This window comes from Amycolatopsis sp. NPDC057786 (assembly GCF_042797905.1).
Classification (GTDB): Bacteria; Actinomycetota; Actinomycetes; order Mycobacteriales; family Pseudonocardiaceae; genus Amycolatopsis.
The window spans coordinates 57672-112235 of sequence record NZ_JBHVKW010000013.1 but is presented as its reverse complement, the minus strand read 5'-3'; the positions used below and the strand labels follow the sequence as shown (position 1 = coordinate 112235).

Sequence of the window (54564 nt, the reverse complement as noted above, 5' to 3'; positions counted from 1 at the left end):
GCGCGAAAGTCGCCGTCGCGGGTGGCGCGATCTACAACGCCGCCGACCCCGGCGCCGCGGCCAAGGAACTCAAACAACGCGCCACCCGATAACCCGGTGCGTTAAAGGAAGGGAGTCGGCGTGGAAAGCCAGAAGGCAGCTGCCCGGTCCCGCCGGGCACCGGCCGCACACGACACTTATTGCTCCCTGATGCTGCAGGCGGCCGGAGTGCTTCGGTTGCGCTACGCGGAATGCAGCCAGGACACCGCTTTGTCCCCCGCCGAGGCGAACCAGCTCGCGGACGTCTTCGAAGGTATCGCGCACGGGGATCCTGCTCACGACCAGATCGATCCGAAGGAGGCGATCGCGCTGGCGCATCGTCTGCTCGACGACGACCACCCTGAGCTGTCGAGGATGTGGCCCAGGACCAGGTAAAGGGGTCGCCGGTCCACCGGCAACGCGCAGGCCGGTGGACCGCGGCGAACTCAAGGATCATTCGCAGCTCAACGAGGAGTACACGATGACCACTGCCGTTGCCACCGAAGCCCCCGCCCGGTCCGCACCCGCGGGCGACCCCGCCCTGATCGGCGTCCCCACCTTCATCGTCGGTGCGACCGCGCTCGGCCTGGTGCTGACCGGCTACGTCCCCGCCGCCGCTGTCGGCGCCTCGATCGCGATCATCCTGCCCGCGACCGGCGTGGGCCAGCTGGTCGCCGCCGTGTGGGCCGCCGCACTGGGCGAAAGCGCCGTCGCCGCCGTATTCGGTGTCTTCGCCGGGTTCTGGCTCAGTTACGCGGCATTGGTACTCGGCCTGATCCACGGCTGGTTCGGCATCACCCCCGATGCCGCGGTCGCGACGCAGGGCCTGTTCCTGATCGCCTGGCTGGTCACGATCGTCCTGCTGACCGTGACCACACTGCGCCTGCCCGTCGCGTTCACGGTGCTGTTCGTGTTGGTCGATGTCGCGCTCGCGCTGGTGCTGTACGGCACGGTGAGCGGCTCCACGGCGGCCACCACCGCGGGCGGGTACGCCGTGTTCGCGTTCACCGCGGTCGGGGTGTACCTCTTCGCCGGCGCGGTATCCGCCGCGACGGGCGGCAAGCCGCTGCCGCTGGGCCGTCCGGTACTGACCTGACCCGGACGCGAAATCCGCATTGTTCTCCCCGGCGCCAACCGTATGGCGCCGGGGAGAACAATGCGGAGAAGTTGACCGGCAACTCGCGGCGGAAGGCCCCGCTCGACAGCGGTCAGTCCCAGTCGAGCATCCCGGGGCGCCGCCTCCCGTTCGTGCAGGACGACGGCGGTTGGAGGCCTAACTCGATGCGTTCGAAGATATCGGTGTCGGCTTCCTTCGGCCAGGCGGACAGGTCGTCCCAGGCAGCGACGTAGGAGTGTCGGTTCGGGGAAGTGATTAACAGACATCACGATCCAGCACAGGGCAACAAAACGGCCTTCCGACCACTCCGAGGCGCCTGTCAAGTTGGCAATCTGGCTGGGGATCAGCCTGGCCGCGAGCAGGACATGGTGCTGTTTGCTCGCTTCGGGCTGGACCGCCAAGGCCTATGTCTACCGAGGACACGAAATATGCAAGAACGCGTCACCCCGGAGCCTTGACTGGTAACGGGCCACTGTTCGTAAGTGCAGTATTCCGTGGGGTTCGGGGGGTGCTGTTGCTGATCGGCTCAAAGCGTTGCTGGCTTGCGCTGGGGGATTGTGTCCGCCGACGGGAGTCGGATGTCGTTAGTTGCCGGGGCGTCGTCGGCGGTCGGCGAGTGCTGACGCGCTGGCTCCTGCGGTGAGGACGGCGGCGAGTGCGAGTAGGGCATGCACGCCGACGGTGATGGCTGCGCCTGCCAGGGCGGTGCCTGCCGATCCTGCTGTGATCTTGAGTGCGCCGACCCAGACGAAGACTTGTCCACGGGCCCGCGGTGGGGCGTACTCGCTGCGGGCGGCGAGTGTGGAGGCGAAGAAGTAGGCGTTGGCGATGCCGGTGATGGCGTAGGCAGCGAGGGCGACCCCGAAGACGGGGCTTGCGAGCACTGCGGTGAGGCCGATGGCGACCGCGGCAGCGAGGCGGAGGGTGAGCTGGTCGGCGTCGCCGGTGGGTGGCCGGAACATGACAGCGACCGCGCCGGCGAGATTCCCGAGCCCGTAGGCGGCCACGAGTAGCCCGGTGCTGCTGGGGTGGATGTCATATCGACCGGTGCTGGCGACCGCGGTGATGGGGAGGACGGCGACGCTGAGGGCGACGGTGATGGTGAGGAGAAGGGTTCTGCGGAGCGGGCCCGACCGGACCATGAGAGCGAGCGTCCGGACAGGCCGGGGGGCCTCACCGCCGGCTCCGGCGGGTGGTTGGTGTGGCAGGAGCCAGACGACACCGCTGGCGATGAGCGCTCCGGCGGCCAGGATGAGCCCGGCGACGCGGGGCGAGGCCGAGGCGGACAGGGCTGCGACGAGGCTGGGCCCGATGGTTCCGGCGATGCCGTAGGTGGCGACGTCCCATCCCTGGGCGCGGCGTTGCTGCCTGACCTCGGGCCCGGCGATGGACGGCAGGCGGCTGCTGATGCCGCCGGTGAGGAACGGGCCGACGAGCCCGGAGGAGATCAGCAGGGCCGCGGTGATTACGTGGGGCAGGTGGCCGTAGGCGAGGAGCGCGCCGGCGAGGGTGAGCGCGTGGATGAGGCTGGCGGCTGCGATGACGGCGCGGCCGTCCCTGGCTGTGTCGAGCACCCGGGCGAGGAAGGGTCCGACGAGGTGGGGTGCGGTGATGCAGGCGCCGAGCAGGCCGGCGAGGGCGGGTGCGTCGCCGCTGGTGCTGACGAGGAGCACGACGGCCACCACGGCGCCGCCGTCGGAGACGCGGGCCAGGGTGGCGGCGATGACGTAACTGGTGAGGCCGCCGCGGGGCGGGACGGCAGCGTCCTTGGGGGTCCGGGCGTCTGCGGGGCGGGTCACGAGCGCCGTGGTCCCGGGTCGTCGGCCGCGGAGTCGAGGACGCCGGCCGCGCGCAGCGTCGTCATCGCGTGCCGGAGCCGTCGGCGGCCGGTCTCGTCGAGTCCGCGGACGGGGCGCGGCAGGTTCGGATGCCTTACCAGGTGAAGCTCTTCCGCCAGGGCGGACACGACGCGGTAGCTGCCGTAGGTGGCGAAGAGTTCCCACAGTGGCGTCAGCCGGGTCGAGAGGTCGGCGGCGAGGGTGGCATCGCCGTCGGCTGCGGCGGCGACGATGGCTCGGCAGGGGTCTGGGAGGGTGCCGGCCAGCACGCTGTACCAGGCGTCGCAGCCGGAGTTGAGCGCGTCGGCCGCGACGGGGTCGCCGCTGATGCCGATGGTCACGTCGGTGGGCACCTCGGCCCGCAACCCGGCGACCCGCTGCGCGAGCACCGCGGGCCCGCCGTCGACGGGCGGGATCTTGATCGAGGCCACGTGGGGGAGCTGAGCGATACGGGCGTGCAGGGCGTCGGTGAAGGTGAAGTGGGTCGTGCCGGGGTTGTCGTAGACCACCAGCGGGACCGACGATGCGGCGTCGACGTCGGCGAAGAGGCCGTACACCTCGTCCTCGGTCAGTGGCTGGTAGGACATCGGGGCCAGCAGCAGCGCGGTGGCGCCCGCGGCCTGCGCGTCCTGGGCGTGCTGGAGGACGTCACGGGTCCGGATCGAGCCGATGCCTGCGATGACGGGGACCTCGCCGGCCGCGGCGACAGTCAGTTCGACGACGCGGCGCCGCTCGTCGCGGTTGAGGTAGGCGTAGCTCCCGGTCGAGCCGAGCGCGGTGATGGAGTCGACGCCGACGTCGGCGAGCCGGACGACGAGGTTGCTGTACGCGCGCTCGTCGACACCTCCGGCGGTGTCGTCGGTGACCGGGGTGAGCGGGAAGGCACTCAGCCCTGTGAGCAGGCCGCCTCCGGTGCGCGCACTGCTGGCGGCCGCGTCAGGCGGCATGGGGGTGTCGCTGGTCATCTCATCTCCTCCGATACGTGAGCGTGTCCGCGGGCGGTCTCTACCCGCTGGGGGCGGTGGGGTCTGGGGTCAGTGGGCGGGGCCGTAGGTGGTGGTGAGCGCGGCGTCGAGGTCGGCGATCAGGTCGTCGCCTGACTCGAGGCCGACGGCGAGCCGGATGAGTCCGTGTCGCTGGTAGATGGGGCTGAACGCGACCGCTCGTTCCTCGGGGTGCCGGTCGTAGGCGATCAGGGTCTCGTCGTGGCCGAGGGAGACCGCGGAGGTGATGACCTTGAGGTCGTTGACGAACCGGACGCGGTCCTCGTGGTCGCCGGCGATGGCGAAGGACACGACGCCGCCGTACCCGCCGTCGAGCTGGCTGGTAGCCCGGGTGTGGTGGGGGTCGTCGGGCAGGCCCGGGTACGACACGTGCGCGACGCGCGGGTCGTGGGCGAGGAAGGTCGCGATCGCGAGGGCGTTGTCACAGTGCTGCCGCAGCCGCAGCGGCAGGGTGACCGAGCCGCGCATGATCAGCCAGGCGTTGAACGGTGAGATCGCGCCACCGGCGTGGACCATCGGGCCGGCCTTGATCTCATCGACGGTGGCGCGGTCGCCGATAACGGCGCCGCCCATCGCGTCGCCGTGCCCGTTGATGTACTTCGTCAGCGAGTGGATGACCAGGTCCGCGCCATGGTCCAGGGGCCGCAACAGCGGCGGCGGGGTGAACGTGGAGTCCACCGTCAGCAGCGCGCCGGCGTCGTGGGCGATGCGGGCGAGCGCGGGAATGTCGGCGACGCGCAGGTCCGGGTTGGCGATGACCTCGGTGTGGACGAGGCGCGTGTTCGGCCGTACGGCCGCGCGCACGGCGTCGAGGTCGGTGATGTCGACGAAGTCGACCTCGATGCCGAACTTCCGCGGCAGCAGCGAGTCGAACAGCCCGAAGACCCGCATGTAGACGACATTCGACACGATGACGTGGTCACCGGGGTTGAGAAGGCTGAAGAAGCAGCCGTGAAGGGCGGCCATCCCGGTGGCGAACACGGCGGCGGCTTCGCCGTGCTCGGCGGCGGCGAGCTTGGCCTGCAGCGTGAGCTGGTTGGCGCCGGACTCCCGCGTGTAGACGAGCGTGTCGTGGTCGGTCTCATCCAGGGTCGTCGGGTCGTACGGCAGCCGGTAGGAATTCGCCATCACGATCGGGGTGCGGATCGCGCCGGTACCCCCGTCACCGCGGTTCCCGCCGTGCACCGCCCAGGACTCCTCGCTCAGGGTCCCGGGGTCGTGCTTGTCCGGCCGGCGGTCACCCGCGCGTTCCCGGTGGATGTGGGTCGGTGTGCTCATCGCTGGTCCTTCCGCTTTGCCTGGGTGATGGGCCCGTGGGCCCCGTTGGCGGTGTCGTGGTGGTGACTCGCTCGGCGTCGGAGACTGTGGTCAGGGTCTGGCGCAGGCGTCGACGAGGGCGTCGGTAAACGCTTCCGCCTGGTCCGGGGTGAGAGCCGAGCTGGTGACCCGCAGCGCCGGCAGCGGGCTGTCGGTGAGCGCGTAGGTGGCGCCGTCACTGACCGCCCAGCCGTGCCCGGCGAGTCGGGCGATGACCGGGCCGGCCGGCTGGTCGAGCCGCACCCACACGTTGAGACCGTCGGTCTCCGTCGCCGGAACCGCGAATCCCCGCCGTCCCAGCGCGTCGATCAGCAGACCGCGGCGGTCCCGGTAGGCCACGGCGGCCTGCGCCAGCTGATGTAGGACGACCGGGTCGGACAGGAGCTGGCAGGCGGTGTGCTGAAGCAGACGGCTGACCCACGTGGCGCCGGCGGCGAGGCGTGTCTCGAGACGTGTGATGGTGCCGGGGTCGGCGGCGACCACGGCGAGGCGAAGGTCCGGGCCGAGGAACTTCGAGAACGACCGGACCAGGGCCCACCGAGGGTGCTGCGGCGGAAACACCTGGTGGTAGGCGGTGGTGGCGACACCGGAGAAATGGTCGTCCTCGATGACCAGCACATGGGGATACTCGGCCAGCACCGCACGCAGCTCGGCCGCACGCCCGGCGGACACGCTGGCGCCGGTCGGGTTGAGCGCACGAGACGTGATCACCGCGGCCCGGGCACCGTGGCGCAACGCCGCCGCCAGCGACTCCGCGATCATGCCATCGCCGTCTGTGTCCACCGGCGCGATCCGGTACCCGTTGACCCGCAGCACGCCGATACTGGCCAGGAAACACGGGTCCTCGACCGCGACAGCATCCGAACGAGTCAGATGCGCGCCCAGGACACGGTCGATCGCATCGACCGCACCATGAGCGACCGCGTAACCATGAGCCTGCGGGACGACCGGCGCCAGCTGCTCACGCGCCCACACCCGCAGGCCCGGGTCAACCGCCGCATCTCCGTAGAGCACAGTCTCGTACGCCCCGGACGAGAACGCCGTGCGCAGGTCAGGCAGCAGCGCCGGGTCCGGGTTGCCGCTCGCCAGGTCCACCAGACCTGAGCTGCGCTCGGACGACCGCTGGGCCACCTCGCCGACGGCTGCCCAGTCGATCTCACGCGGGACCACGGGAATGCTGGCAACACGCGTACCACGCCGCCGATTCGTTTCGGCAACCCCGGCCTTGACCAGCAGCGCGTACGCCGCGGCCACGGTGTTCCGGTTCACCCCCAGCTGCTCGGCCAACGACCGGACCGTCGGCAGCTCGGTCTCCGCGGCCAGCACCCCCGAAGCCACCAGGTCACGCACGCTGGTGGCGATCTCCATCGCGGTCCGGCCCCGAAACTCAGTCACCCCCACAGTTTGTCATAGGACAAAGAATCAAGCCAAACGCCACCCTCCGCTGGCCGCTATGAGACGGATCGCAACCCCTCGCTCACGACACGACCGTCCGCCCACGATCCGCCGCATCTGCAACTGCACCGACCGCGACCCAGCCCCTGATCAGGAGCGGCGGATCTCCCCTCGGGCGCGAAGGTACTCCAGGCCTGGACCGCCACGACGCTCCACGCTGGCGCAGTCCACCGATGCCGAGAAAGCCAAGGCGTCCGCCAATCTCGACATCGTCGCGGGCCCGGACCTGATGGTCCTCACCGACCGCAACTTCACCGCCGCCATGTACTACGCGGCCGACGATCTGGACAAGCAGAAACCGCTCGAGCCGGAACATCGGAAGGTCAAGGACGCTCGCCGTCGCCGCGGTCGGCGAGAGCGACGACGCCTGCACCACCGTTCATCAAGACCAGGATGGCCGCACCCTCCTAGCCTTCCCCGTCAGGCGGCCGGCGGTAGCTTCCTGTTCTTTCCGCGCGGGATGATCGAGGCGGCCGCTTCGGCGGTTTCGCGGGCGAGTTCCGGCAGGACGTGGGTGTAGGTGTCGGCGGTGATAGCGATGCTGGAGTGGCCGAGGAGTTCCTGGACCTGTTTTAGATCGGCTCCGGCGGCGATCATGAGGGTGGCAGCGCCGTGGCGGAGGTCGTGCAGGCGTATTGGCGGGAGGCCCGCGGCGTCGGCGATGGCGTGGAAGGCATCGCTGAGGTGTGAGGGTTGCAACGGTTTGCCGTCGGGTTCGGTGCAGACGAGGCCGTTCTCGATCCACGCGTCGCCCGCTGCCGCCTGCAGGTTTGCCTGGCGTTGCTTGTGTGTGGCGAGGACGTCGGTGGTAGCGGTGTCGATGGCGATGACCCGGCCGCTGGCTTCGCTCTTGGGTTCGCCGAACTCCGCCCGCCAGCCGATTTGGACCAGCGCCGCGGTGATGGTGATGCTCTGGCGGGCGAGGTCGACGTCCCACCAGGGCAGGCCGCAGGCTTCACCACGCCGCAGTCCTCGGTAGGCGATGAGGTGCAGCAGCACGTAGTAGGGGTGGTCGACGGCGTGGTCGAGGAACCGCCCGGTCTGCTCGGGTGTCCACACCATGACCCGGGAGGGTTTCTGCCCGGTGCGCCGCCACCGTTCGACGCGTTCGGGGGTCCAGAGCAACGCTTTCGGCCGCCGCCCAGACGGCAGTTCGACGTAGGAGGCGGGGTTGAACGTGATGGGCAGCCGTGGGTCGCGGATCGCTGCGTTGAGCGCGGTGCGCAGAGTGGCGCGGTAGCGCTGCATGGTGGCGTCGCTCAGCGTCCGCATGCCGTGCACGCTCTTGCGGATGTCGGGATCGTCGCTGGCTTTCGCGGCGAGGATGGCGTCGTTGCGTTCGGCCATCGCGTCGAACATGCGTGAGATGTGCACGACGGTGAGTTCGTCGAGCCGGTAGTGGCCCAGGTGCGGGATGAGCCAGAGCCGAATGTGGCTGCTGTAGGAGAGCTGGGTGGTACCGCGGAGTTTCTTCCTCCGCCCGGCGAACCACGTGGTCAGCCACTCGCCGACGGTGGGGACCTGGCGGGCATCGACGATCCCGGCGTCGAGCTGCGCGCCGATGGTCCCCGATGACGGGAGTGGCTCCCCGGTTTTGAGGTGCTTGTCGATGACGTCGCCGATCGCGATGATGGCGGCGGCGCCATAGGGTTCGGCGACGTCAACCAAGGCCGCCATCTTGTCCAGTTCAGCCTGGGCGTCAGTCTGTGACTCGTACCCGCCGCGCCTGCGGGTACGGCGGGTACCGTCGGCGCGGGCGGGTAGTTCGGCTTGGAAGTACCAGGAGCCGTGTTCGGAGCTCCAGGCTCCGTTGCGGCGTTTGAGTTTCCGGCACGCCGACCCGAGTGGTTTACCGTTGTCTGTGTGTTTGCAGGTGCAGCGTTTGTAGGTGCTGCCCGAGAAGTTCTGTGCCATCGGATTCGTTCCTGCCGCAATCAGTTGATGCACGTTTCGGACAGCGCCTATCGACGCTCCTGTGAGGACAGAGAGGAAGCGTCAGCCACGAGGCTCTTCGTCCAGTCCGAGGAATTCCGCCAGCCGGGCGACCACGACCCGGTAGTTGCGGCCGACTCGTTTCAGCGGAACGGGAAACGTTCCCTCGCGGGCGAGCCGGTAGGCCGTTGTGCGGCCGACACCGAGTACCCGGGCCGCTGTCATCAAGTCGGTGGTGACGCCGAGACTCCGTAACTGGCAGGAGACGGCGGCGGTCGCGGTGTGGGTTCCCGGTGTGTCAGCAGCGTGGCGACCAAAGTCGCGCACGGCGAACTCTTCAGGTTCTGCATGGCCGTTGGGAGTGACATGGCCAAAGACGATTTGTCCTGACGTGGCCGATGGGCCAGGCGGCTTATGCGCTGCCGACGTCGTGTGAGCCGCCGAGGTGGTGGCCTTCGGGCGCGATGTCGTCATGGCGTGCCCCGCTCTCCGCGGGATGCGGAGTCGGCATTTGCTGGCGCTAGGCGGTACGGGAGGCGCCAAACGCTGGTGGCCGGATCTTGAGCGGCCCAGAACAGCGCGGGGGTGATCAGGGCGCGGTGCGCGGGCTGATCGGAGAGCACCCAGTGCTCGATGGGACGGAAGGCGCCGTGTTCGTCGCGGGTGCCGGTGGCTTGGTAGCCGGTGTACTTGATGTCGGTCAGGATCGCGGCGACCACGTCGGGCGGCCAGAACGTGTGAGTTCCGGGCGGCGGGTAGCGGTCGTGGTCGACGTCGAGCCGCGCGGTGATGTCCTCCACGGACAAGCCGGTGATCGCGCGCCAGTAGAAGATGTCCTGCACAACCAGAGCGCGGCGCGGGTCCGGAGTCAGCCGGTTACGGGCCGTACCGTGTCGACTCTGCGCCTTCAAGACAGACATCGTGGTGTAGCCGTACGGCGGGTGGTGAACGTTCCAGCCATTGCGGATCAGGACTGCGATCGTCTCGGCCGACCGTCGCGGTGTGTGGCTGGCGACTGCCCGGTTCGGTGGCCGCCGGTATCGCAGCCGAAGGCTCTGGCAGTAGGTACGGACCCAGTGGCGCAGGTGGGTCGCGGGGTGGTGTGTCCTGCTGTGTGTGGGCATGGCGAAGAGCCCTTTCAGGAAGTCGACTTTGTGGAAGCGGGTGGAGCGTGGCGCTCCGGGGCGGGCTCGGCGGTGTCCTCACCCCGGAGCGCCACAGGTTCAGGGGCGCGAGCGGGTATCGCTGCGGCGACTGCGCGCGGCCGAGGCCCGGGTGGTGCCAGGCGGGTGCGTCACGCCACCGCCCGCTCGGGCCGGTCGGCTCACGCCGAAGTGCCTGTCCCGCGTCGCCGGGCTGGCCGGCGGGTGGCAGGGCGGACGGTGCAGGTGCGTGAGGTCGTCCAGCAGGTGGCGTAGTGCGCGCGCGGCCTGCTGGGGCATCACCCCGTTGCCCAGAGCGCGAAGTTGCGCGGTGCGGGGCAGCTCGAGGTGCCCGGCGGTGACCCAGCCTGGGGGCAGGCCCATGAGCCACTCGACGAACGGCGGTGCGAGCACGGGGCGTCCGTGCCGGCCTGGCTGGGTCGGGTACGGGGCGGGACGGCCGGTGATGAGTTCCCATCGGTGCACGGCGGCGGCGTACTCGCCCCAGTTCACCGGCCCGGGTTCACCGCGTGCTGTGCGGCGGGCGCGCAGTGCGCGGGCGGTCGTCACGGTCCTTCACCTCCTTCCGCGCTCGGGACTTCGGCGCGGGCGTGGTGACGGCGATGACGACCGAGGGCAGCATCAGATCGCCCTTCGAGCCGCGCTGCGCGGGACAACCTTTGGTGCCGTCGGTCGCGCGCGGGGTCGGCAGAAGTCGTGGAGTGTCCATGAGGCTGGGCCTCCTTGTCATGGGCGTCGCGGAGATTTAGGTGGGCGAACCGCCGTGCGCGGCCGGGTGTCGGCGGCAGTGCCCCACGCACCGGTGGAAAGGCAGCTATCGATCACTTCGCTGTGGGCCGCCGCGCACCACGGTCCGTCCAGCGGTGGCGTCGGGGTGCTCAGGGCGCGGGCGCGGTCGGGAAGAGACAGTCCGCCGTCGTGCGTGTCGTGGGTGCAGTTCTTCACGTCCGAGGCGGTCGGGGTCGGCAGCAGCCGCACCGAGTCGGTCAGCGTCACACAGCCGACCGGGATCGGGCGGCCCGGCTTCTGCACGGTCTGGATCGCCGCCGACCGCGAGTCCGCCGCCGTCGGAGTCGGCAGAAGCTGCGACGGCTTGACGACCGAGTCGACCGCGTCGTTGAGGTTGACCTGATGCCCGCCCGCGCGCCGCCGTGCTGGATCGACGGGGCCGCGGGGTTCGCCGTCGCGGGCCTGTGGGGTCGGCATCATCCGCATCCCGTCCCGGGGCGGGGACGGCACACAGGAACACGCGTTCGCGGCGGTGGGCGGCGCCGATGTCGGCGGCTCGTACGCAACGCCAGACCGCGTCATACCCCGCTTCGGCCAGCCCTGCGAGTACACGGTCGAGGCCGCCGTTTTTCCAGCGGAGGGCGGCGACGTTCTCCACGACGACGAGGCGGGGTCGTAGTACGCGAATGGCGTCCAGGATGTTGCTCCACAGTCCACTGCGAGCGCCTTTCTCGATGCCCGCGCGCCGACCGGCGGCGGAAATGTCCTGACAGGGGAAGCCCGCCGTGAGCACCTCGACCGGTGCGACGGAGGTGAAGTCGACAGCGCGCAGATCGCCCAGGTTCGGCACGCCGGGCAGGCGCGCGGCGAGGATCGCGGCCGCGTGCGGATCGACCTCCGAGTACCAGGCGATGCGCCCGCCGAGAACGGCGGCGACGCCGAGGTCGAGACCAGCCACGCCGGTGCACAGCGACCCGATGACCGGGCCGTCGGTCGCGACGAACCACAGCGGATCCACAGTGTCGGTGTGGCGCTCAGGCATGCTGTGCCTCCCGCGCCACGGGTCGCCGATCCGAGTCGTTGCCCGGCGGCGGGCAGCGGTGTCGGGTGGCGGCCCGCCGGGCTGTGGCGGGATGCCGGAAGTGCACGTCCCAGCCGCAGTCCCGGCAGTGCACCCGCGTGCTCACGACGCCCACCGCTCACGACTCGTGTCCCAGTCGGCCGACGAGGCCGACGTGCCGCTGGCCGTGAGGGGCTTGGCCAGGACGATGACGTCCTCGTGCGCGATCAGGTGCAAGGGCAGGCCCTGCTCACGCTGTTTGCGGATGAAGTCGCGCTGGAAGAACGAGCCGCGGGCGACCAGCTCGCGGTCGGCGACGCGGGCCAGCAGGGCGACGCAGCGTTCAACCGGCACCAGCCCTGCGGCCTGGCCACAGGCGATGATCTGCGAGGGCAGATCAATGAGCTCCGAATGCTCGCGCCACGGGCGCGCGGTGATCGCGATGCGCCCGCCTGGCCGCAGCACGGCCGCGCAGCCGGTGAGGATGCGGGTGAAGCCGGCCAGCAGCCGGTGATGGCCGACGTTGGCGAGGTTCCCGCGATCCAGTGCGCTGCCGTAGCGGTGGTGATACTTGTGGACCTTCCCGTCGTCGGAGTCGGTGCTGGCGGTGACGACCTGCCCGTGCGTGGACGGCCCATACGGCGGGGAGGTGATCACGAGCGCGACCTGTCCCCGGTACTTCTCGGGCAGCAGGGACGGCAGCTGCCGGGCGTCGCCGTGCACGATCTCGGCGTCGTGGTCGTGGCCGCGTTCCCGGGCCAGGTCGAGGTTCGCTTGGGCGACGCTGACCCAGTGCGGTTCGTACTCGACACCGACCGCACGGCGCCCGGCGTCGATCGCCTCCACGAGCGTGGTGCCGGATCCGGCCATCGGGTCGAAGACAAGGTCCCCGGGGCGGGTATAGGCGTGGATGGCGTGCGTGGCCACGGCCGGGAGCATCTTCGCCGGGTGTGCGGTGGAGGCACTCACGTAGCGGCCTTTGCGCTGAGAGGCCGGGGACGTTTGCGCGGTCGCCCACACCGACAACGGCAGGTCGCCGGCATCGAACGCACCGGTCGGGCCGGCCGGGTCGTGTCCGGTCACGATGCCCGTCTGCGCCGGGCTGGTGTCACTGGCGTTGTCGAGGGTGTCGATGAGCGCGCGGGAGATCGGCACGGTCGGGTCGGCGCTGCTATGGGTGGTCGAGTTGGTCGCGCCGGTCGTGGTCGATGTTGCGGAGTGCTGGTGGGACATGAGGGCGCTGCCTTTCGCTGGTGCGGGAGTGGCAGGGGACGGCTCGGCCGTGCGCGGCAGGTGCGGGGTCACTGGCCACCTCCAGCGCTGGGCGCGGCGGTCGCCGGACCGGTCCCGGAGGGCGGTGCGCCGGGATCCGCCGGTTGCGCGAACGCGAGGACATCGCCATGCGCGCGCAGATGAGGTGCGGGCAGTCCGCGCACCGCCGCGCGATGCCGGGCGCGGTCGTACTCGGCGGCCACCGCCGCGCTCGGCGCGGCCCGCAGGCGCCCCTTCTCCACCGGGGTGTGCAACGTGACGATGTGCTGCAGGTAGAGCAGATCGGCGTGCTGCGCGGCGGCGACGATCGCGCCGGTCGGGTCGACCAGCCGACCCCGCGTCCAGTCGCTGTGCGTGTACACCGCGAGGATGCCGCCCTGGCGCAGACGGTTCGCCGCCTGTAGCGCGAGCCTGTCCAGCGACACCGACTCGGCGGCGTGGGCGGGCAGTGACACGATCACGAGATCCGCCCGCGCGCCGCGCTCGGACTCCGGTCCTTCCGCGCTGCCGGGGACACCGGTGCGCGCCGGGGCTGACGGTGTTCCGGCCAGCGCCGCGGACGGGTCGGTCGCCTCGGTGACGAGGTCAGCCCAGAACGGGCGCGACGACACGGCGGAGCCGCCGCCGCTGGGGAAGGTGAGTGTGTCGGCGGTGTGGCCGAGTGCGCACACCGCCTCCCGCGCCGCCACCAACGACGCCTCGCCGGGCGTCGCCGAGCCGTCCGCACCGGAGCTCAATGCTGCGGCCGGAGCGGGGTCGAGGTCTACCAGGACGACGTGCGCACCGGGGTCGGTGAACGCCGCCGTGATGGACTCCACGATCGGAACCGGCCACACCGCGTGCGCGTCGATCGGGTCCGGCCCGCACGTCCACACCGTCGCCGGAGTCGGCGCCGAGCGCCGACGCGACGAGGTCCGCGTGTCCTCGGGACGCGAGGTGCTGTCGGTCCGACCGGCACCTGCCGTGGTGCTGTGAACGCGGGCTCCGGGGTAGGGAGCGCGGTCGCCACCGCGCCGGGTGCGCGGCGGGCGAGTTGAGTCTGTGCGGCGACCGGGGCGGCCATCCGGCGACTGCGGACGAGGGGACATCAGGACCTCCGAGCACGAGTTGCCACCACGTATTCGGGTGTGTGGCGCTGTCACCCCCTAACTCCGCAAAAAACGTCGATTTTGGACATGTGGTATCGGAAATTTTCAGATTAATTTGCCAAACCGGCTCGCAGCGCGTCGAATGCGTCAACGCTTTCAGAATCTGATTGCGCACTGAGGGTTCATTACGCTGCCCGACCGCGCACCTGTCGAGCTGGGAAGCTTGAGGCGCCGCCGTGCGAAACCTGAACCGAACAGCTCACTTGTGCAGCTCAAAGCCCTTCTTCTCCTTCGAAGACGGCGGCTCGCGATGGGATTCTCGCGCCAGGCAGCACGCTGATCATCGCTCGCGGCTCCGAGCATTGAGGCGCTTTTGAGGCGCCGACGAAGCGGTCTTGAGGCGGCTTGGAGGCGGTTTCGAGGCGCCGATTATGGCTTTCTTCGAGGCGTCCTTATTTCGCCTTTAGGGAGTGTGGCCGACATGGACTCATCGTTATCGAACGTCGAGCCCGAACCGGGCTCTTGCTCTGTCCGTCGGGGCACAGGCATAGAGGGCGGGGTGTTCGATGTCGCGGCTGTCTGCTTTGAGTGGCTGGTGACCGGCCCGCGTCCGGTGTGTGTGAACGGCGCCGAGATCGCGGGTCTGCCCGCTCGGCCGGTGCCGCTGGATGAGCTGGGTGCGGTGCTGGTGGCCGAGGAGTGCACGCAGGCCGTGCGGGACGCGGCGTGGGCCTATCTGATCACCCGCGCGCGAACCGAGCGCGGCACGTGGACGGTCGCGTGCGTCGGGCTGGCGCTGCCCGTATTGCTGTCCGTCGCGACAGCCTTGACCAAAGGGTTCCGCGGCGACAAGCACGACATCCACGCCGACGTCTTGACCGGGTTCCTGCAGTGGCTGAACGAGGTCGATCTGGACCGGCCGGCGATCCTCGCGCGTCTGCGGTGGGCGGCTTTCCGCCATGGCTATCTCGCCTTGCGCGAGGCTCTCGACGCCCCGCTGCTGACCGAGGAATTGGACGAGCTCTCGGCGAGATCCGCTCGTTTCCGCTCGGCACCGCCTCAGCGGCTGGGCGGACATCCCGAGGCCTTGCTGATGGCCGCCGTCGCGACGGTGTCATCACCCTCGAGGAGGCCACCCTGATCTGGGACACCCGCTTCGGCGACGTGCCGATCGAGGACGCCGGAGGGCCTCTCGGCCGCGCCGGGTGGGCGATCCGAAAGGTACGCAGCCGCGCTGAACAGCGCCTGATTTCCGACCTGACTGGAAACGAAGACAACCCTGCCGGATCGTTTTCTCGCATCCGCCAGGCACAGCGATCAACCCCTGCCTGGCTCCGCGGTCTTCCACGACTTGCCGACCTTCCCGTGCCGCGAACCGGCCCGCGATCGGACCTCGCTTCGCGCGGAACCCAGCTGCCCGCGGACCCCCGTTTCCGCACCAGCCGTATCGGCTCCACTGCGCTCGCGCAGACCAGCCGGGAGGTGAACTCATGCGACTGACACCACGCCGTCTGTCCCGCTCCGTCCGCCAGCCGGTTCGCCGCATCGCATCCCGCCGCCGCGGAACCCAGGCCACCGCCGTGTGCACAGGCGAGGCGCGTCCTCGGACGATGCCCGCCCCCGACCGGCCATGCCACCGTGCCCGTTCTGCCACGACGCGGCCCCGGCTTCGTCACTGTGTGCCCCGTCGTCGACTAGTGCTGCTGCTCGGGTGGCTGGTCGCCGCCGGGGTCCTGCTGACATCCTCGGCCGCGCGGGCGGACACCGTCCACTATGTCGCGCTCGCGGCGACCGTCGATCAGGTCCTCAACAACATCCGTAACTGGATCATGGGGATCTTGGCCGGGGTCGCGGTCGTGTTCATCACCATCGGCGGCCTGCGCTACCTGATGGCCTCGGGTGACCCCGGCGAAATCGAGAAAGCCAAGGGCGCGTTCAAAGCCGCCGGCATCGGCTTCGGGCTCGCCGCGCTCGCCCCGCTCGTGGTCGAGATCCTCAAGGGCATCGTGGGCGGGGTGTGAGCGATGACCACCCCACGCCACACACCGTCCTTCCATCCACGCGACCCCGCCCTGCGCCGACCGGCGGCACCGACCGTGCGCCCCGCCCGAAGTGCCGATTCCAGTCCTCACCATGACGGCACGGACACGAGATCGGGGCGCGGCGACCGGCTCATGCTCGGACCACCGGCAGCACCCGCCCGGCGCCGTCGCGGACGCTGGCTGCCCCAGCGGCAGTGGGCCCGCGCGCTCGCGGTGCTGGTGCCGCTGTTGGCGGCCGTCACCGGAATCGCGCTGACCGCCTCGGCCGCACCCGGGCCCACGCCCGCACCCGTGGCAGCGGCGGCACCACTGGCGCCCGCGCAGCCACCGGTACTGCCGCTGCCACCCAATCCCAGCTGCGTGCCAGGCTCTGCCGAACCGGCGTGCCTTCTGCCGGGGACGTCGTCCCCCCGACCCGCGCCGCCGACGGGCCCGCCGAGTACGCCGCTGGTGCCCGGCCCGTCGGCGCCGCCGGTTTCGTGTTTCCCCGGCTCGGTGCTGCCCGAGTGCGGCAATCTCCCCACCCAGCCGCCCACGAGCCAGCCATGCGACGGACCGAACTGCATCCCCCAGCCAGTACCCCGCGACCACGGCGACGACGACAGCGAGTGCGGGTTCACCGACCCGGTCGCGTGTGTCACCGAGGCCATCGACACCTTCTTCCGCGGCCTGGTGATCGGCGCACTGAACCCGCTACTCGACCTGCTGGGCAAAACGGTGCTGTCCACACCGGACCCGAGCCTCCTGCCCGGCATCGGCCAGGCCTGGACCGAGTCCTGGCACCTGATGCTCGCCTTCTACGGCAGCATCGTCGTGATCGCGGGCCTGATCCTGATGGCCTACGAAACCCTGCAGACCCGCTACACGATCAAGGAGATCGCGCCCCGGCTCGCGGCCGGGTTCCTCGCCGGGACGCTGTCACTGTTCCTGGCGACCCAGGGCATCGAGATCTCCAACGCCGTCAGCTCGGCGCTGATGACCGACGCGGTCAACCCGAACACCGCCGCCAAGGCGATGACCGACATGATCCTCGGCTCGCTCAACGGCGGCCAGGGCTGGCTGCTGTTCATCGGGCTCGCACTAGCCGCGCTGCTCGTCGTTCTTCTGCTGACGTTCATCGTGCGGGTCCTCGCGACGATGCTGCTGATCGCCGCCGCGCCGTTCGTACTGATGTGGCACGCATTGCCGCACACCGAAGGCGTCGCCGTGTTCTGGTGGAAGGCCTACGGTCTGCTGCTGATCATCCCGATCGGACAGGCCGGTGCGCTGAGTGCGGCGCTGCGGGTGTTCTTCACCCCCGGCGGTTTCACCATCTTCGGGCCGACGCTGAACGGGCTGACCAATCTTCTGTTCTGCGTCGCGCTGATGTGGATTTTGGTCAAGATCCCCTTCTGGTGCCTGCAACCTCTGCGTGGGAATGGTCGGCGCTCGCTGCTCGGGTCGCTGGTGCGCGGCGCGATCGCCTACAAGACCCTGGGGCTGCTCGGCGGCGCCGGCTCTCTCTTTGGCGGCAAGGGCCGCAAGCCCGGCCCGGCACATCGTGCGCGCGGACGCGACACCGCACCCGCGGATCCGCCGTCGACCCGTTCGGGCCAGTTCATGCTGCCGATACGGGTCCGCCGCACCCGCCCCGCTCCCGGGCGATCCCCGCGTCTGGGTGAGATGACGGACACCACCGCCGGAGCGGGGAGGAAACCCGAACAGGGACAGCTGTCCCTGTTCACCACGAGTGGCTCCGGGGACGAGCAGAAAGTCGCGGCGAACCCGCGGGCGCTCCCACCGGACTCCCTGCCCGGCGCGCTGCCCCGTGACCAGCTCGGGCTGCCGATCACCACACGCAGGAACCCCGACCGGGTCGGACGCCGGTCCCTGGCCGACGACCTCGCCGCACGAGGCGCCGGGATGCCGCCGGTGCCCCAGCCCGGGTTACTCACCTCGGACGGGCGGGTCAACCGCAACGCCCGCCCGCCCGCGCATCTTCCCCGCGCGCTGATCGCGCCGAGCGCCGGGATGCTGCCGATCCACCTGCGTCCAGCACCCCCGGCTACGCCTCGGCGGTCGCTCGCCGACGACCTCGCCAACCCGGCGCCGACCAGCCCACCGCGGCAAACCGGGCCTGGGCTGATCACCCCGTCCGGCCAGATCAACCGCGCGGCCCGCGCCTCGCGTCGTCCGGCACGGGATGCCTACACCGGCAACCGGCCACTCGCCTCCGGCCAGTACCCGCTTCCCCTCGGCGTCCGCCGCCAGCCCACACCCCCGCCACCTGCCAGCGGCGCGAGCGCTTCACCTCCGCCGAAGCGGCGAGCCGGAACGCAATTACGCCTGCCCCTGGACCTGCCCGCCCGGCGGGGCCCGAAGACGAAGTGAGGACCGATTCGCCATGACTTCTCCTGTGCGTGTGCCCGCCGACGTCGACCGCCCGGACCGCGTGCTCGGTCCGCTGACCGCCCGGCAACTCGCGATCCTCGGCGTCACCGGCCTCCTGCTCTACGGCCTGTACTCGCTGACCCGTGGGTTCGTGCCGCTGCCTGTGTTCCTCATCGTCGCCATCCCGGTCGGGATCACGGCCACCGTGCTGGCTCTCGGGCAGCGAGACGGGCTGCCTCTGGACCGCCTCGCGCTCGCCGCGATCCGCCAGCACCTGTCTCCGCGGCACCGGGTCGCCGCGCCCGAAGGCGTCCGCGCAGCCCCGGCCTGGCTCACCGCCCAGCACTCCGACCCCCGCGCCCGTAGCCGTGGCGGACGGCGGCTGTCACCGGCCGGGACCGAGCCGGTGTCCCCGGCACCGTTGGAGCTGCCCGCTCACGGTGTCGCCGACACCGGCGCGCACGCCGGGATCGTCGACCTCGGCACGGATGGGCTCGCGGTCATCGCCGTGTGCAGCACCGTCAACTTCTCGCTGCGCACACCCGGGGAACAAGAAGCACTCGTCGCCAGTTTCGCGCGCTACCTACACTCCCTGACCGCACCCGTGCAGATCCTCATCCGCGCCGAACGGCTCGACCTCGCCCCACAGATCGCCGAACTCCGGGCCCACGCCGGCGGTCTCCCGCACCCCGCCTTGGAAGCGGCCGCGCGGGACCACGCGGACTACCTCACAGAGCTCACCGCTCAGGCGGATCTACTCCGCCGCCAAGTGCTCCTGGTGTTGCGCGAACCGCTGCGCACCGGCCCAGCCCCCGCCGCCACATCGAGCGTGCTGCCCTGGCGACACCACCGCCGCGACAACGGACCGGTGGAGAACGGAGTACGGCAGGCAGCCGAGCAACGCCTGGTGCGCCGACTGGACGAGGCCGTAGAGCTGCTGACCCCGGCCGGGATCGTGGCCACCCCGCTCGACGCCGCCGCCGCGACCGGCGTACTCGCGGCGGCGTGTAACCCCGATACCTTCCTGCCGCCCTCGGCCGCACTGGCAGGGGCCGACGAGGTCGTCACCTCCACCACCACCTTCACCGACCTCTACGGCCCCGCCGGCGATGCCGACCTCGCGGCGGCGTCTCACCCGGCTCCGCCGCGTCCATCCACTGTCGCGCCGCGCTCCGGTCGCTCGCAGACACCGGGCCCGTGGCTGTCCGAGGACGACGACTGGGACTACGACGACGAGATCGAAAGCAGGTAGACCCTGATGGCACGCAACAAAAACGACGGCACCGTGGCACGGTCCGGGTCGGCGGGAGCGTTTACCCCGGACGCGCTGTCGGTGTCCGCCCGGCACCTCGAGGTCGGCAACGAATTCGTCGCGAGCTTCGGCGTCACCGGCTATCCGCAGGAGGTCTACCCCGGCTGGCTCGCCCCGCTGCTGACCTACCCCGCCCGCTTGGACGTCTCGGTCCACGTCCAGCCCGTCGACCCGGCGACCGCGGCCAGCGGACTGCGCAAGCAACGCGCCAAACTCGAATCGTCCCGCCGCCACAACGCAAAGCATGACCGGCTCGACGACCCAGACCTCGACGCCGCCGCCGAGGACGCCGCCGACCTCTCGCGCAGCATCGCCCGCGGCGACGGACGCCTGTTCCGCTTCGGGCTGTATCTCACCGTGCACGCCCCGGACGAAACCTCCCTCGCCGAGGAAGTCTCCGCGCTGCGGTCGCTGTGCGCGTCCCTGCTACTGGACGCCAAACCCGCGACCTACCGGGCTTTGCAGGGCTGGGTATGCACCCTGCCACTCGGACTCGACCCGCTCGGTCTGAAAAGGACGTTCGACACCGCCGCGGTCAGCGCCGCCTACCCGTTCACCTCGCCGGACCTCCCGCCGACCGACCCGACCACCTCCGCCCCGTCCGGGGTCCTCTACGGCTACAACGTCGGCTCCTCCGGTCTGGTCCATTGGGACCGGTTCGCCTGCGACAACTACAACTCCGTCGTCCTCGGCCGCTCGGGCGCGGGAAAGTCGTACTTCGTCAAGCTCGAGACCCTGCGCAGCCTCTACCGCCGACTCGGCGACACCGAGAACGGGTGGGCCACCCACGGAGTCCAGGCATTCGTCATCGACCCCGAAGACGAATACGCCCGCCTGGCCTCCCAGGTCGGCGGCACCTACGTCCACCTCGGCGCGGGCGGAGTCCGGCTGAACCCGTTCGACCTGCCCGTGCACCTCGGCGCGAACGGACGCCGGACCGCGCCACAGGACGCCCTCAAGCGGCGCAGCTTATTCCTGCACACCGTCCTGGCTGTGCTGTTCGGCGCGGAGGTCACCGCCGCCGAACGAGCCGTGCTCGACACCGCGATCACCGCCACCTACCAGCGCGCCGGGATCACCAGCGACGCCCGCACCTGGACACGCCCGGCGCCGCTGCTGCGCGACCTGCGCGACGTGCTCGCCACCACCGGCAACGGTGGCCACGCGATGGCCGCCGACCTCGCCGCCCGGCTGCACCCCTACGTCGACGGCTCGTTCGCCGACCTCTTCGACGGGCCCACCACGACCACCCCGGACGGGCACCTCGTGGTGTTCTCCCTACGCGACCTGCCCGACGAGCTACGCACGATCGGCACCCTGCTCGTGCTCGACACCGTCTGGCGGCGCGTCTCGAACCCGGCCGACCGCCGACCCCGACTGGTCGTGGTCGACGAAGCCGGAGTCCTCATGCGCCAGCAGGAGGCCGCACTGTTTCTATTGCGCCTGGCCAAAGCCGCCCGCAAACACTGGTGCGGGCTGACCACTGCCACCCAGGACGCCGCTGATCTGCTCGGCAGCGACCTGGGCAAAGCCATCGTGAGCAACGCCGCGACCCAGGTGCTACTTCGCGCGGCGCCGCAGGCGATCGACGAGATCGCCGAGGCCTTCGACCTCTCCGTCGGAGAGCGGCGGTTCCTGCTGTCGGCCGACCGCGGCCAAGGCCTGCTCAGCTCCGGCACGCTGCGAGTGGCGGTCCAGTCACTGGCCTCGCCCACGGAGAACTTCTTGATCACCACCGATCCCGCCGAACTGGCCCGGTTCGCCGAACAGGATCCGGATGCCACCGACAGCGGCCTCGCTGAGGCCTACATCGACCTCGGTCCCGCCGAGACCACCGGCTCCGTCTACGAGGCCGGCAGTGCCGACATCGACGACGGGTTCGACGACGCAAGACAGGTCGACCTCGACACCGCGTGATCCCGGCCTCGTGCCGCCACCCGGCTTTCCCTTGTCTCACAGTAGTTTTCCCGGAAGGGAGTTCAGTCATGGCCGTCCACGCCACAGCATCCCCGGTGACGCAGAACGGGGTGAGTGACTACCTGCGCGACCCCGGCGGTGTCACCGGTCGCCTGCTCGCAACTGTAGGCGACTGGGCACTGACCTGGGGGCCAGTCGCCGTCCCGGCCCTGGCCGTGGCCCTGACGGGCGCGGTCGTAGTGCGGCGCTGGTGGCGTAGTCGCCGCCACGCCGCGCTGCTGGCCGATGCTCGCCGGATCACCGTTCTCGCCCCGCCGACCGTCGATCCCGCTGGCGGGGCCGCGGTCTGGTCCAACCTCGTCGGACTGCTCCGCCCCGCCTGGCGGCGGTTCTGGGCCGGGCAACCTCATCTGGCGATGGAGTACGTGTTCGGCGAGCACGGCGTCACCGTGCAGTTCTGGGTCCCCGGCGTCATCCCGCCGTCGCTGGTGGAACGGGCGGTCGAGGCCGCTTGGCCCGGAGCCCACACCCGCACCAACCCAGCCACCTCACCGTTCCCCGCGCTGGAGTCCGGGCGCCGGCGGATCACCGTCGGCGGCCAGCTACGCCTCGCCCGTACCGAGGCCCTTCCCATCCGCACGGCGTTCGACGCCGACCCGATCCGCGGGCTGCTCGGCGCACCGGTCGGACTCGGCCGCGACGAGCGCGCCTGCGTGCAAATCCTCGCCCGCCCGGTCACCGGCCGCCGCGTCGCCCAGGCCCGCCGCGCCGCCCGCCGGGTCCACCACGGCTCCTCGGGAAGGCTCGGGGGCCGGATCCTCGACGCGATCACCCCAGGGGTCAGTGCCACCCGCGCTCGCCGGACCTCGGACTCGCGGCGGATCAGCCAGGATCCACAGCTGTCGCTCGAATATTCGACACAGAACAAGGCGATCGTGGGTAAACAGCGCGGTTCGCAGTACGAGACCGTAATCCGGTACGCCGTGGCCACCGACCTCCCCGCCGACGCGGCCGACGACCTGGTGCGCCAGGCCCGTGACACCGCACGCGGGCGGGCGCACGCGCTGGCCGCCGCGTTCGCCGCCTACACCGACCACAACCACTACACCCGCACCCGCCTCCGCCGGCCCGCCCGTGCGCTCGCCGACCGGCGCCTCGGCCGTGGGGATTTGCTCTCCGTGCCTGAACTCGCGGCGCTCGCGCATCTGCCCACCGACGCCGAGATTCCCGGCGTCGAACGCGCCGGAGCCAAAGCCGTCGCCTCGCCACCCGGCATCCCGACCCCCGGACCGGGTGTGATGCCCCTGGGACAGTCCGACACCGGCCACGCCCGGCCGGTCGGGCTGCGGCTCGCTGACGGCCGCTACCACCTGCACCTGATCGGACCGACCGGTTCCGGGAAGTCCACCCTGCTCGGCCAGATCATCCTCGACGACATCGACAACGGCCGCGGCGTCGTCCTGATCGACCCCAAAGGCGACCTGGTCACCGACATCCTCAACCGGCTCCCCCGCAGCGCGGCCGAAAGAGTGGTGCTGTTCGACGCCGACTCCCGGCACCGACCACCCGTCCTGAACCCGCTGGAGGGCGGGGAAACCGACCGTGAGGTCGACAACCTCGTCTCCGTCTTCCGCCGCGTGTACTCGGCGTTCTGGGGACCGCGCACCGACGACCTCATGCGCGCAGCCTGCCTGACCTTGCGCGCTCAAGAGGCCGTGCCGACCCTGGCCGACCTGCCGAAACTGCTCACCAGCGAAGCGTTCCGGTCCCGCATCACCAGCGGACTGACTGACCCGGTGCTGCGCGGGTTCTGGGAGTGGTACGACGAACTCACCGATAGCTCACGTTCTCAGGTGATCTCGCCGCTGATGAACAAACTCCGCGCGTTCTTGCTGCGCCCCTTCGTGAAAGAAGCCATCGCCGGAGGACGGTCCACAGTAGACATGTCGCAGGTGCTCGACGAGGGCGGGATCTGCCTCGTGCGCATCCCGAAAGGGTCCCTCGGGGAAGAGACCACCCGGCTGGTCGGGTCGCTGGTCGTGGCGCGCACCTGGCAGGCCACCACCGCCCGCGCCCGCGTCCCACAGCGCCTGCGCCCCGACGCGCACACCGTGATCGACGAATGCCACAACTTCCTGCATCTCCCCTACCCCATGGAAGACATGCTCGCCGAAGCCCGAGCGTTTCGGAACGGATTCATCCTGGCCCACCAGCACCTCGGCCAGCTATCGCGAGAACTCAAGGAAGGCCTCTCCACCAACGCCCGCAACAAAATCATCTACTCCTCCTCCCCCGAAGACGCCCGCGAACTCGCCCGTCACACCACACCCCGGCTGTCGGAACACGACCTGTCCCACCTCGGCGTCTACCACGCCGCCGCACGACTGGTCGTGCACGGCGAGGAAACCGAACCCTTCACCATGACCACCGCCCCGCTGCCCGACCCGATTCCCGGGCGGGCCCGCGAAATCCGGGCCGCGCTCCGCGCCCAGCGCCGCGCACACACCACCACGACCGGCGACAGCGGCACGACACCCCGCGCCACAACCCCAGCGGCTACCACCGCGACGCGGGCAGAGCGCCAGGTTCCACCGACCCGGCCGCCCCGGACCGACCCACGCCGCACCCGCCCCTAAGAACCAGCACGACGCGGATTCCTTCGCACCACACGGAAACATCCGCCGACACCCTGGTCTCGCCCGTGGCCAGCGTCGGTTTGCCCACAGCACTTGTCCACAGCCTGTTGACAATCGAGGGAGCGTTCGTTGATCACGACCACTACGCGCCAGCACACTTTGCGGGATCATTTGCCCGGACGTCACACCGTCCGCGCCGCCAGCTCGGTCGAGCACCAGGCCATGCTCGCTTCCCGTCTCACGGTCCGCGATAAGTGGCTCCTGGCCCTGCTGCACGAGCACCGGGTCCTGACCAGCTTCCAGATCCAGGACGCGGCGTTCCCCTCAGGGCGGTCGGCACGCCAGCGGGTGCTCGACCTCTACCTCTGGCGTGCGATCTCCCGCTTCCAGCCGTTCCAGCAACTCGGCTCCGCGCCGATGCACTACGTCCTCGGCCCGGCCGGCGCCGCCGTGCTCGCCGCCGAACACGGCCTCGAGGTCAAGGAACTCGGCTACCGGCACGACCGCGCCATGGCCATCGCCCACAACCAGCGCCTCGCCCACACCGTCGGCGTCAACGACTTCTTCACCTCTCTCATCGCCCGCACCCGCCACACCAAGGCCGACGAAGCGGTGACGGCCTGGTGGTCGGAATCCCGCTGCGCCCGTCACTTCGGCGACCTCGTCATCCCCGACGGCTACGGCCGCTGGCGCACCCACCACCACGGCACCACGAAGGAGGTGGAGTGGTTCCTCGAATTCGACACCGGAACCGAATCCCTCACCAAGGTCGGCCGCAAGCTGGCCGGATACGCGCGGCTGGCCGAGTCCACCGGTATTGCCACCCCTGTGCTGGTGTGGCTGCCGACCACCCGCCGTGAAGCCGGTGCCCGCACCGCCCTGGCCCGCGTCCATGCCGGACTCGACGCCCCTCGCACGGTGCCGGTGGCCACCGCCGCGGCCGACCTGCTCGACCCCGCCTCGCCGCATCCGAGCCCGGCCGAGGCGGTCTGGCTACCACTGACCTCGGCCCGCACCGATCGTGCTGGCCCGCGCTACAGCCTCGCCGACCTCGCCGACGCCTGGCCCGGCCTGAAACCTCCGGCTGGCCCCGGCACCGAGGACGGTGACGGCGAGGCCGCCGCGGCGGCCTCGCCGTACCGGCTGCCACCACCGAGTCCGATCCCACCGCGGGCAACGCCGAACCGGATCGCGCGCGGCGAGAACTGACCTGGCAGCGCCAACTCGTCCGCAACGCGTCCCGTTGCCACCTATCGCCGTGAAAGGAGCGCGATCCAGCCATGGGAAGCAAACTCGGGGCCGCCGTCGCCGCCGTGATCCTCGCCATTCCGTTGCTCATCGGCGCCGGTGTCGCCGGCATCGTCAGCTCGTTGTCCGGCGGCAACGGCGCGAGTTCGCTGATCTGCACACCCGACGGGGCGATGACCGGCACGGTGACGGGCCTGACCGCCGAGCAGATGGGCAACGCCGCCACCATCGTCGCGGTCGGCAGACAGATGGCGATACCCGAGCCGGGCTGGGTGGTCGCGATCGCCGCCGCGATGCAGGAATCCAAGCTCCGTAACCTGCACTACGGCGACCGAGACTCCCTCGGACTTTTCCAGCAACGCCCCTCGATGGGCTGGGGCACCCCGCAACAGATCACCACACCGACCTACGCGGCGGCAAAGTTCTTCGAGCGCCTCAATGCCACACCGAACTGGCAGAGCATGAGCGTCAACGACGCCGCACAGACCGTGCAGGGCTCAGGGTTTCCCAATGCTTACGCACAGCACGAGGACAAGGCGCGTGCGGTCGTCGCGGCTGTGTCCGGGGTGCACTGTCAGCCCGCCCCCGCTACGGCCGGAACTGGCGACTGCAACAACATCCAGGCGCCGAACGCCGCCGCGATGACTGCCATCAACTACGCGTGCGGGCAACGAGGGTTGCCGTATGTGTGGGGCGGCAACGGTCCGTTGAACGGTGACAGCGGATTCGACTGCTCAGGCCTGACCAAGGCCGCCTACAACGCGGCCGGAATCTCGCTTCCCCGCACCGCACACACTCAATACCACGCCGGACCACGAGTACCCGACGGGCAACTCCTGCCGGGCGACCTCGTCTTCTACGGCACACCCTCGAAAATCCGGCACGTCGGACTCTATATCGGGGCCGGGAAGATGGTGAACGCCCCGGACTTCGGCCAAGTCGTGCGAATCGACGACTACCGCCATCCCGGCGACGACTACACGGGCGCCACACGGCCCGCACAGTGATCTCGCTGCAAGCGAGCTCTGTTGCCCGCGCGGATCTTGTGCCTCAAGTCGCAGTACAAAGCAGCCTTCGAGGTCGGCGGATCGTACGCGTGGCTTTACTTTCGGCTGGTTCATAACGCCATCCACGCTTGACCTGTCGCGAATGTCAAATGCGCGCCGTCGTTACCGTCCGAGGCTATCGCCGAAAATTCCCGATCCCGTGATATTACACGGATGCGTCGAGTCAAAACCTATACCTGGCTTGACATCCCGACGTGTATGGAGCGTCCCTGGACATGTCATAGCGCGGATCGCGCACCGCATCGCCAAAGGATGTGTCTCTTATGGACGGAACACGCGCAACCGTTCCCGGCTGTGCCGCGGCACTTCCGGTGTTACCGGAGGGCGAGGTGTGGGTGGCGATGCCGTACAAACCGGCATTCCCCGGCATCATCCCCGCCGACGAGACACCACCGGGCGTCATCGAGGACCAGACCCGCTTCCCCGCCCTGCACAACCTAAACAACGACGCTGAGGTCGGACTGCGGTGCCGCCCTACCGTCGCGCGCTGGATCGGGATCCATCTGGAATCCTTCTACAGCAACGCCGACTACCGCTTCACCTGGCATGGGGACGCCCTGAAAATCCACGACGGCGGCCCCTGGGGCGAAGCCTACGGTTCACCGCCGCGCGTAATCCGTCCCGGGGACGACGGCCGCTACGAGATCCGTGACCTGTGGTACCCCGTCGCCCCGGCGGCGGTCGGCGAGCTGTATCAGCGGCACCCTGACGCACTGGTCACGCTGGCACGCGACGACACCCCGGCCCCCGTCCCGCACATGGTGGCGTACCTGACCGATCATCCCGGTGCGCAGTCGTCGTTACGACGCAACATCGAGACCGCGCTGGCGAAACTCGCCACTGACCTGGACCGGTGACCACCGATGACAGCGGTGGTCACCGCCTACGACATCCCCGAGATCCGGGCCCGCATGACCGAATGGACCCGGGACCCCGGCCTGGACGGCGCGGGCAACTGGTACCGGTTCTTCGTCGGCCCCCGGCCCGAGGACTCGGCGGGAGAGCCCGCGTTCCCGCCGCTGGACGACGTCGGCGCCACGATCGCGGACACACTCCGCGCCCAGATCCCGGCCGCCGAACTGTTCTACGTCTCCGCCAACCTGACCGACCTCGCCAGCCACGCCGCGACCACGCTGGCCGACTACCGCCTCCACCCCGAAGACCTGCCCGCCCCCGTGGGACTCATGGTCTACGAACACCCACCCGTCACCCAGACCGCCAACGCACTACACAACGACGTCTCCCTCGTGTCGTGGGGGCCAGGGCGTGGCGGCCTGTGGGTGCAGACCTGGGGCACCATCCCCGATCCCCTGCCAACAGCGGTCGACGTGGGCCGCAAGCTCGCCCGGCTACCCCGCGACCACGCCCTGTCCCAGATGCGGAAAGCCGCCGCGCTGAACCCGCCGCTACCCGCCCTGGACAACAAACCCGCCAGCCACGACGACGCCGTCGACCAAGCCGCCAAACACCTCCTGGCCACATTCACGAGCAATACCGAACGCGCACCGATCCCGCCGAGTTTCTCCCCGCCACACGGCTACCAATGGTGCGGCCTCACCCCCATGACGTTCACCGACATGAAGGGCTGGCCCAGCGCACTGACCGAAGGCACCTCCGCCGCCACGATCGACGCGCAGCTCGCCCTGCAGCGCACCATCCTCACCACCTGGCTCCTGATGGGCCAGACCCTCGTGCGTTCCGAACGGATAGCCGCGCCCCGCGCCGCCCGCCGCCGCATCGAACGCTACGACCCCGCCCTCAATCAGGGCATCCGGCTGGTCGACCTGCGCCGCGCCCGCACCACACCCGCCGACCGCCACAGCGACGCCTTCGGCCAAGGCACACGCGAGTACCACCACAGCTGGATCGTTCGCGGCCACTGGCGCAACCAGTACTACCGCAGCCGAGACGACCATCGCCCCATCTGGATCGCCGACCACCTCGCCGGACCAGAAGACAAACCCCTCATCGGCGGCGAACGCGTCCACGTCCTGCGCCGCTAACCCGGACACAGCCACCCGCAGTGACACGAGCGGGCCGCGACTGTCCACAACAGACGACCTGCACCCGCAGGCGATTGAAAAACAATGGGAAAGGAACCCGCATAATGACCACCACAGAAAGCATCGGCACCCCGGTGACCCAACCAACTCCGGCCCCCGTGGCGATCGTGGGCGATTTTCACGACGACACCGCCGAGCTGCCGCTCCGGGACATCGCCGCCCGCATCCGCGAGGACCTCGTCGCGATCCAGGAAGACGACATGATCCACGCCGACGCGGAGTTCGCCGTCACGGCGGATGAATCCGGTCCGCAGAACCAGATCCGCATCACGATCACCGGACTGCCCCACAGCGACCACGGCACCGCCGACGCGCCGACCATGGACCTGACGCGGGACGTCTTCCGGTCGGCATTCGCACTCGCCAGCCACTACAACCGGTTCGTCAGCAGCCCCTACCAGCTGCGGTACCTCGTGGTCATCCAAGCCGTCCACAACAGCGGCACCGCCTACGCCGAAGGCGTCGGCGGCATCGGGCTCTGGGGCACGCTGCCCCAGACCTGACCTACCCGAAACGACAACATGCCCATTACGGGGCGCGGCCATTACGGGCCGCGCCCCGTAATGGGTCGTTAGCTACGGACACCGTCGCCTACACAGGGTGCCGCCCCCGGTTGCGTGACAACCGGGGCGGATCGCAAAACGCCCGAAGCACCCGACGGCGGCACCCACGCCTGGCCCGGTTCGTATAGGGGCAAACACTGAAACATGACGTGTCCACATGAGACACGTGTCTTGTTTGACGGATCGCTTGACAATGGCGCGGTGACGAAGCGTCCATAGACATGTAGCCCGAACAACCGGATGCGCACCGGCGGGCCAACGCCCCGGCCGGGGCATGACCATCCCATTCCATACCAACACATGGAGTCCGTCATGTCCCGCAAGAACCGCACCACCCGCACCGCCCCGATCCCCGACACCACCGACAGCGACCGCCACCTGCACGCCGTGTCCGATGCGCCCGGCACGCAGAACACGCCCACCACGGAAGACAAAGTGCTGACCGCGCTGACCGCCAATCCCGCCTCCACGACCGCCGCACTGGCGAAGGCCGCCGAAGTCGGCCGTTCGACCGCCGCGAAGATCCTGGCCCGCTGGGGACGCGACGGCACCGCTATCCGGACCGCCGGAGAGGGCCCGCGCAACCCCGACACATGGACGCTCGCCCCGTCGGACCGTGACACCACCGCACCCAATACCGACGACGCACAGCCGGACGCTCCGGCGGGCAACACCGCCGAAAGCAGCGAAGCGACGAAGACCGTATCCGACGCCGACGACGCCCCGAAATCCACCGCCACGGACACCGCCCAGGACGATGCCGGTCCGACTACTGCAGCCGACGACGCCGGAACCACTCCCTTGCCCGACACCGCACTGGAGGATCCGACGGACGGCGCGACCAAGCCCGAACGATCTGTGACGGGGTCGCCTGCGGCCACCGACACCGCCCGCCCGGACAAGGACCGACTGCCCAAGGGCGGGCTGCGAGCCATGGTGGAGGAGTACCTGACCGAACACCCGGGCGAGGACTTCGGGCCCGCCAAAATCGGCAAAGACCTCGGCCGTTCGGGCGGCGCGGTCAACAACGCCCTGGAGAAGCTCGTCGCCGACGGGTACGCGCGCAAAACCTGCGAGGCACCGAAGCGGTTCGCCATCAACCCGGACAAGACCGACGTCCCGAACACGAGCGACGATGCCACCGAGCCCGCGCTGAAATCCTGACGCCCGCCCGCCTAGTCCGCGCGCAGGACCGCCCCTTGGGCAACCGGTCCTGCGCGCGGACTTCTCATAACTCCGGCGCGCTGGTCCAGCCCCCGTTAGCGCCGCGATCGCCTACGCCACGGGTTAAGCGGGCGATGGCCAGCGATAATCTCCGCCGCGCCCGTCCGGTATGGCAGTGGCACTATTCCGGCCGCCCCCTGGCGGCATCGTTCCCCGCCCTACGGGCACGAACGTGGTTGTTTCTTTTCTTGCCCCATACCGTCGATGGGCCGCATCCCATGCACTGGCGACAGCGGCCGGGGGCCTGTCGGGCTACGCGTCGATGATGGCGTGCAGCAGGGCGCAGGTTTCGGCGTCGGTGGAGTAGAGCACGGTGCCCGCCGTGGCGCGAGTGAGCAGAACGCGGTAGGTACGGCGCACCCATAAGTCGACGTCGGCGGCCATCGCGCCGTCGAGGGCGCCGTCGCGGGTGGCGGCGGGGTCGGTGATCCACCGGTCGTCGCGCCACAGGAGGTCGGGGCCGAGGATGACGCCGCCGTAGTCGTACTCGAAGCCTTGCGCGCTGTAGACGTTGCCGATCTGGCCGGCGCCCGCGGGATCGATCGCCCACAATGGCGAGGGCGGCAGCCCGTTGACCGAGCGCTGGCCCTTCACACTCCACGGGCGCCGCCAGTCGCCGATCACGATGTCCCCGACCAACGGATTTCCTGGACTCGCGTCGCTCCACGGCCAGCACAACCCGGCCGTGATCCGGGCGCTCGCCCCGACCTCGGTCTTCGGACGCAGCAACCGCTCCAGCTCGCCGGGGCTGTCGGCCACCCGCAACTCGAACCGCAGCGCGGAGCCCTTGCCCTCGCTCCAGGAGGTCGGCGGGCTGAGTGGGTCGTCGAGGCCGAGTAGGCGACGGACCCAGCTGTCGTAGCGGACGTTGTGATGGCGGTGCTGGCTCGTCAGCTCGGCGATGTGCACGGTGGTGCCGCAGGCTCGGGCGGCTGTCGCGAGGTAGTCGCGGGTGCCGATTTGCCCGGGACGGATCGCCTGGTCCTCGTCGAGGAGGAACACCACGACACGGGCGGTCTCGAGCAGCTGTGCGGCCTGAGTACGGTCGCTGCGGCGCGAGACAGGGGTGTAGCGGGTGTTCGAAGTGGCCCGCAGTTGGTGCGCGTCGTCGCACACCAGCAGGTCCAGCCCGTCGAGCTCGGTGGCGGTGCCGAAGTACTGGAAGAGCTTCTGGGTGACGCGGGAGCCGTGTCCGGCGGTCTTGCGCAGCGCGGTGGTGAACGCCTGCGAGCCGGTGGCGTGCCGTGCCCGATAGCCGGCGCGCAGGGCCTCGCCGAGCAAAGTCAGCGCGAGGGCGCTCTTGCCCGTGCCCGCGGCGCCGGCGACCACCACGACGGCCCTCGGGCCGTCCTCGTCGGCGAGGCACCGTCGCACGTGGTCGAGGACGGTTTCCTGATCGTCGGACAGGGCGAACACGTCGACGTGGGTGAGTGAGCGGGCCGCGAGGTCGAACAGCGTGGGCGCCGCGGGGCGCGAGGGGGATCCTGCGGTCGGCATGATGAGTTCGGTCCTCCTCACTGGTGAGACGAACGTGCGTCAGGGTCTCAGGGACTTCGGCCAACACCCGCGGCTTGGACGTGCGGTGGAGAGTGTGGTCATCGCGGCTCTGCTTCGACGGTCGTGTTCGGGTCGGCCGAGGTCTGGTGGCCGGGACGAATCCAGCGGTGAGTGTCCGGGTCCCAGGTCGCGGTGGCCATCAGGCGGTTGAGGTCGGGGAGCCCGTCCCCGTACGTCCAGCCGAACTCAAAGCATTCGACCGCGCCGGGCCATCGCCCAGACCAGGTGTCTCGCGGGCATGAGCACGCTTCGTCGTGACCTGTGCGCTGCAGTCCGGTGGCCAGACAGCGCGCCACGGGACACCACTCGACGTGGATGTGGCCGATCTTGGTGTGGCAACTTGGGCAGGACGGTTGCAATGGCCCACGAGGGCGTAACCAACGCGGGGGCGGGGTGGTCATGCGGACCTCCCGGTCGGGTCGTGCTGGCTTTCGAAGTGCTCGTTCCACAACTGTGTCTCGGCGCCCGCGTGCGTGTAGGGCGGACGCGCATTGGGGTTGGCTAGCAGGTGGTGCTGCGCGAAGACCAGTCCGGCTCCGGAGGTGATGGCCTCGGCGATGCGCAGGTGCATGCGTGCCCAGTCGAGGCAGCGCCGGTATTCGTCCTGGTCTACGGCGCGGCTGCTCAACGTCGGGTAGATCGCGCGAGCCCGGGCGAAGAGGGCCTCGGCGGCGGCGCAGTGCTCGGCGGCACTACGTGGCTCCGCCGCCTTTGTGGCGGCGGTCGGATCGGTGGGGCCGGTGTTCGGTGGCATGGCGTCTTTCTCCTTCAGGTTATCGTTGGAACGCGGGGTCAGTAGGTGGTGAGCACCGCGCGGGCGCGGGAGTCGTCCAGCACCGGGCGCGTGGTGTGGCGCTCGTCGTCGGCGATGCGGACCCGTATGCCGAAGCGGGGCGGCCCGCCGGACGCGTCGGTCCATCCGTAGAGGGCCGGTAGCTGCGCGAGCGCGTGTGCGGTGGCTGAGGCGGCGGGGTCACCGTCGCGGTAGCCGAAGACCTCGAATGCCAGCTCCACGGCCGTCTCGTCGGCGGTGACGGCGTAGCGCAGGTGCGGTGGTAGCTGTGCCCGGAGCTCGGTGAGGGCGGCGGGTTCGCCCGGGCCGGGTGGTCCTGTGACATCAGCGAGGATCCGCAGTCCGAGCTGGGTTAGGTCGTGTTGATAGGTGTCGCCCAGCAATGGGCCGTAGCGGCGGGCGGTGGTGTCGGCGGCGTCGATCCCGGTGTAGCCGCAGCTGTCGCGCATGTGCGGGAAGGCCAGTGGTGTCTCGTCGGGTCCGGGTGGGATGTACTCGTCGGCGCGCAGCGACCACCGGTCACCTCGTCGCGCGGTCCACACCGCGTCAGTGTCGAAGGCATACACGTAGTCGGTGCCGTGGCTGGTGGGCCAGGGCCACGGCCACGCATGGTTTCCGAGCGTCACCTCGCCGGCCTCGTGGATCTCGGCGGTACGCAGGAAGAGGGCGACGAGGGTGATGAATCCGCCCGCGGACCGGGCTCGCGTGATCTCGTCGAGCCAGCGGCCGTTGCGGGTGCCGAGGCGAACGGATCCGAGCCAGTCGGCGTCCGGGCCGCGCCCGAGGTAGAAGTCGTGCGTCGTGCTGCTCATCGGGCGTCACCGCCGATGATGGGCATGTCGGCGGGTTTCTCTCGCATCAGCGGCATCGGCACCGACGGTGGCGCGGCCGGATCACGCAGCCACGCGTACAAATCGGGCGGCCCGAGCGGGTCGTCGCCCTCGGGAAACCACGGGTTGCGCGGGTCGATACGGTGCCAGCGGACACCGCCGCCCACCGTGGCGAACACCGCGCCGTCGCGGGGGTCGAAGGTGATGATCCAGCTGCTGTTGTGGCTGGAATACCACGGCCACGGCCAGCCGCCCTCGCACCGATACGCACGGCCGAGACGTTCCTCCTCCCACACATCGAAAGCGTCGGCCACGGCCGCGCGGAAGATGGCCTCGGTGGTCGCAGTTACCGCCAGCCGCGCAGGTGGAACGGCGAGGAAATTCTCGGGATAGCACTCCCCGTGCAGGGAGCCGATCCACTCCGCGTCCTCGCCCCGCCCGAGGTAGAAGTCGGTGGAGCTCGACATCGCCAGGTCCTCCTTATCGTGACGCATGGGGCTTCGGGCTCACGGGTGCCGGGACACAGGCGTACGGATCGGGCGGCGGATACGGCGGAGCGTCGCCGTCGTGGGTGGCGTCCTGATCGTGTTCGGTGGCGCGGCCGAGGATGTAGACGAGCACGATCACCGGGGTCCACGGCCCGGGCAGCATCACGGCCAGCACGGTCCACATGAGACGTTTCTTCCTGTCACGCATGATGTGTCGATCTTTCTGTAGTGCGGGGAAATGGTTGGTCAGCTGAAGGTGGGAATCGCGCCCAGCGTGCCGACGACCTCGGCCACGACGGCGGGCACGTCCATCACCACGAACACGGCGTAGCCGCCGAGTTCGGTGTTGGCGGTGGCCCCGACCCGGCTGCACAGCACCGCCTCGCAACGGCCGCTACTCCACTGCTCGAACGAGATCCCCGCCTCGGTGAGCATCCGCCACGCGGCCGGGCAATACAGGCGCAGTACCTCGGGCCACGCGCGCTCGGGCACGTCGAGCTCTCCGCAGACACCACCGCGACAGTCGACGCGCGACCGGTGAGGATGTAGCCCCAGTTCGGGTCGAATCGCTCGACCGGGCGATACCGTTTATCCCGTCCGGCCAGGGCGGGCAGGATCTCGCCCGCGTCGGGTTCGGCGTGACGGTAGAGGTCATGAGGAATAGGCAAGAACGTGGTCATTGTTGTCTGTCCTTTCTGGATTTATGAGGTCGCGGGGTTTGCGTCAGACCAGGTGTGTGCAGTCGGTGGCGGGTGTATCGGGCAGGCGGTGCACCGGGAGTGGGACCGCTGGTGCCGCACGGGGATCGCGCAGCCATCTCGCGAAGTCCGGCGGGCCGCACTGCAACGGCGGGCGCGGGTCTTCGGGGTCCAGGCGGTGCCAGCGGTCCCCACCACCCGCCGTCATATGCGCCGCACCGCCAAAGTGGGTGATGATCCAGTCGTTGCAGTGGCTGGACTCCCAGTCCCACGGCCACCCGTTTCGGGGTTCGTGCGCCGCGCCGAGTCCCCCGACCGCCCACATCAGCAACAGGTCCTTCACCGCCGTCCGGTAGGCCGACGTTCCTTGCGCGGTCAGCGTGGCGCGGCCGTGGGACAACTTGAGGAGGTTGTCGGGGTGGCAGGCGAACTGCAGGGAACCCAGCCATTGCGCGGTCAGTCCAGTGCCGAGGTAGAAGTCGGTGCGCGTAACCATCACGAAGTCCTCTCCTGGGCGGGCTTGCTGGGTCAGAGGTCCTCGCGGACGGGGCATCCAGGTGTGTGGCCAACGCCGGAGGTCAGCCCGGGCGGGCACGGCACCGAGGTGCCCGTGGCCCGTGCGTCGAGATAGCAGCCCAGCGCGGCAGGGTCGTTGGCCGCGATCAGCGGCACCTCGCCGCCGCACTCCGGGCACGGCCCGAGGACACGCAGGTCGTCCACCGTGCCGTTGTAACAGGTCAACCGGTACTCGGTGCCGCCGTCGGCGATGGTCACCCGAAACCAGTGCCACCCGCCGTGCTGGCGGTCGGGGTCATCGGTCACCGTCACCGCCGTCCTCGCCACACCGAACTCCTCGGCCACGTCACGCCCCAAGGCGCGACGGAGGGCGGCACGGTTGAGGTAGGCGGGATCACAGCCGACGTCAGAACCCGGGTCTTGTCGGCGGGCCCGGTCGAAGGCCTCGCGAGCGCGCCCGGCAAGCGTGGTACCTCGGCAAGCCGGAGGCCTCTCGCTGTGAAGAGTGATGCTGTGCCAGTCATTCTCGACGTTGTCGATGCCGCGAACAACGTCGGGCAGGTACAACACTCGACGGCCGTCGAAGGTGTATGCGCCGCCCACGTGGAGGTTCCTGCGCCGCCACGTCTTCCACGTCGCGAGGTCGTGATTGCACCCGGACACCGCTGGCCCGAAACCGCACATCGGCCATGCCTCAGCCAGGGTGTCCAGCGCGGCATAGAAGTCGGTCTCGGTGGCAGCGGTCAGGAATCGCCGTCCGACAGGCAGCAAGGCGACGGTCGCGGGATCTGGTGTCCCGTCCGGGTATGCGGATTCCAGGTAGCCGACGTACTGGGTCCCTGGACCCGTGCCGAGGAAGACCTCAACGCGGGAGACCTTGTGACTAATGCGGGGGCGCAGGCCTGTGAGGGTGGCGTTGATCGCGGTCATGTCGTCTCCTGGGTTTCCGTCGATGTCTATGGTGTGGTGGTGTCGGCACGGAGTGCCTGTGCGAGCGCGGGAATGCGAGTGAGCGCGTCATCGATCGGTATGGTCAGCGTGATGCTCACGAGATCGCCCCGTATGTAGGAGATGTGGGCGGGCGCGGGTGTCTGAAGGAAAGCACTTTCCAGTTGGTCGGCGATCTTGCGACGAGCTTTGTACTGGCGGGCTTGGGTTTTGAGGCGTTCGCGTCGGGCGGTCTGGGCGCGGTCGAGCCACTGGTGGAAGGCCGGGATCAGTCGCTGGTGGATGTGGGTCGCGACCTCGGTGGCCGGAGTACCGACGGCGAACGTGGCAAACGGGAGCGGGTCTCGGCGGTACCAGAGCCAAGGGTCGGCAAGTTCTCGCGGCACGTCCCCCGGAACCAGCCGGTAGCGCCACGCGCCCGGTCCTGGTACCGGCTTGAAGCCGACGCTAACTCCGGTGGCCAAGCACACGACGTCCGCGACCTGGTCTCGGGCTCGGCCACGGCCAACCGTCCACTTGCCCGGTAGCGCGGTCGCGACGCCGATCGCGGCGAGGGCCACCCGATCTTCTTTGCTGATGCGCGCGGGTTTGTCAGCCGTCTCGACTGCGGTCGTTGTCATGACAGGGGCTCCTTTCGGTGTCCCGCACGGAGTTCCGACGCGTGTGCGGAGTAGAGACAGTGCGGATGGTGGGCGGGGTCGCCGTGGAACTCGAACGGCGCGGTGTCGCAGAAGCGCTCCTCGGACTCGGGGTCGAGGTGGGCGCCGAGGTCGGCGAGGCCGGCGACTCGCGCGATGGGGACCCGCGGTGCCTCGCAGTCCGGGCACGGGCCGAGCAGCAGCCAGGACCACATCACGAACCCGGACAGGTCGGGGATGAAATACCAGCGGCGGCCGTCGTTGGTGACCTCGATCAAATCTCCCGGGGCGAGGGTGGCCCCGGTGCCGTAGTGGCGGTCCGGGTCGTCCCGCACGAGCACGGTGTCGGCACCGACGCCGAGCGCGGCCGCGATATGGCTTGTGGTGATCGCGCGGCGATTCCACGACGACCGGACACCGTGGCGATCGGCGAACGCGCGCGGCGCGATGGCGCGGTGAAGGCGGGTGACGGTGATCGCGCGGTCGGCCAGCGAGGCAGGTGTCCTGCTGGGTGTTTCGTCTGTGGTCATCACGACCACCCCAGCGCGTCGGTGACGGGCGCGGGCACGTATCCGACCTGGTCGCTCGCGCCTAGCCACACCACGGGCTGATCGGCGCGATCCTGGGTGCACACGACGCGCGCGAGAAGGTTTTCCAGGGGGTAGGCGGGCTGTGTCGCGAGCCGTACGGGGGCGGCGGGGTCGTAGTGGTCGAGGGCGGCGATCAGCTCGCCGACGGTGGCGATGGTGGTGTCGGTCATCGGTGGTCATCTCCAGTTCGCGGGTGGTTGTGGGCCCGGGCGGGGCGGGCATGAGGGGGAGGGTGTCCGCCCCGCCCGGGGTCTGTGGGTGGTTAGCGTGTGGCTCGTAGTGCGGCGGTGGCGGCTTGTCCGATGGCGCGGGCGGTGGCGGCGGGGTCGGTGAGGGTGTGCAGCGTGACGCCGTCCATCGGCTGATTGCGCGGGTCGTCGTCGGGTAGCAGCCACAGGACCGCGCACCCGGTGGCGCGCAAGCGATCGAGGAGCCGCTGGCCCGGTTCACGGGTCTGTTTTTCGAAGATGCCGTCGGAGATGATCACCAGGAGGCGGGCGGCGTTCGGGCGGGACAATTCCAGCGCACCGTCGAGGACCTCGGCGGCGTCGTCGATGGCGTGTCCGCCGTAACCGGTGGTGAATTCGGTGACCCGTGCGGGGGTGGTGCCGGGGTGAGTGATCGGTGTGATGCGGCCCGAGCCGAAGGTGACGGTCGCGGTGGTGGCGGGCACGTCGGTGTGGTGGGCGGCGTGGGCGAGGATCCACGCGGCCGAGGCGACCGGTTTCCTGTACGCCTTCATGGACCCGGTGACGTCGCAGGCGATGCCGAGCCGGAATGGTGGTGTGGGCACGGTTTTGCGGGTGGTGCGAGTGAAGGGTTCGGCGGTGGGGATGGCGCCCGCCGCGCGTTGCGCGGCGGCGGTCATCGCGCCGCGCACCCGGAGCCGTCCGGGTGGGATGGCCGAGGTGGTCGTGGTGATGGCGCGGTCACGCACTCCGGCGGTGGTCAGCGCGCGGGCCAGCTGTCGCGCGGCGGTGCGTTCGGCCGTGGTCGGGGGGCGGGTGCCCGTGATGTGGTTGGCGTTCGGGCTGGTCCCGCTCCCGAAGGTTTTGTTCGCCGCGCTGGCCGCGCTGGCGCGGGCGGCGTCCTCGGCGGCACGGGCCTCCATGGCGTCGGTGACGGGGTCGGTGGGCGCGGGGTCGGCGGCGGCCGAGTTGACGATGGCGATGGCGGCGGCGATGATGGCTTGCGCCAATGGTGACGGCGTACCGTTCCCGCTACCGGGCTGCGCGCCCGGGTCGGCTGCGCCGCGCTGGGGCGGCGGCTGGTCGGGGTCGTCGCCGAGGGCTTCGCACCAGCGGCGCCCGAGTTCGATCATGGCGGTGGCGTTGTCGTCGGCGACACGGTGCGCCGTACGCCAGATAGCCCGCAACTGGGCGAGGGTGTCGTCGCCGAGAATGCCGCGCACGACCCGTTCGGCCCGGGCGACTTCCCGACCGTTGAGGACACCGCCGTCCACACGTGCCAGCAGCAGCGCGGCGGACTGCGCGGCATCCTGTTTCGTCATGGTCGGTGCGGCGGCCGGGTCGTGGGCGCGGGTGTCGGCGAGGATGAGCTTCGTCGCGCTGCCACGCAGCCAGTACCGGTCCTGCGGGCGGCGCCGCAACTGTGCGGCCTCGATCCGGGACTCTTCCAACAGGATCGCGGCCGCCGCCGCGCCCGGTGGCGCCCCGGGAGGTTCACGCCATACCGAGTGTTTCGCGTGGGCGGATTCGTGGGTCAGCAGCCCCCATGCTGTGCGGTAGCGCTTGCGGTCCCCGACCCGGTGCGGTTCGACGGTGGCGGGGTCGACCCCGCTGGGGAGGTGGATTCCGTCGACTTCGATGGCGGCGAGGTCGGGGAAGAAACACGCTGGGGCGTCGTGTCCCGCACCGGGGGCGACGGTGACCACGAGGTCGTCGCGGTCGGCGATGGCGGGGACCTCGTCCCCGAACCGGGCCGACAGGGTCAGCCATCCCGGGGCGGACGGGAACACGGCGGTCGGCGTGGCGGCGGGTGCGGCGATGTGCGCGGTCATCGTTGTGTCCTTTCCGGACTGTCACGGGCGGCAGAAACCGTTGGGGACGCGGCTAAAACTGTTCGCCGACTGTGAGCGGGGCGACGTGGGCGCCGAAGGTGTTGCGGACCACGTCGGCGACGATGTCCTGGTCTTCTTCCGGCGCGGCGGCGATCAGGTTCCCGGCGGCGGTCATCGGGTCCAGCGCGGCAGCGGTGTCTTTCGCGGCGAGGAGTTCGCGCATCTGGGGCGCCCACCCGATCTCGCCCTTCTTCTGCCGTCCGGCGAGATTTTTCGCGACCCGCACCACTTTCGGGTCGACCCCGATCCGCGCGGCGAGGTCGTAGTCGGTGGTCACCTCGATCTTGACCCGGAACCGCGACGCCAGCGCGGGGCTCAGTACCGCGCCGTGCACCCCGGGGTTGTGCCCACCCACCACGTAGAACCCGGGTGCGGCGTCGACACGCTCCCAGTCGTTGGCCTTGATCTTGATGTGCCCGCGCCCGTCCATGACGGGGTACACCACTGCGAGCACGGGCGCCGGGATGAGGGTGAAGTCGTCGATGAAGAACGCGCGCCCTTCACGCATCGCGGTCACCAGCGGCCCGTGCGCGAACGCGTAACTTCCGCCCGGGGTGGGCACGTACCCGCCCACGATGTCGTCCACCGTGGTGTCACTGTCACCCGGAAGGGTCACCGCGTCACCGAACGCGGCCTCGACCAACGACGTCTTGCCCGTCCCCGGGGGCCCATACAGCAGCGAGGGAATCTGGTTCTGCCGCAACCGACGCAACACCGTCACATCCGAACTCCCCGCCAGCTTGCGCGGGTGGTAAAGCTGCCCGTTCGGGCGCCGTACCGGTGCGGTCACCAGCGCGGGCGCGGTCGCCTTTTTCGGCCCGGGGGCGCGTTTCGGTGTGACGGGCGCGGGCGGCGTGGTGGCGTCGCTTGTCGCGGGGTCGGTGGTGCGGGTGCTGATCACGGCGGTCGCGGCGGCGGCGGGGGTGTTGGCGTTGGCGCGGTAGGCGCGGGACGGCTGCCCCATGTAGTCCGCTTCCCCGCGCGTGGCCAGGGTTTCCAGGGCATTGCCCACCGCGCCGGATGACCGGTTCAGGAGCCGGGCGGCGGCGCCCGCCGTCAGTCCGGCGTTGGCGGGTTGCTGGGTGAGCAGTTCGGCCACCATGCGACGGAGTTCACCGTTGGGCAACCGGTGTGCCGCGCCCGGGGCGGCGGGCGCGGTGCCCGTGGCCGGAGTCGAGGCGTTCGTGGTCATCGTGCTGGTTTCCCTTCACAGCATGGGTTTCGGCGGTCATAGCGCGGCGGGGACCGGGTGGGGTGGCGCGGGTGATTACGCGCGGCGCAACGTGGTGATGAGCGCGAGCACGGCGTGACCTTCGCTGGGGGCGGGGTATTCGGTGCCGTCGGCGGTCACCACCCGCCATTCCGATTGCCGCACGATGTCGGCGGGAAAGTAGCTACCGATGAAACGCCCGTCGGGACCGGTCACGGTGCCGTACAACAGTTGTTGACGGTCGGCGGGGTCGATCAACACACCCGTGACGGTGCAATCGTTTTCGGTGTTGGTGCGGGTCACCACTTCGGGTTGCACGTCGCGGCTCATGGTCGGGTCGACCACGTACACCACGCGTTCCGGCTGGTTGTCGTCGTGGTTCATGGTGTTGCCCCTTTCGTTGCGGTGTCGCGGTTTCGCGGTCGAGTGATCAGTGGGCGCGGTGGGGAAGTCGGCCGACGACGGCGACGGTGTGGGTGGTGTCGTCGTAGGTCGCGGCGTCGATCACGTGCCCGCATCCGTCGCACTTGTACAAGGGTTCGACCCACCGTTCGGGGGCGTGGGCGGCGTCATCGCCGTTGCTGTCGATCATGCAAAAACCGCTACTGTGTGGCGTGTTCCCGCACACGCACACCCAGCGTTCGCAGTCGTGGGCGGTGATCGTGGCGACGGTGGCCGCGCGCATGGTCGGCACGTCCGGGTGCGGCGTGGCGGGGTTGTGGTTCATGGTGTTCGGCCCCTTTCGCGGTGGGCGCGGTCAGTGGGTGGCGGCGAATTCGGCTTCCGCCGCTTCGGCGTCCCGGGTGTGGGATTCGGCGGCCGCGTCGGCGGTGTCGTGGTCGGGGTAGGTGTTGGACCAACCGCAATAGCAGTGCGCGGCGGCGGTGCCGTCCGGGTTGTCGGTGGTGTCGGCGTAGCACATAGCAATCCCCAATCACGTGTTTGCCGGGTTTCCGCTTTCCGGGAGACCATTCGCGCCCGGTGCGGTGGTTTGTGATGATTTCCGGTTTTCCCGGTGACACAACAAACGTAACTCGACCCCGGGCGCCGCGCAATAGTTTTCGGGGTCAATTTCAGGGAATTTTGCCTATATTTTCGCGTGAATGCGCGCGATTTCACGGACATGTTTGCCCAGGTCAGGCGATTGCAGATTGCCCAAGAAGGGAGCGGCCGGCCACAGCCGAAACCGCGGATAAATGCAGTTTGTTTTAATAAAAGAGAGAAAGAGAACGGAAGAAAGGGCGCAGGTGAGTGAGGTGCAAGGGTGAGCACTGGTGAAACGATGAGGAAGCCGCGTGACATCGCCGCCGGGCCTGATGTGTTCACCTGCTTGGTGTCAAGCGAGTCTGGGATACCGGTGGATCCCCCTTCAGTGGGCGTGACCTGCGGGAACGGCTGACACGGGGGGATCCGCCTTAAGCGGATACCGGAGGACGAGGCTGATTGGCCGGGTCGGCGGTCCCACGGTTGGCAGTCACGCTCCGCATAGCCGGAGGCGGCGGGGACGGCACTGAGTGACCGCGCCGTCGGCTCGGGCCTGGTGTTCAAGGTGATGTCCGCGCGCCGGGTATGCGGGTCGCCACGGTGGCGCCGGAGTGTTTTTGTGGCGCGCGAGAGTCGCCGATAACACTCGACGAGAGTCGATGTCAGAGGTGCAGGGGAATGCGATTGTGCGCCCACGAAGTTCTTTTTCTTTGGCCTCGATGGTTGTGCCGCCACGGTCGACGCTAGCATCGGCGCGGGCGAAATCGCGGCGGGAAATCGAGGTATTTCACTGTTCCGCATAAATACCTTTACCGCACGGGAAACGCGCCTCGATCCCGAATGGGCAAGGCGTGTTCGCGAACCGGTGGCGTGTTCATTCATGGCGCCGTGGATCGGGAGAAGTCCCCGACCGGTATCCCGGTGTCGCGGGCGCGTAACCGCTCGGCGAGGTCGGCGGTGTCCGCGGTGGGCGTCGTGTCGATTTCAGCGAGGCGGGTTCGCAGGAGGTCCAAGGTGCGGGAGATCGCGTCGTGCCGGCCGAGTGCGTGCTGCAGGCGCATGATGTCGCGGTAGATCAGTTCGTTGTGCGGATCGAACGCCCGCGCGGTTTCCAGCAGATCCAAGGTGTAGTCGGGGTCGGCCTCAACGCGGACGCGGGCGAGCGCGGCCACGGCGTCGAGCGCGTCGCGCCGGGTCGCTTCCCGGGCGGCGATGAGCCAGTCGGAGTCCAGGCCGTCGGCCAGGGCGCCGCCGTAGTGCGCCACGATCGCCTCATAGGCGTCGGTGCGTCGCTCAGCCGCGGCGGTGCGTCGGCGGGTCACCGCGTCGGCGAAGGACCAGTAGTCGACCTCCACCACGGCGGGGTCGAGCCGGTACTGGCCGTGCTCGGCCAGGACCAGGTCGCCGGCGGTGCCGCGGGTGGCGGTGTCGAGGGCGCGGCGGATGCGGGACAGAACGGTGCGCAGCACGCTGGCGGGGTTGCGGGGCGGGTCGTTCGGCCAAAGAGCGTCGACGATCGCATCCCGGGACACCCCTCCGGGATGTACCGCGAGGAAGACCAGCAGTTCGAGCGGGCGGTTGCTCAGCGCGCCGGACACGTCGCGCAGCTCCCCCTCTGCCTTGCGAGGGTCGGAGCGCCAGTGCAGGGCAGGGGCACCGAACACTGTCAGCGCGAGCGGCGCCGGTGGGCTCGGATTCCTGCCGGCCACATGTGGGCGTGTTTCCTCGCCCGGTTCGCTGGCCGGGGGTGAATCCGGCGCGGGCGGTCCTGCAGTGATCTCCAGTCGTCGCGGGTCGCCTGCGGCGTTCTGCGGCGCGGCCCGGGGCGTCGTGCCCGGTGGTGTCACTGTCTTCCCAGGTGTGGGGTTGTCACGGGGCGCAGCCGCGTCGGTGGTGCCGCTGCTGTGGGGTGCGGTGGTGCGGAGGAAGGCCAGGAGGTCTCGGGTCGCGGTCTCGGGCAGGGTGAAGGCGCGGGTTCCTCGCAGGGGTTCGCCGAGTCCGGGATCGGTGGCCGAAATGACTCCGCCGGCGGTGACGTAGGCGGTCACGCCGGCGCGCCATTGGCCCAGCAGCAGCGCGGTGATCCCGTGCTGGCCGTTGTTGTCGAGCAGGTGCTGCAGCCGCAGCTGCTGCCCAGGGTCACCGGGTGGGGTTGCGATCACGACAGCGCGCCGCGGCGGCGCCGCGGCGTCGAAGGCGGTCAGGGCGGTGTCCAGGTCGTCCACCACTGTGATCGATGTGGGCAGGTCGGTGGCCGCTCCTGGCACACCGAGCAAGCGGGCCACGTCTGCGCCGGGCACGTAAACCCTGAGCGTGGGTGCGTTCTCGAAGCAGGTGGCCAGGAGGGTGAGCAGCAGGGCGCGGGCCGCGGCGTAACCGCCTGGTCCGACCAGGCCGAGCCCGTGGACACGGGCCAGGTCGAGGGCGACCTGGGTCCGCTCGCCTGCTGCGGCGGCCTTGCCGTCGAGGTCAGGGGGCGTGGCGTCGAGCGCGATGTCGACCACGGACGGCGGCGTCGCCGGTCCGACGCCGGTCCCGGGGGCGCCGATCACGCGGCGGACACGAGGCGCGAGCACCCTCAGCCGACCCGCGTCACCAGCTCCTTCTGGTGCGGTGGTCGACCGCGGTGCCAGGTCTCCGCCACCAGGTTCACGACCATGCTCACGACCGGCCAGGTCGCCGATCGCGGTGTCGGTGTCGGCGTTCAGATCGTGGTCTTCGTCGCGGTGCCGGGCGCTCAGATGGGCCAGCCGCAGCTGATACACCACCGGGGCAACCGGCAGGTCGTCGTCGCGTCGGCCGCTGCCGGGCCGGTAGCGCGCGTGGCGCCGCCGTCGCGCGAGCACGAGCAGGGCACTGACCGCCGCGGCCAGGCCCAGGCTGACGAACACCTCACCGCTCCCCCAGCTCACCGCGCCCCCGGCTGGTCCATCCGCGGCAGGGACGGCCGTTGGCGTCGGGCGGGACGTCGTGACCGGAGGAGTTTGTGAGGAGGGTTGCGTGGTCGTGCTCGGTTCCGGTGGTGCTGATTCGGGTGCGGACGACGAGGGGGCGGGCGGCTCCGGTTGGGGCGGCGTCGGCGGGTCAGGTGGCCGGCTGGTGGCGGGAAGGTGGAGGGTGTCGCCGGGGTGGATCAGGTTCGGATTGGCGAGGATCCGTCCTCCGGGCTGGACGCTGCCGCGGTTGAGGGACCAGAGCTCCGGCCAGCGATCACCCTCGCCCAGGCAGCGCTGCGCGATCCTCCACAGCGAGTCGTGCACCCCGTTCTCCGGTGGCCGGACCCGCTCGGTCCCGGGCTGGACCGGAGGCTGCTCAGGGACGACCGGTGTCGCGGAGATGGGAGCGGTGACGGCCACCTCAACGTGACCGGCGGGGTGCATGTCGGCGGGGTTGAGGGGCGCGGCGGTGGCCGTGCGGCCAAGCACGGCCACGAGCAGGGCGCCGATAAGCATGGCCGCGACCCGCCGCACCGGGCCTGTCTGCCGTTTCAGGTCCGGTAGCCCGCCGCGGGCGACGTCGGCCGCGCACGCGGCGAGGTCGAGGACGAACACGAGCCACGCCAGCCAGGCCAGGCAGGCGAGGGCGTCGAGCAGGAACCGTGCCGACATGTGTGTCATCAGCGCCGTGCCGATCTCGTCCAGGCTAGGCAGGTGATCCGGCAACGGCCAGCCCACGCCGTGGATCAGCGCCCACGGAACCCCGGCCACTAACGCGGCCAGCACGACTGCGGCGAGCAGCCCGCGCACCGCCCGGCCCAGCAGCCGTGCGGTGCGCGTGAGCGGCGCACGGCCGAACATCAGCTACTCGCAGCGCCGGCCGCTGCGCTGCCGCGGCGGACAGCGTCCTGTGCAGGTGCGGCGGGCTGGGCGGTGCGGGTTTCGGTAGCCGCGGGGGTGCCTGGGACACGGCTCTTCGTCGCGGTGCCGGGGCGTTTGCGTTTGCCGCCGCGGGCGGGCTTGGTCACCTGGTCGCGCCAGCGGGTGAGGTCGGCGGCGGGGACGTCGGTGACCTCGGCGAGCTCGGGCACGTCGATGACGTCGCCGGCCGCGGTGAGGACCTCGCCGAGCTCGCGTTCAAGATCGGCGAGCCGCTCGGCCAGGTCGGCGTGCCGGCGGGCCAGCTCGCCCACGGTGCCGGCCGCCTGGGCGCGGCGTGCGCTGCGCGCGGAATCTCGTTCCTCGAGGCGTCGGGTGATCTCGTCGTTGGTGGTGACCATGCCGGTGTTCTCCCTCCAGTACTGCCAGCGGCTCAGGGCTCGATGCCGGTGACCCCGCGCTGCGGATGGGCGGCGCCCCGTCCGTGGGTGTGGATGTCGTCGATCCCGGCCAGCGACAGCAGCTGGGTCTGGTAGACGGCGGTGACCTCGACGGTCACCGTGTCCCCGGTGGCCGTGACGGTGCCGGTGGCGCCGACGCTGGCCAGGTATCGCTGCGCGAGGTCGCGTGCCCGTGCCGGATCGATGCGGACAACCCCGTTGGCGCGATACGCGGCGAGGTCGAGCGCCTGGGCGCCAGCGCGGGCGGCGGACTCGGCCTGTCCGCCGGCGCGGACCTTGGCCGCCAGGGCGAGGCCGCCGTCCAGGCTCAGCCCGGTCAGGGCGAGCAGCCCAAGCAGAAGGGCGAGCACGAACGCGGTCACCCGGCCTTCCTCCGCCCGCCACCACCAGCGCAAGCGGTACACGGACGTGCCGCTGCCCGGCGTGCCTGCTGGGTGAGCAGAATGGGCGGCGTGACCGCGCCCGAGACGGAACCACCCGACCTGGGCGAGGATCGTGTGACCGCGTGGCATGAGGCTGGGCACGTGGTCGTCTATCTGCTGCAGGGCCGGTCGCTGCGCTACGTGACGCTGCGGCCCCGTGGCATCGGGCGCGTGGGTTTCACCGCTGTCCGGCCGCGCCGCGTCGATATGTCGTCGGTGGCGGTCGTCGCGCACGCCGGGCCGCTCGCGCAGGCTCGTCATGTCCTCGAGGTGACGAGCGCGGCTGAACGGCTGCATGAGGGCGTGACCGCGGCGGATGTTCGTCTCGGCGCCTACCTGCACGGCGGGCACGACGACCTCGCCCTGATTGTCGAAGCCCGCCGCGCGTACGGACTCGCCGACGATCAGCCCGATCTGTGGGCCGAGATCGCGCAGGACCTCGTCGACCGGCACTGGACGGACATCAGCCGTATCGCCGAGGCGCTGCTCGAGCACCGGACGCTGACCGGCGCCCAGCTGCGCGCTCTCGTGCCGGGGCTTCCACTCACGCGCTGACGACGTCATCGGGCACCGCCAGGGCGGGCCTGGGACCGGTGGGTGTCCACCACTTCGCTGGCGGACGATTCCAGGGTTTTCTCGCCGGGGACGCCGAGCAGCGTGGCTTGTCCAAAGTCGACGGAACACCTAACGTGCACGGTCACCGCGCTGGCGGGAACCAGCGTGCCCGACAGCGTGGTGGTCACCTCGCGGCACACCACACCCGCCTGAGCCAGCGCGGTGCCGGCCGTGTCGCGAGCGGCGGTGGCGGCGGCCGTGGTGGAGCGGTGCAGGGTGGCGGCGCGAGCGGCCTGGTGGGCGGCGTCGTCGAGCCGCAGCCGGGCGTCGACACCACGGTGCACCACCACGGCCAGCAACACCAGCAGCATGACCAGCACCGGCGTCACCAGCACGGCCTCGGCAGTCACCGAGCCGCGCTCAGCACACCACCAGACCCGGATCCTTCCCACCTGTCGGCTCTCTCGCCGCGTCACGACGAGCCCTCCCCTGCCGGGCCGCCGGCTCCACGCGGTGCGGTCGCACGGTGAGGTGGGACCAGCGTCAGCCGGGGCCACTCCGTGGATGGCCGTTCCCAGGGGAATTCCCCGGCCTGGGTGACGTCTCGGGCCGCGGTGACGTGAGCGAACACGTTCTGCGGCAGCACTTCCGCGGCCTGGGTCAGTCGGCGAAGGTGGTCGTGGCCGGGCAGAGCGGCTAGAACATTGCCGGTGCGGTGAGTCAGGTCGGTGCGCCGCAGTTTCGCTTCCCACGCTCGGGTCAGCAGCAGGCAGCCATGCAGATGCCGGGCGACCTCGCCCAGGCCGTGGTCGATCGTGGTGACCGCCTGGCGTGCCGCGGCCACCAAATCCTCGCCAGCGTCGGGATCGGTGGCGAGTTCCTCGGCGAGGGCGCGCGCGTCGCGACTGCGGTCGAGACAGCACAGGGTCTGCCACACCACCCGGTGCGCCTCACCGGGCAGCGCGGGGTCGATCCAGGCACGGGCCGGTGTGCGGTGCAGCTCGTCGACTCCGGCCAGCAATTCCCGCACCAACCTCGCGGTGTCGGCCCCGAGGTCGGCGAAGTCCCTGCTGCGCCAACCCTCACCGCGACGCAACCGGGTACCGGGAGTGTCACCGTGCGGCCCCCGCCCCTCGCGGGCCACGCACGTAGCACGCCATCCGGCGAGCGCGACGATCAGGACCACGGCGGTGAAAATGAACTTCCCGGCGAATCCGTTTCCCGCCACCAGCGCGAATCCCACGACAGCCGCGCCGACCAGTCCTTTCAGGACAGTTCCCGGTCGCACCGCGGCGGCAATCTGCCGGCGCCGCCAGCGGCGTGCGGTAACGGCGGGATGAAGCAGCACGGTGTCCGGCCCGTCCGGGAACACGCCGTCGAGCACCGGCGAATGCCTGAGGTTGCCCATTAGGAGACTCCTGTCGGTCTCGCACCAGAATCTGGCTCTGGATAAGGAAAAGTCAGGGTGTGGTGTCCGTGTCGGGCACGAAGCGTTCGACCTCGCCAGCGGTTTCGGCGTGCACGTGCAGTTGCACACCGGGTAGGACCGTGGCGGCCTCGCCACGGATACTCACCGCCACCGAGGTCGCGTCACGGGTCACGGTGAGCTGGGGCTCGCGTAGTGGGCCGGCGGTGAGGTCGTCGAGCAGCCGCTGTCCCGCGGCGTGTCCCGCGCCGGCGGTGCCGTGCTGGACGCGGGCCGCGGCAAGGGCTTGTGAGGCGGCGGTCTGGGCGACGTGGGTCGCGTGGGACCACACGGCGAACTGGATGATCGCCAGCAAAGCCAGCAGCAGCAAAGGTGTCGCGATGACCAGCTCGACGGTGACCTCGCCCCGGTCCCCGGACAGCGCGTGCCGGACCCGGCGAGCCAGCGGGCCGCGCAGTCGCCGCGGTGAGCGGTTTCGGATCGGCATGGTCAGCCGATCCCGAGGTTGATCGAGTTGGCCTTTTCGGTCAGTTTCGCAACGATGATCGCGATGATCGCGATCGCGGCGATGGCCATCAGCGCGGTGACGATGACGGTGGTGGTGATTTCGCCACGCTCGGGTTCGGCTCGCAGCACGGCGATCCTCACCGACACCACTGTCCATATCGTACGGACGTATTGCTTCATGGCTCCTTCTTTCGTTTCCGTGCAAGGCTTCTCGCTGCGACTCCACGCGGGCTAAAGCCCGTTGAGGACCTGAATGACAGCGGGATAGGCGATGAATCCCAAGAATCCGAGGAACAGCAACGTCACCGGCAGTGCCATGCGCTCGGTCGCAGCCTGGGCATCGGTTTCGGCGTCGGTGACCTGGTGAGTCCGCAGTGCTTGGGCTTTCGCCGCCAGAGACGCGCGGACGCGAGCACCTTCGGTCCCGGCCAGAGAGATCGACGCGGCGAGTTCGGCGAGTTCGGTGATGTCGAGTTCCTCGCCGAGCCGACGCAGCGTGGCCCAGGGGGTGGTGCGGGTCAGCTGGGCGGCGTGCAGCGCGCGGCGGATCTTGTCGAACGCCGGGCCGGTCCCGACGGCCGCGGCGTCGCCGAGAGCGGCCTCGACCCCAGCTCCCCCGGCGAGGGTGATCCAGACGAGGTCGAGGAAGGCCGAGAGTGCGTCGCGGAACTCGCGCCGCGACCGGGTGGCTTTGGCGCGGACCTCGAGGTCCGGGGACAGGAAGCCGAGCGCGGCGAGCACGAGCCCGGCCAGCAGTGGCACCTCGACACCCAGCGACAGTCCGCCCATTGCCAGCACGGCTTGCAAGAGCCACGGCGCCAGCAGCCCGGACATGGCGAGCACGGCTTTGGATGCCAAGTGGGTGTCGACGCCGCGGCCGGCGACCCGCAGATCGGCCTCGATCTTCGTACCGGGCAGCCCGAGAATCCGCAGGCCGGGCACGAAAACGCGGCCCCAGGCGCGCACCCACGCGGCCTCGCCGGTGAGGACGATCGGCGTGGCCGGCCGCCTGGCACTGACCTTGGCGAGCTGGTCGCTCAGCGCCGGGCGAGGCGGCACGGCCCAGGCCAGGAGCAGCCAGAGCCCTGTGCCAGCACCGGCGCCGAACGCGAGTGCCGGGATCATGAGGGCCCACCTCCGCCGTCTCGCGCGCCGACAGCCGCTGGGCTGTCCAGGATGAGCACCCGTGGTTGCCGTCCGCCGGTCGCGATCCGGGCGAGCCAGGCGAACCCGGCGGCGAACAGGGCCCCGATGAGTAGCAGGACGAGTTGGCCGGTGGCGGTGTTGTAGACGTCGAGGTAGGCGCGGTTGAACAGCACGACCCCTGCGGCGAAGGCGAGGGTGGTGGCGGCGATGACCCGTACCGAGGTCCGGGTCCGGGCGCGGCCGGTCTCCACGCGCATGCGCATCGCGGCCTGCTCGCGGGCGGTGGTGGCCAGGGAGCCGAGCAGGTCGCCGAGCTGGCGGGCCTGGTGCTCGGCCGCGAGAACAAGGGCGGCCAGGACGAGGTCCGCGGTCGGGTCGTCCAGCTCGCGCGCGAGAGCCCGCAGGGCCGGCGCCAGGCGCTGCCCGCTTTCCAGCCTCGCAGTGAGGGTGGTGACCTCGCCGCGGATGGCCGCGGGCGCGAGCGGGGCGGTGGCGAGGATGGCTTGCTCGAGCCCCGCCGCGGCGGAAAGGACGTCGCGCAGCATTTCCGTCCACGACGCGATCGCCTCGATCCGCGCGACCCGTCTGGCGTGGGCGCGGTCCGGGCCGACCAGGCGGGGCAGGAACCACGCTCCTGCGGCGGCCAGCACCGCGCCGACCACCCACCCGGTCGCGGCGCCAGTCAATGCGCCCACGCCGACCGCCACGGCCAGGCGCAGCAGCACCCGCTGGCTTCCGGCCTGCTCGCGTGCGGCGCGCAGCAACACGGGAGGACGCGAAGGTGGCGGCACCGCCGCGACCCGGCGCCAGGCGGCCACGATCAGCAGCAGACCGACGCCCGCGCCCAAACCGAGCGCGGCGGCGATCATGGTGGTGGTGTCGACGCTCATGGCGTCCACCACCCCTCCGGACGGGCCAGCAGGTCGGGGTCGAAGCCGGCGGCGACGAGGTCGTCGAGAGTGTCGGCACGCAGGGCACCGGCCACCGGCACGGCGCGACGGTCCGGGCCGCGGCGATAGACCTCGTTAGAGATCACCGCCCCGTCCTCGGCGTCGATCACCTCCCGAATCGAGGCGATCACCCGTGTCGTCCGGTCGGTGGCACGGTCGAGGTGGACCACGAAATGCACCGCAGACGCGACGAGCAGCGCAGTGGCCTCCAACGGGAGCCGCTCCGGGCCCTGGGCGGCATAGGAAGCAAGGCGGGTGAACGCGATCTTCGAACTACTCGCATGAAGGGTGGCCATGGAGCCGTCATTGCCCTGGGACATCGCGTTGCACATCGGAATGACCTCAGACCCGCGGATCTCGCCGACGATGACCCGGTCCGGCGACATGCGCAGGCCCCAGCGGACCAGCTCCGCCTGATCGATGGCGCCCTCGCCCTCGACGTTGGGTTCGCGGGCCTGCAGGGCGGTGACATCGGCGTGCAGCTCGGGATCCCGGTCGAGACCGAGTTCGAAGGCGTCCTCGACCGTGACGATCCGCTCCATCGGATCCATCTCCGCCGCCAGGCCCCGCAGAAGCGTGGTTTTCCCGGCGCCGGTGCCGCCGGTGATCAACACGTTCTTCCGCGCCCGCACCATCGCGCGCAAGAACCTTTCCAGCCCGATGTCGAGGGTGCCGCGGCGACGTAGCTGCGGGAGGGTGGCGGTGAGGTAGCCGTGCCGGCGGATCGTGCACGCCGTTACCCCGCCCGCCGTCAGGCCGAGGACCGCGAAGAGCCGCTCGCCGCCGGGGAGCTGGAGGTTCAGCGCCGGACTGCCGCGGTCGAACCTGCGCTCCTCCGACGATGCCCGGGCGGCGAGGGTGCGGATCAGGTCGGTGAATTCCACGTCCGACGCCGCCACCGGCGCCACCTGGGCACGTCGGCCGTCGTTGTACTGCACGAACACCCGGTCGAAGCGATTGACCGCGATCGTCTCCACCGAGCGATCCGCCAGCAGAGGCTGCAGACCGCCCAAGCCGAACACCTCATCCAAGACCTGGTCGACGACCCGCTGCTCCGTCGCCGAATCCACCAGGGCACGCCCGGCCAGGAGTTCGGCCTCACTGTGTGCGGCGACCGCGGTGTCGAGGACGTCGCGACCGATCTCGCGACGCCGCGCCACGCTCAACGCACCGCCGCTCGTCCGGGACACGGTCTCGACCCGGCCGGGCAGGTCCGTGGTCAGCGCCTGCCGAAGCCGGGCGCGTAACCGCTCCTCAGCATCCCTCGGGCCGGTCGCGGCGGCGGGCATGGTGGGTTGCTCTGTCCGTGTCATGCGCGGGGCTCCTTCCCTGCAGGGCTGGGCTGATGGCCGTTGTGTCGCGGATCCCTCACTTGCGGCGGCGGCGCGGACGCAAGTTGTGGCCCGAGGCCGGGCGGGATGATGAGCACGCCGCTGGGTCGGCGCACCTGCTGGGCAGGTACACCCGGGACGCTGGCCGGCGTGGTCGCCGGTGGTGAGGCGATGGGAGTGGCGGGTTCGGCCAGGGTGCGGGCGAGAGCGGCGGCGTGGCGGGCAAGGCCACCGTTGGTGCCGCGGCGGCGGGCCAGCGGCTGCCGACGACCGGTCAGCGTGGCGGCAGTGACCGGGTCGTGCGGGAGACGCCCGATCGCGGGTATCCCCAGCTCACGTTCGACATCCATGGTCGGATAGCCATCACCGGTCAGCAGCAAGCCGGGACGTGGCGTCCAGCGCGCCAGTTCCCCTAGCCGCGCCGTGGCGTGGGCGAGGTCGTCGCCCTGAGTACCTGTTACCAGCACCAGAGCATCGGCGCGGCGCGCGATCGCCTCGGCCGGTGATCCGGGATCCACCCGCCCGCAATCCGCGAACACCACCACACCCGCGTCACGGGCCACGAGGGGCAGCAGCGGCCCGTCCGGGGCCGTGGCCAGGGTCGACAGCGTGGCACGCGCGTGCGTGCCACCTGGCGGGGCCACCAGGGCGCGGGCGCCGCCGGGCAGGGCCTGGGTGTGGTCCCACACCGCCGCGGGATCACGGGTGCGGCGTGCCGCGGCGGCGAGGCTCACCAGCCCTGGGGTGGATGGCAGGCCGAACCGCATCGCCAGATCGCCTCCGGAGGGGTCGACCTCGGCGACCAGACGGCGCGTGCTCTCGGCATGCGGCCAGGTCATGGCCAGCGCGACAGCCAGGGTCGTCACGCCCGGCGAGCCTTTCACCGAACACAAGGCGATCAGCATCACCGCTCACCGCCCGCCGGTTGCATCACCAACGCCAGCTGCCCGGCCGGGACCTGAGCCAGCTGCGACGCCCCGGTGGTGTCGATTTCCAGCGACACCACGGTGGTCTGATCCGTGCCTGCCGGGGTGACCCCGACGACCGTGGCACGCCAGGACGTTCCCGGTGCTTGTCCGGTGGCCGAGCTTCCTGCCGCGGTGGCGGCGGTCACGACGACGGTCACTGGGGTACCGGCGGCCAGCTCGGGCGGGGCCTGCCCCGGCTTCACGACGACCGCGACCACCGCCCGGCCCACCGCGGGGAGCGCGGCAGCGCCCACCGCGTCCGGCGTCAGCAGCGTTCCCGCGCCGAGACTGGTCGCCATCGGCCGCCCCAGCACGCTCGCCGCCCGATCCGCCGGAACCAGTAGTACGCCCGGCGCGGCGGACACGTCGATGCTGCGCAGGTCTGCGGGCGTCAGCACATGCCCGAGCGGGACCGGCTTCGTCAGCGCCAGCACCGGAACCCGGTCCTGGGTGCTGGTCGTCCACCACACCGCGCCACCGACACACAGCACCACCAGCAGCATCCCCGCCACCAGATGCGGCAACCGGCGTCGCCGACCGCGGCGCGCAGCCGACTTCGACGGCGACCCCGAGGAATCCAGCCACGACACCGGCCGGGCTTCACCGGCGGCGCTGTCGCCGCGCGGGGAACTGTCAGTACTGGTCACGAGAAATTCCTCCAGGCATAGCTCACCCGCACCACGTATTCACCCGGCCAGCAAATGCCGCCGCGAATACACGGTCAGGAAAAGGAAACAGAAAAACTGCTGATTCAGTTGGGAACGTCGTCCGGGTTATCCGGTGCCCAAGGCTTGAGCTTCGGCGACCCGGAAGGACGCCGCTGCGCTGGTGGTCATGTCCGGGAACGTGCCCGCCGCCCCGGCGCCCGACCACGTGATCCGCCACGACACCGTCGCCACGGCCGGGAACCGCTCGCCCGGCGCACCGGCCGACGAACGATGGTAGGTGTGGCCGCAATCGGGGGACGCCGCCCGCGGATCCCCGTGGGCGGGAAACGGTGTGCCCGGTCCAGCGCAGGACACGGTGCTGCCATCGCCCATTACCCAGGACACCCCGGTCGGGGTCGCGGTCGCGGTGACCGACACCCCGGGCACCGAAGCCGTCGCCGACTGCGGCCGCCACATCGCCCGGTCCAACCACAACCACGTCGGCAGCTGCACCAACTGGGTTCCGGCCGGACTTGAGCCAATCACCGGACTCGGCAACCGCAGCTGCG

57 protein-coding genes (1 of these 57 cut by a window edge) are annotated in these 54564 nt (G+C 70.3%); 17 read left to right on the top strand and 40 right to left on the bottom strand.

The features are described 5' to 3' along the window. Positions 1 to 120: 120 nt before the first annotated feature. Together ACFVM3_RS11390 and ACFVM3_RS11385 are read left to right on the top strand one after the other, a co-directional pair. Complete coding sequence (locus tag ACFVM3_RS11390) at positions 121 to 414, top strand: hypothetical protein (RefSeq protein WP_378437803.1); 294 nt, start codon at positions 121 to 123, stop codon at positions 412 to 414. 85 nt (positions 415 to 499) lie between these two features. Further along, a complete protein-coding gene (locus ACFVM3_RS11385; protein ID WP_378437801.1) occupies positions 500 to 1114 on the top strand; it encodes a GPR1/FUN34/YaaH family transporter in 615 nt (204 codons plus the stop codon). 605 nt (positions 1115 to 1719) lie between these two features. On the opposite strand, the gene ACFVM3_RS11380 is transcribed toward ACFVM3_RS11385, so the two are convergent. From ACFVM3_RS11380 to ACFVM3_RS11325, 12 genes are all read right to left on the bottom strand, one after another. After that, positions 1720 to 2934, bottom strand: a complete 1215-nt coding sequence (locus tag ACFVM3_RS11380; protein WP_378437799.1) for an MFS transporter — start codon at positions 2932 to 2934, stop codon at positions 1720 to 1722. Next, the gene (locus ACFVM3_RS11375; protein WP_378437798.1) at positions 2931 to 3938 is read right to left on the bottom strand and encodes a dihydrodipicolinate synthase family protein; all 1008 of its coding nucleotides are present in this window, start codon (positions 3936 to 3938) and stop codon (positions 2931 to 2933) included. Before ACFVM3_RS11375 ends, ACFVM3_RS11380 begins: the two co-directional genes overlap by 4 nt. 69 nt (positions 3939 to 4007) lie before the next feature. After that, on the bottom strand, positions 4008 to 5255 hold the full coding sequence (locus tag ACFVM3_RS11370) for a trans-sulfuration enzyme family protein (RefSeq protein ID WP_378437796.1): 1248 nt from the start codon (positions 5253 to 5255) through the stop codon (positions 4008 to 4010). A 90-nt stretch (positions 5256 to 5345) separates the two neighbouring features. Beyond that, entirely contained in the window at positions 5346 to 6689 is a 1344-nt protein-coding gene (locus ACFVM3_RS11365) for an aminotransferase class I/II-fold pyridoxal phosphate-dependent enzyme (protein WP_378437794.1), read from the bottom strand. 480 nt (positions 6690 to 7169) lie between these two features. After that, a complete protein-coding gene (locus ACFVM3_RS11360) occupies positions 7170 to 8663 on the bottom strand; it encodes a tyrosine-type recombinase/integrase (RefSeq protein ID WP_378437792.1) in 1494 nt (497 codons plus the stop codon). Between the two features lie 81 nt (positions 8664 to 8744). Continuing rightward, entirely contained in the window at positions 8745 to 8906 is a 162-nt protein-coding gene (locus ACFVM3_RS11355; protein ID WP_378437790.1) for a helix-turn-helix transcriptional regulator, read from the bottom strand. A gap of 245 nt (positions 8907 to 9151) precedes the next feature. Then, a complete protein-coding gene (locus ACFVM3_RS11350; RefSeq protein ID WP_378437788.1) occupies positions 9152 to 9592 on the bottom strand; it encodes a recombinase family protein in 441 nt (146 codons plus the stop codon). A gap of 312 nt (positions 9593 to 9904) precedes the next feature. Continuing rightward, entirely contained in the window at positions 9905 to 10393 is a 489-nt protein-coding gene (locus ACFVM3_RS11345) for a hypothetical protein (protein ID WP_378437786.1), read from the bottom strand. Beyond that, entirely contained in the window at positions 10347 to 10553 is a 207-nt protein-coding gene (locus tag ACFVM3_RS11340; RefSeq protein ID WP_378437784.1) for a hypothetical protein, read from the bottom strand. The genes ACFVM3_RS11345 and ACFVM3_RS11340 overlap by 47 nt, the downstream gene beginning before the upstream one ends. Positions 10554 to 10658: 105 nt before the next feature. Further along, positions 10659 to 11615, bottom strand: coding sequence for a DNA cytosine methyltransferase (locus ACFVM3_RS11335; RefSeq protein WP_378437782.1), 957 nt, complete (start codon positions 11613 to 11615; stop codon positions 10659 to 10661). Positions 11616 to 11756: 141 nt separating this feature from the next. Then, on the bottom strand, positions 11757 to 12866 hold the full coding sequence (locus tag ACFVM3_RS11330; RefSeq protein ID WP_378437780.1) for a TRM11 family SAM-dependent methyltransferase: 1110 nt from the start codon (positions 12864 to 12866) through the stop codon (positions 11757 to 11759). Between the two features lie 68 nt (positions 12867 to 12934). Next, positions 12935 to 13723 carry a hypothetical protein gene (locus tag ACFVM3_RS11325; protein WP_378437778.1) on the bottom strand — a complete coding sequence of 263 codons (789 nt, stop codon included), beginning with the start codon at positions 13721 to 13723 and terminating at the stop codon, positions 12935 to 12937. On the opposite strand from ACFVM3_RS11325, the gene ACFVM3_RS11320 reads away from it, so the two are divergent. From ACFVM3_RS11320 to ACFVM3_RS11260, 13 genes are all read left to right on the top strand, one after another. After that, complete coding sequence (locus tag ACFVM3_RS11320; protein ID WP_378437777.1) at positions 13713 to 13880, top strand: hypothetical protein; 168 nt, start codon at positions 13713 to 13715, stop codon at positions 13878 to 13880. The two genes, ACFVM3_RS11325 and ACFVM3_RS11320, sit on opposite strands and share 11 nt — an antisense overlap. Before the next feature lie 708 nt (positions 13881 to 14588). Further along, positions 14589 to 15134, top strand: a complete 546-nt coding sequence (locus ACFVM3_RS11315) for a hypothetical protein (protein ID WP_378437775.1) — start codon at positions 14589 to 14591, stop codon at positions 15132 to 15134. A 556-nt stretch (positions 15135 to 15690) separates the two neighbouring features. Continuing rightward, entirely contained in the window at positions 15691 to 16014 is a 324-nt protein-coding gene (locus tag ACFVM3_RS11310; RefSeq protein WP_184901855.1) for an Mbov_0395 family pilin-like conjugal transfer protein, read from the top strand. A 153-nt stretch (positions 16015 to 16167) separates the two neighbouring features. After that, positions 16168 to 18405: a hypothetical protein gene (locus ACFVM3_RS11305; RefSeq protein ID WP_378437773.1), complete on the top strand. Its 2238-nt coding sequence runs from the start codon at positions 16168 to 16170 to the stop codon at positions 18403 to 18405. A 13-nt stretch (positions 18406 to 18418) separates the two neighbouring features. After that, positions 18419 to 19657, top strand: coding sequence for a PrgI family protein (locus ACFVM3_RS11300; RefSeq protein WP_378437772.1), 1239 nt, complete (start codon positions 18419 to 18421; stop codon positions 19655 to 19657). A gap of 6 nt (positions 19658 to 19663) precedes the next feature. Further along, the gene (locus tag ACFVM3_RS11295; protein WP_378437770.1) at positions 19664 to 21634 is read left to right on the top strand and encodes a VirB4 family type IV secretion system protein; all 1971 of its coding nucleotides are present in this window, start codon (positions 19664 to 19666) and stop codon (positions 21632 to 21634) included. A 68-nt stretch (positions 21635 to 21702) separates the two neighbouring features. Then, complete coding sequence (locus ACFVM3_RS11290; protein WP_378437768.1) at positions 21703 to 24270, top strand: type IV secretory system conjugative DNA transfer family protein; 2568 nt, start codon at positions 21703 to 21705, stop codon at positions 24268 to 24270. 129 nt (positions 24271 to 24399) lie between these two features. Beyond that, the gene (locus tag ACFVM3_RS11285) at positions 24400 to 25479 is read left to right on the top strand and encodes a replication-relaxation family protein (protein ID WP_378437766.1); all 1080 of its coding nucleotides are present in this window, start codon (positions 24400 to 24402) and stop codon (positions 25477 to 25479) included. 71 nt (positions 25480 to 25550) lie between these two features. Then, positions 25551 to 26525: a C40 family peptidase gene (locus ACFVM3_RS11280; RefSeq protein ID WP_378437764.1), complete on the top strand. Its 975-nt coding sequence runs from the start codon at positions 25551 to 25553 to the stop codon at positions 26523 to 26525. A 323-nt stretch (positions 26526 to 26848) separates the two neighbouring features. Beyond that, a complete protein-coding gene (locus ACFVM3_RS11275) occupies positions 26849 to 27442 on the top strand; it encodes a hypothetical protein (RefSeq protein ID WP_378437763.1) in 594 nt (197 codons plus the stop codon). A 6-nt stretch (positions 27443 to 27448) separates the two neighbouring features. Next, positions 27449 to 28588, top strand: a complete 1140-nt coding sequence (locus ACFVM3_RS11270; protein WP_378437761.1) for a hypothetical protein — start codon at positions 27449 to 27451, stop codon at positions 28586 to 28588. A gap of 104 nt (positions 28589 to 28692) precedes the next feature. Beyond that, positions 28693 to 29151 carry a hypothetical protein gene (locus ACFVM3_RS11265; RefSeq protein ID WP_378437759.1) on the top strand — a complete coding sequence of 153 codons (459 nt, stop codon included), beginning with the start codon at positions 28693 to 28695 and terminating at the stop codon, positions 29149 to 29151. A gap of 300 nt (positions 29152 to 29451) precedes the next feature. Beyond that, the gene (locus tag ACFVM3_RS11260) at positions 29452 to 30375 is read left to right on the top strand and encodes a hypothetical protein (protein WP_378437758.1); all 924 of its coding nucleotides are present in this window, start codon (positions 29452 to 29454) and stop codon (positions 30373 to 30375) included. Positions 30376 to 30687: 312 nt separating this feature from the next. Here ACFVM3_RS11260 and ACFVM3_RS11255 read toward each other — a convergent pair whose 3' ends face one another. The 19 genes from ACFVM3_RS11255 to ACFVM3_RS11165 all read right to left on the bottom strand — a co-directional run bounded on the left by ACFVM3_RS11255 (position 30688) and on the right by ACFVM3_RS11165 (position 46405). Further along, the gene (locus ACFVM3_RS11255) at positions 30688 to 31932 is read right to left on the bottom strand and encodes a DNA/RNA helicase domain-containing protein (protein ID WP_378437756.1); all 1245 of its coding nucleotides are present in this window, start codon (positions 31930 to 31932) and stop codon (positions 30688 to 30690) included. A gap of 457 nt (positions 31933 to 32389) precedes the next feature. Beyond that, entirely contained in the window at positions 32390 to 32746 is a 357-nt protein-coding gene (locus ACFVM3_RS11250; RefSeq protein WP_378437754.1) for a hypothetical protein, read from the bottom strand. 38 nt (positions 32747 to 32784) lie between these two features. Further along, entirely contained in the window at positions 32785 to 33597 is an 813-nt protein-coding gene (locus tag ACFVM3_RS11245) for a hypothetical protein (RefSeq protein ID WP_378437753.1), read from the bottom strand. Then, complete coding sequence (locus ACFVM3_RS11240) at positions 33594 to 34082, bottom strand: hypothetical protein (RefSeq protein WP_378437751.1); 489 nt, start codon at positions 34080 to 34082, stop codon at positions 33594 to 33596. The genes ACFVM3_RS11245 and ACFVM3_RS11240 overlap by 4 nt, the downstream gene beginning before the upstream one ends. 13 nt (positions 34083 to 34095) lie before the next feature. Further along, on the bottom strand, positions 34096 to 34311 hold the full coding sequence (locus ACFVM3_RS11235; RefSeq protein ID WP_378437749.1) for a hypothetical protein: 216 nt from the start codon (positions 34309 to 34311) through the stop codon (positions 34096 to 34098). A gap of 38 nt (positions 34312 to 34349) precedes the next feature. Then, a complete protein-coding gene (locus tag ACFVM3_RS11230; protein WP_378437748.1) occupies positions 34350 to 34595 on the bottom strand; it encodes a hypothetical protein in 246 nt (81 codons plus the stop codon). A gap of 231 nt (positions 34596 to 34826) precedes the next feature. Further along, positions 34827 to 35297 carry a hypothetical protein gene (locus tag ACFVM3_RS11225; protein ID WP_378437746.1) on the bottom strand — a complete coding sequence of 157 codons (471 nt, stop codon included), beginning with the start codon at positions 35295 to 35297 and terminating at the stop codon, positions 34827 to 34829. 32 nt (positions 35298 to 35329) lie between these two features. Next, positions 35330 to 36247 (bottom strand): hypothetical protein, encoded by a 918-nt coding sequence (locus ACFVM3_RS11220; RefSeq protein ID WP_378437744.1) that lies wholly within the window; start codon positions 36245 to 36247, stop codon positions 35330 to 35332. A gap of 26 nt (positions 36248 to 36273) precedes the next feature. Further along, complete coding sequence (locus tag ACFVM3_RS11215; RefSeq protein WP_378437742.1) at positions 36274 to 36885, bottom strand: hypothetical protein; 612 nt, start codon at positions 36883 to 36885, stop codon at positions 36274 to 36276. After that, positions 36882 to 37433, bottom strand: coding sequence for a hypothetical protein (locus ACFVM3_RS11210; RefSeq protein WP_378437740.1), 552 nt, complete (start codon positions 37431 to 37433; stop codon positions 36882 to 36884). The genes ACFVM3_RS11215 and ACFVM3_RS11210 overlap by 4 nt, the downstream gene beginning before the upstream one ends. After that, complete coding sequence (locus tag ACFVM3_RS11205) at positions 37433 to 37663, bottom strand: hypothetical protein (protein WP_378437739.1); 231 nt, start codon at positions 37661 to 37663, stop codon at positions 37433 to 37435. Before ACFVM3_RS11205 ends, ACFVM3_RS11210 begins: the two co-directional genes overlap by 1 nt. 92 nt (positions 37664 to 37755) lie before the next feature. Then, the gene (locus tag ACFVM3_RS11200) at positions 37756 to 39513 is read right to left on the bottom strand and encodes a VWA domain-containing protein (RefSeq protein ID WP_378437737.1); all 1758 of its coding nucleotides are present in this window, start codon (positions 39511 to 39513) and stop codon (positions 37756 to 37758) included. Positions 39514 to 39565: 52 nt separating this feature from the next. Further along, the gene (locus ACFVM3_RS11195; RefSeq protein ID WP_378437736.1) at positions 39566 to 40765 is read right to left on the bottom strand and encodes an AAA family ATPase; all 1200 of its coding nucleotides are present in this window, start codon (positions 40763 to 40765) and stop codon (positions 39566 to 39568) included. Positions 40766 to 40840: 75 nt separating this feature from the next. Then, entirely contained in the window at positions 40841 to 41167 is a 327-nt protein-coding gene (locus ACFVM3_RS11190; protein WP_378437734.1) for a hypothetical protein, read from the bottom strand. A 46-nt stretch (positions 41168 to 41213) separates the two neighbouring features. Then, positions 41214 to 41510, bottom strand: a complete 297-nt coding sequence (locus ACFVM3_RS11185; protein ID WP_378437732.1) for a hypothetical protein — start codon at positions 41508 to 41510, stop codon at positions 41214 to 41216. Positions 41511 to 41540: 30 nt separating this feature from the next. Then, a complete protein-coding gene (locus ACFVM3_RS11180; RefSeq protein ID WP_378437731.1) occupies positions 41541 to 41705 on the bottom strand; it encodes a hypothetical protein in 165 nt (54 codons plus the stop codon). A 940-nt stretch (positions 41706 to 42645) separates the two neighbouring features. Continuing rightward, positions 42646 to 45564 (bottom strand): BTAD domain-containing putative transcriptional regulator, encoded by a 2919-nt coding sequence (locus ACFVM3_RS11175; RefSeq protein WP_378437729.1) that lies wholly within the window; start codon positions 45562 to 45564, stop codon positions 42646 to 42648. Further along, on the bottom strand, positions 45564 to 45983 hold the full coding sequence (locus tag ACFVM3_RS11170) for a hypothetical protein (RefSeq protein WP_378437728.1): 420 nt from the start codon (positions 45981 to 45983) through the stop codon (positions 45564 to 45566). Before ACFVM3_RS11170 ends, ACFVM3_RS11175 begins: the two co-directional genes overlap by 1 nt. A gap of 32 nt (positions 45984 to 46015) precedes the next feature. Further along, positions 46016 to 46405: a hypothetical protein gene (locus ACFVM3_RS11165; RefSeq protein WP_378437726.1), complete on the bottom strand. Its 390-nt coding sequence runs from the start codon at positions 46403 to 46405 to the stop codon at positions 46016 to 46018. A 90-nt stretch (positions 46406 to 46495) separates the two neighbouring features. On the opposite strand from ACFVM3_RS11165, the gene ACFVM3_RS11160 reads away from it, so the two are divergent. Beyond that, complete coding sequence (locus tag ACFVM3_RS11160; RefSeq protein WP_378437725.1) at positions 46496 to 47020, top strand: hypothetical protein; 525 nt, start codon at positions 46496 to 46498, stop codon at positions 47018 to 47020. A gap of 5 nt (positions 47021 to 47025) precedes the next feature. On the opposite strand, the gene ACFVM3_RS11155 is transcribed toward ACFVM3_RS11160, so the two are convergent. The 9 genes from ACFVM3_RS11155 to ACFVM3_RS11115 are packed head-to-tail and all read right to left on the bottom strand — an operon-like array spanning position 47026 to position 53995. Further along, positions 47026 to 47472 (bottom strand): TadE/TadG family type IV pilus assembly protein, encoded by a 447-nt coding sequence (locus tag ACFVM3_RS11155; protein WP_378437723.1) that lies wholly within the window; start codon positions 47470 to 47472, stop codon positions 47026 to 47028. 20 nt (positions 47473 to 47492) lie between these two features. Next, entirely contained in the window at positions 47493 to 48428 is a 936-nt protein-coding gene (locus tag ACFVM3_RS11150) for a hypothetical protein (protein ID WP_378437721.1), read from the bottom strand. A gap of 52 nt (positions 48429 to 48480) precedes the next feature. Further along, positions 48481 to 48933, bottom strand: coding sequence for a TadE/TadG family type IV pilus assembly protein (locus ACFVM3_RS11145; protein WP_378437717.1), 453 nt, complete (start codon positions 48931 to 48933; stop codon positions 48481 to 48483). A 2-nt stretch (positions 48934 to 48935) separates the two neighbouring features. Beyond that, positions 48936 to 49133: a hypothetical protein gene (locus ACFVM3_RS11140; protein WP_038520631.1), complete on the bottom strand. Its 198-nt coding sequence runs from the start codon at positions 49131 to 49133 to the stop codon at positions 48936 to 48938. A gap of 51 nt (positions 49134 to 49184) precedes the next feature. Next, positions 49185 to 50078 carry a type II secretion system F family protein gene (locus tag ACFVM3_RS11135; protein WP_378437715.1) on the bottom strand — a complete coding sequence of 298 codons (894 nt, stop codon included), beginning with the start codon at positions 50076 to 50078 and terminating at the stop codon, positions 49185 to 49187. Beyond that, positions 50075 to 50989 (bottom strand): type II secretion system F family protein, encoded by a 915-nt coding sequence (locus tag ACFVM3_RS11130; protein WP_378437713.1) that lies wholly within the window; start codon positions 50987 to 50989, stop codon positions 50075 to 50077. Before ACFVM3_RS11130 ends, ACFVM3_RS11135 begins: the two co-directional genes overlap by 4 nt. After that, positions 50986 to 52362, bottom strand: coding sequence for a CpaF family protein (locus tag ACFVM3_RS11125; RefSeq protein ID WP_378437711.1), 1377 nt, complete (start codon positions 52360 to 52362; stop codon positions 50986 to 50988). Before ACFVM3_RS11125 ends, ACFVM3_RS11130 begins: the two co-directional genes overlap by 4 nt. After that, positions 52359 to 53285 carry a carbon monoxide dehydrogenase maturation protein gene (locus ACFVM3_RS11120; protein ID WP_378437709.1) on the bottom strand — a complete coding sequence of 309 codons (927 nt, stop codon included), beginning with the start codon at positions 53283 to 53285 and terminating at the stop codon, positions 52359 to 52361. The genes ACFVM3_RS11125 and ACFVM3_RS11120 overlap by 4 nt, the downstream gene beginning before the upstream one ends. Further along, positions 53285 to 53995, bottom strand: a complete 711-nt coding sequence (locus tag ACFVM3_RS11115) for an SAF domain-containing protein (protein WP_378437707.1) — start codon at positions 53993 to 53995, stop codon at positions 53285 to 53287. The genes ACFVM3_RS11120 and ACFVM3_RS11115 overlap by 1 nt, the downstream gene beginning before the upstream one ends. 352 nt (positions 53996 to 54347) lie before the next feature. Here ACFVM3_RS11115 and ACFVM3_RS11110 point away from each other — a divergent pair, with 352 nt between their 5' ends. Continuing rightward, on the top strand, positions 54348 to 54564 hold the 5' portion of the coding sequence (locus ACFVM3_RS11110) for a hypothetical protein (protein WP_378437705.1). It continues 59 nt past the right edge of the window; the window shows 217 of its 276 coding nt (coding positions 1-217); it begins with the start codon at positions 54348 to 54350; its stop codon lies off the right edge, out of view.

What these genes read in the sequence shown, in the direction of transcription:
- ACFVM3_RS11235 (WP_378437749.1), bottom strand. Translation starts at nt 34,311, where the DNA reads ATGCGTGACAGGAAGAAACGTCTCATGTGGACCGTGCTGGCCGTGATG.
- ACFVM3_RS11130 (WP_378437713.1), bottom strand. Translation starts at nt 50,989, where the DNA reads ATGAGCGTCGACACCACCACCATGATCGCCGCCGCGCTCGGTTTGGGC.
- ACFVM3_RS11125 (WP_378437711.1), bottom strand. Translation starts at nt 52,362, where the DNA reads ATGACACGGACAGAGCAACCCACCATGCCCGCCGCCGCGACCGGCCCG.
- ACFVM3_RS11300 (WP_378437772.1), top strand. Translation starts at nt 18,419, where the DNA reads ATGACTTCTCCTGTGCGTGTGCCCGCCGACGTCGACCGCCCGGACCGC.
- ACFVM3_RS11260 (WP_378437758.1), top strand. Translation starts at nt 29,452, where the DNA reads ATGCGCACCGGCGGGCCAACGCCCCGGCCGGGGCATGACCATCCCATT.
- ACFVM3_RS11240 (WP_378437751.1), bottom strand. Translation starts at nt 34,082, where the DNA reads ATGTCGAGCTCCACCGACTTCTACCTCGGGCGGGGCGAGGACGCGGAG.
- ACFVM3_RS11355 (WP_378437790.1), bottom strand. Translation starts at nt 8,906, where the DNA reads ATGACAGCGGCCCGGGTACTCGGTGTCGGCCGCACAACGGCCTACCGG.
- ACFVM3_RS11280 (WP_378437764.1), top strand. Translation starts at nt 25,551, where the DNA reads ATGGGAAGCAAACTCGGGGCCGCCGTCGCCGCCGTGATCCTCGCCATT.
- ACFVM3_RS11250 (WP_378437754.1), bottom strand. Translation starts at nt 32,746, where the DNA reads ATGCCACCGAACACCGGCCCCACCGATCCGACCGCCGCCACAAAGGCG.
- ACFVM3_RS11140 (WP_038520631.1), bottom strand. Translation starts at nt 49,133, where the DNA reads ATGAAGCAATACGTCCGTACGATATGGACAGTGGTGTCGGTGAGGATC.
- ACFVM3_RS11295 (WP_378437770.1), top strand. Translation starts at nt 19,664, where the DNA reads ATGGCACGCAACAAAAACGACGGCACCGTGGCACGGTCCGGGTCGGCG.
- ACFVM3_RS11245 (WP_378437753.1), bottom strand. Translation starts at nt 33,597, where the DNA reads ATGAGCAGCACGACGCACGACTTCTACCTCGGGCGCGGCCCGGACGCC.
- ACFVM3_RS11330 (WP_378437780.1), bottom strand. Translation starts at nt 12,866, where the DNA reads ATGTCCCACCAGCACTCCGCAACATCGACCACGACCGGCGCGACCAAC.
- ACFVM3_RS11210 (WP_378437740.1), bottom strand. Translation starts at nt 37,433, where the DNA reads ATGACCACAGACGAAACACCCAGCAGGACACCTGCCTCGCTGGCCGAC.
- ACFVM3_RS11175 (WP_378437729.1), bottom strand. Translation starts at nt 45,564, where the DNA reads ATGTTCGGCCGTGCGCCGCTCACGCGCACCGCACGGCTGCTGGGCCGG.
- ACFVM3_RS11305 (WP_378437773.1), top strand. Translation starts at nt 16,168, where the DNA reads ATGCTCGGACCACCGGCAGCACCCGCCCGGCGCCGTCGCGGACGCTGG.
- ACFVM3_RS11200 (WP_378437737.1), bottom strand. Translation starts at nt 39,513, where the DNA reads ATGACCGCGCACATCGCCGCACCCGCCGCCACGCCGACCGCCGTGTTC.
- ACFVM3_RS11265 (WP_378437759.1), top strand. Translation starts at nt 28,693, where the DNA reads ATGACCACCACAGAAAGCATCGGCACCCCGGTGACCCAACCAACTCCG.
- ACFVM3_RS11320 (WP_378437777.1), top strand. Translation starts at nt 13,713, where the DNA reads ATGGACTCCACGATCGGAACCGGCCACACCGCGTGCGCGTCGATCGGG.
- ACFVM3_RS11270 (WP_378437761.1), top strand. Translation starts at nt 27,449, where the DNA reads ATGACAGCGGTGGTCACCGCCTACGACATCCCCGAGATCCGGGCCCGC.
- ACFVM3_RS11180 (WP_378437731.1), bottom strand. Translation starts at nt 41,705, where the DNA reads ATGTGCTACGCCGACACCACCGACAACCCGGACGGCACCGCCGCCGCG.
- ACFVM3_RS11135 (WP_378437715.1), bottom strand. Translation starts at nt 50,078, where the DNA reads ATGATCCCGGCACTCGCGTTCGGCGCCGGTGCTGGCACAGGGCTCTGG.
- ACFVM3_RS11385 (WP_378437801.1), top strand. Translation starts at nt 500, where the DNA reads ATGACCACTGCCGTTGCCACCGAAGCCCCCGCCCGGTCCGCACCCGCG.
- ACFVM3_RS11205 (WP_378437739.1), bottom strand. Translation starts at nt 37,663, where the DNA reads ATGACCGACACCACCATCGCCACCGTCGGCGAGCTGATCGCCGCCCTC.
- ACFVM3_RS11195 (WP_378437736.1), bottom strand. Translation starts at nt 40,765, where the DNA reads ATGACCACGAACGCCTCGACTCCGGCCACGGGCACCGCGCCCGCCGCC.
- ACFVM3_RS11290 (WP_378437768.1), top strand. Translation starts at nt 21,703, where the DNA reads ATGGCCGTCCACGCCACAGCATCCCCGGTGACGCAGAACGGGGTGAGT.
- ACFVM3_RS11170 (WP_378437728.1), bottom strand. Translation starts at nt 45,983, where the DNA reads ATGGTCACCACCAACGACGAGATCACCCGACGCCTCGAGGAACGAGAT.
- ACFVM3_RS11150 (WP_378437721.1), bottom strand. Translation starts at nt 48,428, where the DNA reads ATGGGCAACCTCAGGCATTCGCCGGTGCTCGACGGCGTGTTCCCGGAC.
- ACFVM3_RS11120 (WP_378437709.1), bottom strand. Translation starts at nt 53,285, where the DNA reads ATGCTGATCGCCTTGTGTTCGGTGAAAGGCTCGCCGGGCGTGACGACC.
- ACFVM3_RS11360 (WP_378437792.1), bottom strand. Translation starts at nt 8,663, where the DNA reads ATGGCACAGAACTTCTCGGGCAGCACCTACAAACGCTGCACCTGCAAA.
- ACFVM3_RS11190 (WP_378437734.1), bottom strand. Translation starts at nt 41,167, where the DNA reads ATGAACCACGACGACAACCAGCCGGAACGCGTGGTGTACGTGGTCGAC.
- ACFVM3_RS11370 (WP_378437796.1), bottom strand. Translation starts at nt 5,255, where the DNA reads ATGAGCACACCGACCCACATCCACCGGGAACGCGCGGGTGACCGCCGG.
- ACFVM3_RS11275 (WP_378437763.1), top strand. Translation starts at nt 26,849, where the DNA reads ATGGACGGAACACGCGCAACCGTTCCCGGCTGTGCCGCGGCACTTCCG.
- ACFVM3_RS11215 (WP_378437742.1), bottom strand. Translation starts at nt 36,885, where the DNA reads ATGACAACGACCGCAGTCGAGACGGCTGACAAACCCGCGCGCATCAGC.
- ACFVM3_RS11335 (WP_378437782.1), bottom strand. Translation starts at nt 11,615, where the DNA reads ATGCCTGAGCGCCACACCGACACTGTGGATCCGCTGTGGTTCGTCGCG.
- ACFVM3_RS11225 (WP_378437746.1), bottom strand. Translation starts at nt 35,297, where the DNA reads ATGGTTACGCGCACCGACTTCTACCTCGGCACTGGACTGACCGCGCAA.
- ACFVM3_RS11145 (WP_378437717.1), bottom strand. Translation starts at nt 48,933, where the DNA reads ATGCCGATCCGAAACCGCTCACCGCGGCGACTGCGCGGCCCGCTGGCT.
- ACFVM3_RS11255 (WP_378437756.1), bottom strand. Translation starts at nt 31,932, where the DNA reads ATGCCGACCGCAGGATCCCCCTCGCGCCCCGCGGCGCCCACGCTGTTC.
- ACFVM3_RS11340 (WP_378437784.1), bottom strand. Translation starts at nt 10,553, where the DNA reads ATGGACACTCCACGACTTCTGCCGACCCCGCGCGCGACCGACGGCACC.
- ACFVM3_RS11375 (WP_378437798.1), bottom strand. Translation starts at nt 3,938, where the DNA reads ATGACCAGCGACACCCCCATGCCGCCTGACGCGGCCGCCAGCAGTGCG.
- ACFVM3_RS11220 (WP_378437744.1), bottom strand. Translation starts at nt 36,247, where the DNA reads ATGACCGCGATCAACGCCACCCTCACAGGCCTGCGCCCCCGCATTAGT.
- ACFVM3_RS11185 (WP_378437732.1), bottom strand. Translation starts at nt 41,510, where the DNA reads ATGAACCACAACCCCGCCACGCCGCACCCGGACGTGCCGACCATGCGC.